A 57,671-nucleotide genomic window follows, 5' to 3' on the forward strand; every position below is an offset into this window, starting at 1 on the left:
CCCACCCCCTCCCCACATCCTGCAACACCCCCCCCCCCACAAAACCCCCCCCCCCCCAAACACACCACAAAAAAAAACACCCCCCCCCCCCCCCCGGGGGGGGGGGCCCCACCCCCCCCCCCCCCCGGGTCTTCGCCTGCTCATTCCGTATTAAGTTTCGTAATAAGTGCGTCTCCATACTTCTTATTACTCATGCCGGAGGCATTCCATCGGGCTCAGGTGCGCTGCTTTACTGTCCGGATAGATGCCGAAAAACATACCAATCCCCATCGATACCCCGGCAGCCGAAAGCATAACCAGGGGAGAAATGACCAGCTTCATATGAATCGCCGCGCAGATGATGGCTGAAAGAATCGTTCCGGCAAGATTTCCGCTTCTTTCGCCGTCTGCCTGGAAATCACCGGCAGGGGAAATATATGTCCACTTGACATTCTTCCTCTCCCGAAGTTCACCAAGAGCTTTTCCCATTGCGGATGCCAGCGGCTTAAAAGCATCCGAGAAATCAGCCCCTTCCATAACGGTAGCTGTATGTTCCTTGTTGACATAAAGACTGCCTGCGCCTCCGACAATCAAAAGTCTTGTATCTGTTCCGCTTAAGATGTCATAAAGATGCTTAAGAGATGTGCTGTGCTGCGGCAGGGTTTCTTCTGTCCATGCCCCAAAGGCATCCACAACAGCATCAAATCCGTTGAGATCCTCTGCTGTCAGCTCAAACAAATCTTTCTGTACATAATGCTGTGCCAGCGTGTTATTCTCCTTACGTCCGAAGCCTGTAACATCAAATCCGCGATTCACTGCCTCTGCAATAATTTTTTTGGCTGCTTTGCCGTTTGCGGCAACAATTGCGATTTTCTTCATTTGAACGCCAGACTCATTGCCTCTGCTGACCCCGGATGACTCCTTAGAGGGTGACTTTCTTGTAGAAGTTTACGGCAACTTCGCCAACCATACCATAGGGCTGCGGAGTGGCGGAAATGTTAAAGTTCAATCCCGGTGCATCATCTTTATCCTTTTCTTCTCCATCCATGGCATTATTGGCATTCTCAGCGAGGGCTTTAGACATCTGTCCGACCATGTCGTAGTAGCCTCTCTGAATCAGTCGGTTGCATAGAGTGGAGGATACCTCTACCGTAATCTTGTTCTCGCCGCACTGTACAAGATTAGTGATGTCTACTTTGAGCGCGTCAATGTCTACGGCGCCAGCTTTCTGACCATTGACATAGACAGCTGCGGTACTCTTATGTACGTTTTCGATAGAGAGAAAGCAACCGATATCATCTGCCCAATCAGCAGGTGTAGTGAAACTTGCTGTGTAGTATCCGACTCCGGAGACATCCGGCCCGATCTCAGGAATATCCATCCAGGGTTTAAGTTCAACCCGGCCGGCATTGAGCAACGTCTTTTTTGTTTCAAAATGAACTTCGGTTGTGATATGACCCACACCGCGGTCTTCTTGAATTACTACCTTATCGCCTTCGTTCCAATCTTCAACCTCAAGATTCCATTTATTGATGACAATCTTCTCGGGGACTACTATGGAGACCTTTTTCCCGATTCCATCGGATAAGACGACATCGTAATCTCCACTCGATTCTGCTTTTGCAATGAGTTTCCCTTTATCTGCGACAATTGTCAATCCCCGGGCTTCGACTGCGTGCAGGGTTTCCTGTCCTTTTTCGATCACATAAATGCAGGCTTCACCCGGCGCAAGCACTGTGGTAATGAATGTTTTGCCTTTTTCTATTTTATAGCATCCGACTTCCTCGACTCTTCCGTTCCAGCAGTCAATTTTATACGGCTTGCCGGCACCATTAATGGCAGCTGTGAAAGTAAAATCTTCTGTCTCTGTGTACTGCATGTTATACGCATAGTAGATAATTTCTTTCTCAGTTTCTTTGAGAAGTGTTAGGACTTTTGTGTTTGGCTCAGTAAAAGAAACCCTGGGTTGAATGCCCAATTCTGCGAGAGCCTGAATCGTCTCGGACTGGACATTAATCTCTTTTGTGGTCGGAACAGACTTAATTTTCCGGACAATGACTGCCAGTTCTTCGTCTTTTCCGTCGTTGAAAGGTGTCATGGCTGCTGCCTTTTTGTGGGTAACTGTAACGCCCGGACGGATTGTCTCGGAACATCCATTTACGAAGACGACCGGAAGTCCTTTCCTTGCCATTTCCAGAATCTTCTTTGCGGTTGTGACCGGCAGGATACTCTGGAAGATCACGATTGCCTGATATCCAGGTCCGTCCGGAAGCAGTACCCCGTATCGGGTATCCACAAAGTCCTCTTCGAGAATCTGCGGGGCAAAGTAGTCCCATGTGTAGCCAGCATCCTGTAGGTTCATGTCTTTCCAGTATATACCTTCATGACCACGCATCAGCTGATGTTCATAAAGATCCTTTTCTCCGGATTCAGCAGCGAAATACAAGTTGTTAAAATTATAATCCAGGCGTAATATGGCAAGATCCATTCTGGGTTTTCCCTCGCGCAACAGCATCTGATAACGGGCCAGCATGCCGGTCCAGTCATTATAATGCTGATATGCAGGCTGACGAGAACCGAATCGCTCGGAAAAGATCGGCCACATGCCCTCATGTCCCGGCCAGTAAGTACTCTGCTTTGAACCAGCGATACTGGAATAGCCGTGCAGAACTGTTTTGGTAACGCCCGCAGCAAATTGCGTATAGATGATCTGCGTGTAGAAATCCAAGGGCATCTTGTAGTTCATGGTTGTTGCACCAGTCTCACTGGAATACATGCGACCGTATACATGAGCAGTACCTGCAAGGTTTCTGTAGGGCTCGATCTGCGATGCAAACTCAAGAGACTCGGTCTCAACATCGTCAACATACTTGCCCGGCTGGGAAATTTCGAAGGGAAGCCCGTAGGAAATCTCGGAACGGAGCCACATATGGTTCTTGTTACACCACTCCTTCATCGGCTTCATCATATTCTCACAGTACATATCTGTGGCCGTTTGATAAAGGTCGTTGAGAAGTTTTTCTGCAAAAACTGAGTCTTTCATATAATAGTAGTATTCATGGACCGGCTGCATCATGCCCGGCCTTTTAATTACAAAGGGAAGATAAGGTACAATATCATAACCTCGGCGTTTTTTGAATTCGTCTACGAAATTATACCCCCATAGCTGACCACCTTGCCCGAAAGTTGCGAGTTCCAGAGAATCCATGTACATCATAGCGCGCCCGTTCTGCTCGAGCGTCTTACGCAGCTCCGGTGTGATTACCTCTCTGTCCCAGTACCGAATGAAGGCATCAATGCCATAGTGATCCATATAGTTAACAGTATAAGAAACACTGCAGGATGGGTTTGCCGTCTGCCCGGTACCATGAATCCAGAAGGTAAAAAGAAGATATTCACCATCCCCTGGTGCAGTAAAATTCAGTTCTCCTCCTATTACCTGATTATTTAAAACAATGGCAGAATCCTTATCCAGATAATGCTTTCCGTCCTTCTCCCCTAAATCACGAATCGCAACAACAGCGACAAACTCCTGCTTTGTAACACCCGGCATGATTAGTTTGGACTTTTTCAGCTTGCCTTTTCTACTCTCTCCGGATTTCAGCCTTTCCAGAGCATAATCCAGTTCCTTGGCAGCTGCTTTATCATCCGGTGTGATGGTTGTCAGATTGCAGTTTGACCAGTTTGTGCCACAGGTAGCGCTGACTCCCATGCCGCGTTTTGTTGTTTCCCTGAACATGAGTTCTGAATCATGAACCCATTCCTCAGATCCCCATCCATAAATTTTGGAATCTGCTCCCGGCTCGTCCATTGCCAGAAATTCAACAGCACCGAATCCGGATTCCTTCAAAAGATCCAGATCATGTTTCAGAGTTTCATCTGTATTGAGGCCCTCAGCAAGCCACCATCTGATATCTGGTTTAAACTCATCTGCCGGTTTCTGCAGTTTCTTTATATCAATCATTTCAAATAACCTCCGTATAAGAAATCCTGTTTTACATAAAACTGAAATATCAGCCTCTGATTTTTACGATTTCTTCATTCTGCGCATCTAATTTTTCTTTTGACAGAGGATACAATACAGCAAAGATCAATGCGCCAAGGGCTCCAAGAATAGCCGGTGCGATGATAACACAGAAAACAATTGCGAAATTTACGCTTCCAGTCTGTGTTGCCGCTTTTGCATCAAATCCTACCACTGCAAGGATGTATCCGGGAATGGCTCCGCCGATACCCATTGCACATTTTGTGATAAAAGATGAGAGGGAAGCAATTGCACCTTGCGCTTTTATGCCGAGATGCAGTTCAACGTAGTCGGTATTGTCCGCCTGAATCGCATAGGTTAGAGGCATACTGAGACCGGAACCTATACCGGTTACTACGGTTGCAATCAGAAGAATCGGAATATTTGTTACATTGAACAGCCTTACAAGCGGTATGAGCGTAATCATCACTAATGATAAGGCATATAAGCGTTTTTTTCCAAACCGGTTAACCAGCGGAACTGCAAGAACAGTAAAAGGAATCAGTGTCAACAGCTGAACAATTGATACAAGACTCAGTAAAGAAAGATCGCCTAATACGTATGTGTAGAAATAAGTATTCGCTGTATTCAGAATGTATGTGCCGACAAAATATGTCAATGCGGTAAGGAAAGTGACCCATACCGGACGAGCCGTCAGAATTCGAAACAAATCTCTGAACTTATAAGATTCTGTGTCGGGTGCTGCCTGAATTCTCTCCTTAATGCCAAGGGTTCCAAGTACAGAAAAACCAATGATGATTACAGTTGCAATCACAACTAATCTGAAGTAACCAGCAGCGATGTTTGTATCACCGATAATGATTGGTGCTACGATGTTCAATCCGAAAATTCCTGCCATGTAAGCAAATCCTTTGATAGAGCTTAAGGCGGTTCTCTCTTTCACATCTGAGGTCATAACAGGAAGCATACTATTCAGGGAAATATCCATAACCGGAAACAGAACACCGATCAGAATGTATGTCACATATGCGATAACCAGCTTTCCTCCGGTTGCCATATAGGGTCCGTAGAACATCAGTAAGAAGTTTATGCCACAGGCAATAGAACCAAAGAGCAGAGTCGGTCTGAAATGTCCCATCTTAGTTGTTTTAGCATGGTCAATACAGAAACCTATCAGCGGATCATTCAGTCCATCCAGGATTCTGGCTATCAAGAACAGAGTCGCACATGCTGCAGGATTTAATCCGACAATGTTTGTGTAGAAAATCAATAGGTAGGATCCTAAAATTGCCTGAACCGGAATATTACCCAGGTTCGTTAATGCATATGAGATTTTTTCTTTAACACTAATTTTTTCATTTAACTCTCCCATTTTTCTCTCCTTTTGCACAAGCCTAACATTTATTTGTAAATAAAAAATAACTTGTTTTTTATAGAGAAAAAAGCTAAATTGGAGACATTGGAAATAACTTTTCGGACATGGAAAATGAATTAGAAAGGCTTAAAGATGAATCAAGCTTTCTCTTTTGACGTAAAACTGACGCTTCCAGATTTTTTTCTGAAAGAGACTAAATTTTTAAGACAATACTATTATGACCATCCGGACGTGGACTGGTCTATTCCAGGAAATACTGTTAACAAGGATATATTCAATTTGAATTATCCTTTTAACGAAGACGAAACCTTACACAAACTACAAATGGATCCTACGAATAGGTATATCCCCGATCATGTACTGGATGCATTTGATACCGATGTCTATGCTATGATTCCCCCCAATTATTTTCCAGCTTTCTGGCATTATCACACTTATTTCGAGCTTATCTATGTGTTAAGGGGAACGGCAAGAAACTATACGGACAACAGCGTTTTTGATCTGAAACAGGGAGACTTGGTCATTCTGGGATTAGGCTCAAGACACGCTCTTTCTTCCTACAACGATGATTGCGTTCTTGTGAATATCCTGGTCAGAAGTTCTACTTTCTGGGAGATTTTTTCTAATCATACCTATGAAAATGATATTCTGCATCATTTTTTCACTAATGTCCTTTCTCATTACGTAAATGATACCTTTATTCTTTTTCACACCGGACGTGATCCACTTATCCAAAGCCTGACAATTAATCTTCTTCAGACGGATCCGTCTTATCGAAAGTACACGGAACTGGAGAAAAAGGCATCTATCTCCCTCCTTTTCTCCAGACTGATGAACAAATATGCTTCTACTTCCGAACTGATCAATAACGATCCCACCGAAAAGAATTATGACATAGCCATGATTCTGAGTTACATGCAACAGCACTACAAGGAGATTTCACTCTCATCCTTAGCCAAATTCTTTGGATACAGTGAACGGCAGACACGGCGATTGCTCATCAAATTTACGGGTAAGGGATATCAAGAGAATTTAGATTACATCCGGATGGCAGAAGCCAAAAATCTACTTAAGACGACAGATAAATCCATCGAGTCCATTGCAGAAGAAGTCGGCTTCTCCTCTGTATACAGCTTCCGAAAGAGCTTCAAGCACTACTACAAACGGACACCCTCAGAGTATCGGACCGAAGAGAAAATAAAAGAGCGGCTAAGCCCCTGATTAATGTCCATTTACTTTAATAACTACATCTGTCTCGTCAAAGCTTTTCTGCACACGTTCTGAAATATCAAAATTGCTCAGTTCAGAAACAGTAGATTGACATTTGGCGGTCAGAAACAATAGATTGACATTTGGTGTGCACTTTCTGAATGGATTGTGTTATAATAGGCCTGTTAAAGCAGAACGCTTTAGAAAAATCAAGAGAAACAGACTGGGGAGCCCGATGCATCGGGCTGAGAGGACGGATTTCAGCTGTCGACCCATTAACCTGATTTGGATAATGCCAACGTAGGGAGCATCGCTGTGATTATGCGTATTTATGCAGACTGTCGTTTGGCAGTCTGTTTTTTTTACGCGAACAGTGAGCCGCAGCCGAATGCGAAGTATTCGTGTGCGGCAAGCGTCGCGATAGCGAGATAAAACTCGCACAGCGTGTTTTATCTCGTTTCGCGTCCGGACCGGTGATCATAGTGACAATCAGCCGGCGCGTCATCAATTTCTTTAAATCTTAAAAAGGAAGGGATATGATCATGAAAAACAAATGGAACACAACCACGGTTTCTGCAAAGAATGCAGCTTCTGCTGCTGCCCCGCTTCCGGAAGGGTCACGGGCAGGAAAGCTGTCTCTGAAGAAAATGGTATTTACAGCGATGCTTGCATGTCTCGGATTTGTGCTGAATACCTTTGTATGGTTTCCGCACATGGCTCCGTTTCAGCACTTCTGCAACGTTATGGGGGCGGTTTTTCTGGGCCCGTGGTACAATTTCATCGCAGCTCTTCTGACGGGCTGCATGCGGGTGGCTCTGGTCGGCTGTGATTTTCAGGCTGTGATCGGCGCGATTTTTGGTGCCCTGCTTTCCGGTATTCTGTATAGAAAAACGCATAAGCTCTGGGCAGCATGGGTCGGAGAAGTCATCGGAACCGGATTCATCAGCGCGGTACTGGCAAGCGTGATTTTCAACCTGGCACTTCACATTAAATACGCGATTTTTTATCTTATCCCCTACTACGGCCCAGCATCTGCGATGGGGGCAACCCTCGCCATTGCGGTTCTCCTGGTGCTGAAGCGATCCAAGGCGCTGCCGAAGATGCAGGCGCAGCTGAACAAATGAAAAATTTTCCGCGGCCGGGAAGTCCACTGAAAAAATGATGAAGCATTTTATGGAAGGAATCATAACAGATGGAGTATGGAGAATCTCTTCGAAAAGTGCAGGAAACGAAGCCTGCGGTGCAGTGTATCACAAATTTTGTCACGGTCAATGACTGCGCGAATATCATTCTTGCGGCAGGAGGAACACCGGCGATGACGATGGATGTTCGCGAGGTCCGCGAGGGAGTGGAGGGAATGAATGCCCTTGTCTGCAATCTCGGAGCGATTGAATCGGTAGACAGCATGATCATTGCCGGACAGCATGCGAATGAGCTGGGAATCCCGGTTGTTCTGGATCCGGTCGCTGCCGGCAGCACAACGCTGCGGCGGTACAGCATCCGGGAGCTTCTGGAGACGGTCCATTTTACCGCAATCCGGGGAAATGCCTCTGAGATCCGTGCGATTGAGACAGGAGGCCTTGAGGCGAAAACCGGGAGGGGCGTGGATGTCAGCGCGGAGGATGAGATTACCGCAGATAATCTCGAGAAGAGTATTGTGATGGCCGAAAAACTGGCTCTGCGGATCCGAAGCGTCATAGCCGTATCCGGAGAGACAGATATCGTGACTGACGGAGAACAGACAGTGATTCTCCATAATGGGTGCGCAACGATGGCACGGATTACCGGAAGCGGATGCATGCTTACTTCGCTGATCGGAGCGTTCTGCGGTGCCGACAGAGAGAATTCCTTCCGCGCTGTCGTGAGTGCAATGACGGTGATGGGCCTTGCGGGAGAGATCGCGGAACAGAAGCGTCTGGAGAAGGGAACCGGAAACGCCACCTTCCGCACAGATCTGATCGATGCCGTCTTCAATATGACTCCGGAGAAGGTGGATCAGGGCATCCGGTGTCAGGAGGAACAGAGAAATGCGGAAAAAGTACGCGATTTTTGATGTGGACGGCACGCTGGCGGATTCGATGCGGTACTGGGATCATCTCGCGGAGGATTATCTCGGCGGTCTGGGCATTCATGCATCCCGGGAGGATCTTGCGCCGATCGAAACCATGACAATGTCCGAAAGCTCGGCGTATTTCATTCACAGATACAGTCTTGCGAAAACGCCCGGAGAAGTGATGGAAGAAATGTTCGCTCTGATACGAAAGCACTACGAGGAGGACATTCCGCTGAAGGAGGGAGCCGCCGCTTATCTCCGAAGCCTCCGGGAACGGGGTGTGCGCATGTGCGTCGCAACGGCAAATGACACCGCGCTTTCCAGGGCGTGTTTCCGGCGGAACGGAATTCTGGAATATTTTGACTTTTTTGTGAGCTGTGAGGAAATCGGCAGGGGAAAGCGGGATCCGGACATCTATGATTTCTGCAGGGAGAAAATGGCCGATGAGACAGGCACCTCTCTCCTGCCGTCCGATGTGGCGGTGTTTGAGGATGCTGCCTATTGTCTGGAAACCGCTTCAGGTGCCGGGTATTATACCGTTGCGATGTTCGAGAGCAGCTATGAAAAGGACTGGGACAGAATCCGGGGGATTGCTGACGAATCCTATGTGAGCTGGAACGACGCGATGCAGCAGGCTGGCAGAATACCGTGTGATAAGGCGGAAGGGCGCGGTGTAATAGTCTGCCAGAAAATACAGCGTGATAAGCTGTAAATACGTGATGCGAGTGGCTTTGACGGATGTATTGTAAGAAGGTGGAGAAATGCTCCCTGGAAAGTCAAAAGTACACAGCGTGAAAAATGCAAAGAGATAAAACACGCTGCGCGAGTTTTATCTCGCTATCGCGACGCTCGCCGCACACGAATACTTCACATTCGGCTGCGGCTCACTGTTCGCGTAAAAAAAGGCTGCCGCAGCGATGTGATCCGTACAGGAAAACAAGCTGCGGCAGCCTTTCTGACTGTGTCAGAATATTTGTGTCAAAATATTATATTCAGATTCTTGCGACTCCGCTCTCACGGGCTGCCTTAGCGACAGCTTCGGCAACGGCAGTCTTTACTCTCGGATCAAATGCCTTCGGAAGAATGTAATCTGCGGAAAGCTCCTTGTCGGAGACAAGGCCGGCGATTGCCTTTGCAGCGGCGATCTTCATCTCGTCATTGATGTCGGATGCGCGTACATCCAGAGCTCCGCGGAAGATGCCCGGGAAGCAGAGAACGTTGTTGATCTGGTTCGGGAAGTCACTTCTTCCGGTCGATACAACTGCTGCGCCTGCAGCCTTTGCGTCATCCGGATAAATTTCCGGTACCGGGTTTGCGCACGCAAAAATGATCGGATCCTTTGCCATGCTGCGAACCATATCCTGAGTCAGTGTGCCGGGTGCGGAAACACCGATAAATACATCAGCTCCCTTGATGACGTCTGCCAGAGTGCCGGACTCATGTGAGCGGTTTGTGATCTTCGCCATCTCTTCCTTGACCGGGTTCAGTCCTTCACGGCCCTCATAGATTGCGCCCTTGCGGTCAGTCATGATAACATTCTTGAGACCCATGGAGATCAGAAGCTTGATGATAGCGATTCCGGCAGCGCCGGCACCGGATGTGACGATCTTGATATCCTCGATGTTCTTGCCGACAACTTTGAGCGCATTCATCAGGCCTGCAAGGGTGATAACCGCGGTTCCATGCTGGTCATCATGGAAAATCGGAATATCGGTGCACTTCTTCAGCTTCTCTTCGATCTCAAAGCATCTCGGAGCAGCGATGTCCTCGAGGTTGATGCCGCCGAAGGATCCGGAAATGAGAGAAACGGTCTTTACGATCTCGTCTACATCATGTGTTTTTACACAGATCGGGATTGCGTCTACATCGCCGAAAGCTTTGAAGAGCGCGCATTTTCCTTCCATAACCGGCATTCCTGCCTCCGGTCCGATGTCGCCCAGGCCGAGTACTGCGGAGCCGTCTGTTACAACTGCGACGGTGTTCCATCTTCTGGTCAGCTCGTAACTTTTATTGATATCCTTCTGGATCTCAAGACAGGGCTGCGCAACACCCGGGGTGTATGCAAGGCTCAGCGCCTCGGCGCTGTCTACTTCAGCTCTCAGCTTGATTTCAATTTTACCCTTCCACTCATAGTGCTTTTTCAGGGATTCCTTTGCGTAATCCATTTGATTATCCTCCATATATGAATATGAATTTATGAATATGAATTGAAATTGTTACCGAATAAGAATTGCTGCTGTACAAAAATATTGGTTATCGTCAAATTAATGGTTATTGTGTGGAAACCGTTACCGTACAGAATTTGTCCAGCCGCAATATGCCTTCCGGAACAGGTTACCACTCCGGAGGCATTGCTGTAAAGGAAATCAGTAATTGCCGGCGAAGAATTTGGAATCTTTGTTGACCTGATATCCCTCAAAGTATTTGCTGAAGTCCATGTGCAGGTAGGAGCAGAGGTTGCTGAGCTCTACCATGGTATTGTCGTTTACCGGAATACCGTTTTCTCTTCTGTCTTTTTCTGCAAAAATTTCTTTTTCTCCATGCGTATAGATCTGTTCCTGACCTTCTGCCTTCGGGCTCTCACGAAGTCTCTGAAGGTAATCGGAGAAGTTCTTCTTGATGGCTTCCGCATCTCCGAAGAAGGCGGGATTGATCGCGATGAAGCCATGGCAGATTCCGGTTTTATCCTTGAAGGTGCAGCACTGATCCGAGTTCACGCCGTTTGAGAGGATGGAACTGAGGATTTCGCAGACCATGCCCCATCCGTAACCCTTGTGGCTTCCGGTCAGAGGATCATTTCCACCAAGCGGCATGATGCCGCCGCCCTTCTTTGCTACGATATTGGACAGAACGGTCGGCGCGTCGCTGCACGGATTACCGTTGGCGTCGAGAGCCCATCTTTCCGGAAGCGGTTTTCCGGCTTTATTGTACATCTCCAGCTTTCCTCTGGTGACAACTGTTGTAGATGCATCGAAAAGGAAGGGGAACGGGTCGGCAGGAACGGCAACCGCAATCGGATTGGAGCCGATCATTGCCTTTCTTCCGAACGTGGGAACCATGATCGCCTCAGAGTTTGTCGCGGCGACACCGATCAGTCCCTGGTCACTTGCCATCTTTGCGTAGTATCCGGCAATTCCGAAATGATTGGATTCGCGGACGGATACGATTCCGACACCGGTGGTCTTTGCCTTCTCGATTGCCTTATTCATTGCAAAATAAGCATTGAGCTGGCCCATTCCATTATGTCCGTCAATAACTGCGGATACGGGTGTCTCAAATACAACTTCGGGCTTTGCGGTCGGATGAATTGTTCCCTTTTCAATTCCCTTGTGGTAGCGGACCATCCTCTGCATGCCGTGGCTTTCAATTCCGTAGAGATCAGCGGTCAGCAGAACATCCTTGATGATTTTTCCCTCTTCATCGGAAAATCCGAAATTGTGAAAAACATCGGCGCAAAAACGATTCAGTGTTTCATAGCTCCATTTAACGTACCCCATTGTACTGCTCCTTCTGGTATATTTACCATGATTGTTGCTTTGATTGGTAATACCAATATAACACCGCACATATTGAAATTCAATGATGATTTCCCGGATGAACAAGACAAAAACAGCGACTGTGACCGTCTGCGTTCTGCCCGGGATCCTGGAAGCTGAAGATCAATGAGAGTAAGGAAAGCCCGAGAAGGACGAACGGAGACATGCCGGAAATGAAGCTCCCAAAGGGCCCCGAAACGAAAAAACAGAAGGAGCTCTTCTCGAAATCGGGAAATTTTGTGGTAATATAAGTAAGCGTAGAGGATATGAATCTAAACAGAAAATATGTAAACCTGCATGTCCTGCAAGGCAGGGCGTCACAGATAATATTCTGCGAAGCACGGAGCAATCCGCAGCTTATACAGTGTGTGACGCGGGGACGTATACAGTTTGTGGCACGACTTATCGCATGGGGGTTTATTGTATAAAGACAGGATGTAAAACGGGGAGAAACAGATGACAGAGCAGGTCGTTTTTCAAAAAGTAAATAAAGAAGATGCGGTGAATGATATACTCGATCAGATCATAAAGGCAATCGAAGATGGCCTGCTTCATGAGGGAGATGCGCTCCCCACGGAGAGGAAGATGGCGGAGCAGATGGCTGTGTCCCGGCCGGTGGTGCGTGAGGCACTTCATTCTCTCCGGCTGCTCGGCATCATTCATTCGGTGCAGGGGGGCGCGAATTATATTACAGACGACTTCAATCAGTGTATGATCACACCGCTTACGCTTCTGTTCCGGATGAACCGGAGCACAGTAACGCAGGTGCAGCAGCTGCGTTCTTCACTTGAAGTGGAATCCGCCTCTCTTGCGGCCGAAAAATGTACCGAGGAGGACACTGCCGAGCTGGAATGGTATCTCAAAAGGCTGGACCAGGAGGAGAATGACCGGGAGCGTGCGTCTCTTGACCGGGAGCTTCATCTGAAGATCGCCTCAATTGCGGATAATCCCATGATCTATCAGGTACTGTGCGCATCCTCCGTATTGATTGAGAACATGATCACGGATATCCGGGCTCTGGTCATGCAGAAGGAAAAATCCACAAAAGGCATTGATCAGGAGCACCGGAATCTGGTTCGGGCGATAATGTCGCACGATACGCGGGATGCTCGACGTCGGATGAACGAGCACATGTGGACGGTGACCGGCTATGTCAGAACGATTGAAGAGAATAAACGTTCCTGCGGGGAAGGCTGATATATTTACGTCCTTTACGAAGCCTCCATCACAGGAAATGCAGTCAATGAAAATCTAAAACGTAAATTCAAAATGTAAAATCAAAACGTAAATCAAGGGCGATGACAGATGTGGGCCTATTTTTATTTTACGGGGAAGTGTGAACCGGTACCGCCCTCTGCTCCACGCTGGTTGAGAAGACGATCTGGGTCTTGGTGCGGCCGAATTTCTGGAGCTCATTGATGAAATGATCCAGTTCTGTCGTACTCTGGAACATGACCTCGATGAGCATCGAGTAATCACCCGTCACACAGTTGCACTCCACCACGTTCGGGATCGACTTGATATAGGGATAAAACTCCGGTTTCTGATTTGGTTCGACCTCCAGATTGATGAACGCTTTGATATGATAATCCAGCATCATAGGGTTGATCTGTGCGTGATATCCCAGGATCACGCCCTGTTCCTCCAGCTTTTCCAGCCTTGCAGAGACGGAGGGCGAGGACAGAAAAACCTTTGCTGCCAGATCTTTGAGAGGAATTCTGCCGTCTTTCTGCAGGATATTCAATATCTTGATGTCGATGGCATCCAGCTTTTTCAAAATTTCACCTCCACGAAATCCATCCAAATACATAATTCAGGAAAAAATTCCATCTATAAAATTCAGAAAAGAAGTTCATCCATGAAATTGAGGAAAATAATCCATCTACAAAGAAATTGAGGAAAATAATCCATCTACAAAATTCAGGAAGAAAATCCATTCACAAAACAGAACAGCAATCCATCCGTGGAATCCAGGGAAATAGAAAAAGAGGCACCGGCTGATCTTTTCAGCTGGTACCTCTCTGTACTGCCCTAATTATAAACCTTCCGGCGTCAGATGCAAGTGAGAAGTTTACAAACGGCTTTATATTATTCGTCATAACGGAAATTAACTTTATTTATTTCGTGAGAACGCCCTGGATTTCTTCTCTTTCAATCTTTTCAACTTAAGATATTTACATCGGGTTTTCAGGGTGCTATTCTCGCGTCATCCGGAAGGACAGTCGGTGAAGACGTCCGAAAAGTTTAATGAGTGCTCAAATTTCATTCAGGACATTTGGAGGGAAACATCATGGAGATTTTTGAGAAGATCGCAGCAGGAACTCGTCTGGAAGCTGATTCCATCGGCACACTGGAGGTGCCGGAGGATGCCTATTACGGAGTGCAGTCTCTTCGGGCAAAGAGGAATTTTCCGATCACCGGCACCGGACTCCATCCCCTGTTTATTCGGAACCTGGCGAGAATCAAGCTCGCGGCGGCCGAGACAAACAAGAAAAGCGGAAAGCTGAAGCCGGAAAAGGCAGATGCCATCGCAAAGGCATGCCGTGAGATCATGAGAGGCAGGCTTACAGAGTCTTTCATCGTGGACGGAATTCAGGGCGGAGCCGGAACCAGTGCAAACATGAACGCGAATGAGGTTGTGGCCAACAGGGCAATCGAGCTGCTTGGAGGCAAAAAAGGCGATTATTCCGTCATTCATCCAAATGATGACGTGAACATGTGCCAGTCAACCAACGATGTGATTCCGACATGCGGCAAGCTGACTGCTCTCGATCTTCTCTCCGTCCTTGACGGTGAGCTGGAAGCGCTTGCAGACAGCCTCTCTGAAAAATCTGAAGAATTTGATCATATTCTCAAAATCGGACGCACACAGCTCCAGGATGCTGTCCCCATGCGTCTCGGTCAGACCTTCCATTCCTATGCATCGATGGTTTCCAGAGACCGCGATCGTCTTCTGCATCTCAAGAAAGAACTCTACACGGTGAATATGGGCGCGACAGCCATAGGTACCGCGATCAATACCTCCGATTTTTATTTTTACAATATTGTCCCGACACTTGCAAAAATCACCGGTTATCCGCTTACGCAGGCAGCGGATCTGTTTGACGCGACCGAAAATCTCGACAGCTTCGTGACGATTTCCTCCGGACTGAAAACCTGTGCGGTTGACCTCTCCAAGATGTGCAATGACCTTCGTCTGCTCTCCAGCGGACCACGGGCGGGAATCGGCGAGATCTCTCTTCCGGCGATGCAGAACGGATCTTCGATCATGCCCGGAAAGGTCAACCCGGTAATTCCCGAGGTTGTGACGCAGGTGGCATTTGAGGTCGCCGGCAATGATACGACCATCACCATGGCAGCAGAAGCCGGGCAGATGGAGCTGAATGCGTTTGAGCCTGTTCTGTTCTACAATCTGTTTGACTCTGTTTCTGAGCTGACGCACGCGGTGAACACGCTGCGTGTGAACTGCATCGATGGAATCACAGCGAATGAGGAAAGATGCGGGGAGCTTCTGAATGCAAGCGTTGGAATTGCCACTGCTTTGAATCCGTATATCGGATACAGGAAAGCCGCGGAAATCGCAAAGAAATCCCTGAAGACCAGCGTGCCGGTGAAGGAGCTGGTGCTTCAGGAAAAGCTGATGACAGCAGGCGATCTCGAGCAGGTGCTTGATGCCTACAGTCTGACGTCAATCCATACGGGAAGAACCGCAAGCAGCGCAGTCTGAAAACGTGATAGACGAAAAGTCCGTAAACAGGAGCGGGGCCTGAACCAATACTGATGAGAAGGGCCGCAAGCAGCACAGGCCTGGCCAGGGAAGGTGGGAGGGACCGCGGCTGCTCAGCTCCTGTCGAAAACGATCGAGAGAACCACAAAGATCAGGAGCAGGAAGGGATAGAATAAATAAGGAATGATCGATACGGTGGAGACTCCGGAGAGGCTGGCTGCAATCAGAAGCTGCGCGCCGTAGGGGATAATGCCCTGAAAGATGCAGGAGCAGGTGTCCAGAAGGGACGCGGTCTTCTGCGGCCGTATCTGATATTCGGTGCTTACGGTTTTTGCGATAGGCGCGGCGACGACGATGGCAACGGTATTGTTTGCTGTCGCGATATCCATCAGGCCGGTAAGAAAGGCAATGCCGAACATGGCACCCCGCTTGCTGTGGGAAAATTTCCGGATCAGCTCCAGGATCGCCTCAAAGCCTCCGTACTCTTCCATCAGCGCGCTGATGGAGGCGACAAGAATGGTGACGATCATGGTTTCGAACATCGACGATGTGCCGGTACCCATGGAGGAAAACGCGGTGGCAAAACTGAGTTCTCCGAGCAGACCGCCCATGATCAGGAACAGGAGAATCCCGACTCCAAGGACAACGAAGACATTGGTTCCGAGAAGGGCCATGACAAGAACCGCAAAATATGGGAGCGCAAGGCCGAACTGGAAAGGATAATTTCCGAGTTCGGCTTTTCCGCCGTTCAGGGCAATGACGCAGAGAATTGCCAGCGTGAGTACGGCGGCCGGGAGGGCGATCCGGATATTCGCGCGGAATTTATCCTTCATCTCAACGCCCTGTGTCTTGGTGGCCGCAATCGTCGTGTCGGAAATGAAGGAGAGATTGTCTCCGAACATGGCACCGCCCACGACGGTACCGACACAGAGAGGCAGGTAAAACCCGGCTGTTTTTGCGACGGAAGCGGCGATCGGCACCAGTACGGTTATCGTGCCGACACTGGTACCCATTGACATGGAAATCAGGCAGGCAATGACGAAAAGACCGGGAATGGCAAATCGGCCCGGTATGATATTCAGAAGCAGGTTGGCGGTACTCTCCACTCCGCCCGCCTGGTTGGCAATTCCGCTGAAAGCGCCTGCCATCAGGAAAATAAAGAGCATGATCGTGATGTTGTCATCGCCGATTCCTCTGGCGCAGATATGGATCTTCTCATCAAAGGAAAGAGAAGGATTCTGGAGAAAGGCGACGATCAGCGCCAGACCAAAAGCCACGACGACAGACATGATATAGAAGCCCATTTCTCCCTTAACAGGGTGGATATATTCAAAATAAATACCAGATCCCAGGTACAGGACGAGAAATACCAGGATGGGGATGAGTGCCTTTGGGTTTGACTGCTTCTTCCTGTGATTTGCAGTGTTGTTTTGTTCAGACATTTTCTTTCTCCCGAAATAAGTTAATGGTGAATACGAATATTACAGATACAGGTTTACCGATACGGGTTTACAAATACGGATATATTAATAATATTTCATAAGGAGGCGATGTTCAAGAAAAACGGCTGTTGTTCCAGCCGTTTTTTCATGAATTTTTCCTGATATTCAGCATTCTTTGGCCAGTACTTTCAGGACTTCGTACATCGACAAATTCCGGTAAAACTGTTATGATGGTTCGTTGTCAAGTTAAAAGTGTTGAATCACTGGGTTAAATCATTGCGCCAGACATGTTAAATCTGCCATAATGCAGAAGGCCACGTGAAAAATCTGCCGAAATGCAGAAGCTTACGTGAGCAAGCTTCTGAAACGCAGAAGCTCACGTGAAAAATCTGCCGATATGCATAAGCTTACGTGAGCAAGCTGCTGAAACGCAGAAGCTGAGCAGAAAGAATTTGTCTATGCACATAACAGATGTCTGGAACGGAGGAAATTATGAGTATAAAGGAAGTCCTCGGAAAGGGGAAGCACTGGTTTCTGAAGGCAGTAAGGCCGGAACCAAAACCGCCGCGGCATCCGAAACTGGTGCAGTTTCTGAACCGCTATGCCCTTATTTTTCATTTTGCCGCATCGTTTTTCGGATATCTGCTTATTGAGGCGCTGTCGAGACATTCCTTCGGGGCGGCGGTAACATTTCTGGATGATCACACCAAGGTTTTCCTGTATAATACACTGCTGATCTTTCTAAGTTCACTGATCGTATTTCTGTTCCGGAGACGAACCTTCTGGAGAATACTGGTTCTGACCTTCTGGATGCTCCTTGGAATCAGCAACAGCATATTGCTGGCGAACCGTGTGACACCGCTGACCGGACCTGATCTGACGGCGCTGAGCGAAGGAGCTTCTGTAGTCACCAAGTATCTGTCCGGCTGGGAGATCGGTGTGATATACGCGCTTATCATTGCTCTTGTGGCTGGTCTTATTGTGCTGCTGTGCCGCTCTCCGCGCTATCAGGGAAAGACGCACAGGATTCCGGTGCTGATCGGGATTGTACTCTCCTGCTTCGGTTTCTGGGGACTGACCCGGGAGATGGTGAATGTGCGCCTGCTTTCCGCTTATTTTGAAAACATTGCCTATGCGTATGAGGATTACGGTTTTCCGTACTGTCTGACGGTTACGGTTCTGGATACCGGAATATCAAAGCCGGATAATTACTCCAAGGCGATGGTGGATCAGATCATTGCGGATGAGCATGATGAGGAGAAAACCACCTCGGATACGGAAAATCTTCCGAATATTATTATTGTGCAGTGCGAGACATTTTTTGACCCGACCCGTATGAAAAATCTCACGTTCTCCGAGGACCCGCTTCCGAACTGGCATAAGCTGGAAAAGGAATACACCTCCGGTCTGTATCAGGTGCCGGTCGTGGGTGCCGGCACGGTGAACACCGAATTTGAGACCCTGACCGGAATGAGCATGCGGTTCTTCGGAGCCGGTGAGTATCCTTATAAGGGCATCCTCAGGGAAGAAACCTGTGAGAGTGCGGCTACCGTGCTGAAAAATCTGGGATTCTCCGCGCATGCGGTCCATGACAATGAGGCGAACTTTTACAGCCGCCGCAAGGTGTACGCGGATTTCGGATTCGATACGTTTACTTCGGGCGAGTACATGGACACGCAGAATGACGTGAATGAGAACGGATGGATGCGCGATGAGAATCTGATCACTCCGATCAACGACGCGCTGGATTCCACATCCGGGAAGGATTTTGTCTTTACTGTTTCTGTTCAGCCTCATGGCTCCTATCCGAGTGAGCATATCATTGATAATCCGGAGATTACAGTGACGGGGACTGACACAGACGCGGAGAACGCCGCGTGGGAGTATTACGTGAATCAGCTACACGAGGAGGATCAGTTCATCGCGGACCTGATTCAGGATGTGGAGAACCGGGGTGAACCTGCAGTGATTCTGTTCTACGGGGATCATCTCCCAACGATGGGCCTTTCCGATGAGGATCTGAATTACGGTTCGATCTACCAGACCAATTACCTTCTGTGGGACAATATCGGCCTGAAGAGGGAAAGTAAAGATATCACAGCATATCAGGCGGCAGCGGATCTGTTTGACAAGCTTGATATTCATGACGGCGTGATGTTTCGGTATCAGCAGACGATGCAGAACAGCGAGAGCTATACCTTCGACATGCAGACGCTTCAGTACGATATACTGTACGGAAAACGATATGTGTACAACAAGACAAATCCGTTTAAAAAGTCCGATCTCCGGCTGGGCGTGAAGCCGATTGTTATAAATGGAATTACAAAGCTGGCGAACGGAACGTATTACATCAGCGGTGAAAATTTCACACAGTCATGTAAGGCGGTTATTGACGGAAAGCTGGACAACGATACGATCTATGTGAACAACCAGACGCTGATGGTAAATGATCAGGATCTGAATGAAGACAGCATGATAAAGGTAGCGGTTCAGTCAAATTCCAGCACACACAAGGTATTGAGCAGCACGTACGCATATAAATATAGTTGGTTCACTGGCTAAGGATTGCGGGAGTGCGAAGCAAGGAGCAATCCGCAGCTTATCCGGTATCATAACAGAACAGCTCTTCGAAAACCCAGACAGAATAAAGATAAGAAAAGAAAAAGGGGGTGCCGCACCAGATTCGTGCGACACCCCCTTTTTAACGAATGAAATCCGGCTGGGAGTTCTGATTTTTATGAATTTTTCAGAGCCATTCAGACGTCTACGCGCACATCGGCCTCCGCTTCTGCTTCCGCCTTGAAGTCCGCGATCTGTCCGGGACTGAGCTCCGGGAGCTGATCTGTCGATTCCACACCGAAGTAGCGGAGAAATTTTTCTGTGGTGCCCAGAAGAATCGGCCGGCCCGGAACATTAAGGCGTCCGAGCTCCTGAATCAGATCATATTCCAGAAGCTTGTTGACCGCGTGCTCGGAGCTGACGCCGCGGATCTGTTCGATCTGCGCCTTTGTGACCGGCTGTTTGTATGCGATGATGGAGAGGGTCTCCAGAATGACATCGGTAAGCTGGGGTTTCTTTGGATGTCTGGCGAGCGTGATCAGCTGGCCGTAATACTGTTTCTTTGTGGAAAGCTGCCAGGAGTTGTCGAGATCGAGAAGCTGAATGCCGGATTCCGGCCGGCTCAGTCTTTCCTGCAGGGAGCGCAGAGCCTTCTCGGTCTGCGAGGAGGTGCGGCCTACGGCAGAGGCGAGACGCGACAGCTCAACGGAATCTCCCATCGCAAAGAGAAGAGCCTCAAGGGCTCCCTCCAGAGTTGTGTCCTCCGTTTCGGTGAAGCGAAGGTTATCGTCCTGCCGGGGGGAATCCGCTGAGTGACCGGGTTCGGAACGGGGAGCTGTATCAGCTGTTGTTTCAGGTGTAGTATCCGGGTCTGTTTCTTTATTTTCGCTTGTTTTTTTTGTTTCTATTTCTTCTGCCATCTGCAATTACCATTTTCTCAGAACAGTTCATTAAAAGGTTTGTTGCCTGCGTCCTCCCGGTAGGCATCTCCGGCGAGGGCGGTTTCGTGTTCATTCTCCAGGGATTCAATTTCAATATCGCCGAAGAGCTCATCCTGGGTGCAGTGAATCTTGCCGAGTTTCATGAGCTCAAGCACTGCCAGGAACGTAACAACAGCGTTCATTTTCGTCGGCTGTTTTTCCAGCAGTCTCCGGAAGGAGACCTTTCTCTTCTTGCGGGTTACGATCTGGACATAATCCAGCTTGTCGGGGAGAGAAACCTCATCTCTTTCAATATGGCCGAATTTACTCCGGATCGGGTCGATTTTGTCCTTCTGCCGTTTCAGGACGAATTCGAAGATTTCGTGAAGCCTTTCCAGTGTGACGCCGTCCAGAAGCTGCGCCGGATCTACCGGCGGCGAATAGCGTGCCACCTCCTTCGGAAGGTGCTGCCTTCGCGTGACGAGCTCTCCCGCATCCTCCGCATATTCGCGCAGATGCCTGGAAATCTCCTTGTATTCCTTGTATTCAAGAAGCTGCTGCACGAGGTTTTCGCGCGGATCAATCTCCTCGCCGGTTTCTTCATCGACCTCTCTGGGAAGGAGCATCCGGCATTTGATGTCGATCAGCGTTGCCGCCATCACCATGAATTCACTGGTGACATTCATGTCTTCGTGGTCCATCTGCCGGACATATTCCAGATACTGATCGGTAATTTCAGAAATGGGAATATCATAGATATCTATTTTGTTTTTGTCAATGAGATGCAGGAGAAGATCCAGAGGACCTTGAAATACCTGGAGATTTACAGATATTGCCACTTCGAAGAGATTTCCTTTCTGAATGGAAGCTGTCAGGACTGAGAATTCTCATTTACATGAATTACTACGGTCACGATCTCCCTCGGATTATGGATCCTGACGGGGATGGTGTGTTCTCCGCAGCCGGAACTTACTATAACACTTTTTCCGTTTTTTTGGAATAAGCCGTAGGCTTTTCCGGTAAGAAGACAGAGATCAGGGCTGATCAGCCCTCCGTGCTTTCCAAAACGTGCGACTCCCCCGTGGTAATGTCCGCAGAGAGTCAGATCAGCGCCCCATTCCAGATAGGCATCCATACCGGATGGGCTGTGTGCGAGAAGAATACTGATCCGGTCTGAAGGAGGAGTCCCGGGATTCTGATCTGTACGGAAAGCCTCTGTAATCGCGGAACAGGGGAGATTTTCGTGATGGATTCTGCCATAGTAGCGGCGATCCATGCTGAAGCCGCAGATGCAGACCGGGAGGCCGTGCACGGTGAATTCGCGCGATTCGTTCTGGAGCAAAATGAGGTGTCCGGATTGCTGCAGAGCGCGCTGGTAGCGGGTATACATGTCGCCGTACACCTCCGGGTAGATCCGTGTGCGATATTCGTGATTGCCCATGGCGAGATAGATATTTCCTGCAGGATCTCCGTTCTCATGAGCAGAGGCCCATTTCCCGGCAAGACAGGTGAGAAAATCAGCCGCGGGAGCGACAGGGTATCCGGGCTTCCCGATAATGCTGTCTCCGCCGCACAGAATGAGATCCGGGCGGTTTCTCTGCAGAATGGTTTCGATGCGGGAGATTTCCTCAGGACTGCAGCAATTGTGCATGTCAGTGAAGAAACAGACGGTAAGCGTGCCTGAGGGAAGTCCGGGTTTTTTGAGATTGAGGTTGTAGCGGGTATCTTTGTATCTTTTCATGAATATAAATAAAACGAAGAAAGCTCTGGCATTTACATGTCAGAGCTTTTCATGTGCAAATTAATTATATTTACGTTTTCTTGCTGCTTCGGATTTCTTTTTGCGACGAACACTCGGCTTCTCGTAGTGCTCTCTCTTACGGATCTCCTGCTGGATTCCAGCCTTAGCGCAGCTTCTCTTGAAACGACGTAACGCGCTATCCAGTGTTTCGTTCTCTTTTACGATAACGTTTGCCATATGCCCAAACCTAACCTCCCTCCAGTTGTAAGATTGTGCTAAATACAACTGTTTGGGTATTTTTGCACTCACTTTATTATAGCAAATTTTTTATTTTCGTCAAGGGAAAATTTAATTTTGACGGGTTGACGGATGGGGTGTTTTTTTATTGCATATTTAACTATGCCCGGATCGGATCATTCAGCTTCATAGGGCATGCCGCTTCATCCCATTCTTCCAGGGAACGGCATCCGTCTACTCGTCCGCCCCCTGTCCTTCCTGTTTCCATCCTTCAGCAATGGAAAAAAGATAATGTTCATATGCTCTTTTTGCGGCAAAAAATCCCTGTCGGTGAATATGAACCTGTTCGCCGCCCTGCATGACAAAGGTCAGCAGCTCGCGGTCTATTCCGCAAATCTTCGAGAGGTTGACCAGAAAGCTCTTATGGCAGCGGAAAAAATACTTCTCCGGGAATTTGTTTATCTCGTCATCCAGTTTTCCGCGGAAGATCAGTTCTTTTCCGTCATCCATGTGCAGACAGATGCTTTTCCCTCTCTGTTCTGCAAAGAGAATGCAGTCAAAAGGCACTCGTATCCTCTCACGTACCGATTCACATTCGAAATGAGGCTCAGATTCCTTCTTGTGAATAACATCCTGGATCAGTTCCCGGATATCCTCCGGTTTTACAGGTTTCTCCAGATAACGGGCGGCACGAAGACGATAGGATTCCAGCGCAAAATCCTGACTGGTTGTGGCAATGGCTGCCACTACGCGTGTATCCTTTCTGCGGATCTGTTCCAGCGCGTCAATTCCGGTCATCCGTTCCATATAGATGTCAAGTATCAGAAGATCGAATTTCCCGGGAAAAAAATGATCCAGCAGATCTTCAGCGCTTTCAAACGCCTCTGCGGTTATTTTTTCTGCGGAATCCGTCACCATATTCAGAAGCCGGATGCGTGATTCCTTATTATCTTCACATATGCCTATCCGAAGCTGCTCCATTTGTCAACCGTTCCTTTCCGGAACTTTTATTTACGCGAACAGTGAGCCGCAGCCGAATGCGAAGTATTCGTGTGCGGCGAGCGTCGCGATAGCGAGATAAAACTCGCGCAGCGTGTTTTATCTCGTTTTCAGATTTCCGGTTTCTTCTTGTGTGAACCGAATTTAATTGATTTACTCGGCCTCGATTTCCTTAATGATACATTCATTTCCCTTGAGGAGCCATGTCTCTCCACTGTGACAGTAGGGGCATTCCCGTCCGTACTCTACGGTCTGGTAGGTTCTTCTGCAGTGATTGCACCAGGTCACTGCAGGGATCGTCTCAAGCTTCAGTTCTGCCGACTTTAATACGGGATGGCGCACCTTGAAGTAGTCCCAGCAGTCGGTGAAATAGTCCGTCATGATGCCGGAGACCTCTCCGACCTGCAGTGTGACAGAACCGATTTTCGTAATGTTCTGTTCCTTTGCGAGATCATCCAGTGTCTTCGCGAGATGAGTTACGATTCCCATTTCATGCATAGCCGTTCTCCGTCACCTGCGCGCTGCCTTTTTTTCGCGGGCTTCCTTTCGGATGATTTTAATTTCCCGCTTCATTGCATAAGGCGCGATCGCCTTCATCTTATCTTCAGAACGGAAGAAGCTGCTGCAGTCCGGAAGGTCCCGCTCCAGATGGATCGCATCGAATTCACAGCGGGTGGTGCACAGGCCGCATCCGATGCAGCGGTTGATATCAACTGTTGTTGCGCCGCATCCGAGACAGCGGTCCGCCTCCTGATGTACCTGCTCTTCGGTCAGCGGAAGTCTTGTATCGTCGAAACGGTCCTCGACCTTACGGGATCCAGGGACGCAGCGTTTGGCGTGATCATAGCCGAGAGGAACTGTGATATCCTCTTTGTCGAGCTCGATGAATTCCCGGAGATCACGGGCAATCGTGAGCGACTGACCTTCATGTACGAAGCGGTGCATAGATTCCGCTCCCTTCTTGCCGTCGGCAATGGCGTCAATGGCGAAACGGGCGCCGTGGTTGATATCGCCTCCGGCGAAAATGTCCGGTTCTCCGGTCTGGAAGGTAACCGGGTCGCAGATAATGGTGCCGCCTCGCCGTGTCTGTGCTTTTGTACCTTTCAGAAGATCGCCCCAGACAGCAGACTGGCCAATTGCCTCCAGTACGTTCTTGCAGGGAACGGTGATTGTTGTTTCTTCGTCATACTGGGGATCAAAGCGTCCGTCGGGGTTCTTGACCCGGGTGCATTTCTTGAACACAACGCCGGTTACCTTTCCATCTTCTGTCAGGATCTCCTTCGGACCCCATCCGTTCTTCACTTCAATGCCCTCGGCCTTTGCGTCTTCAACCTCATCGGCAGCGGCAGGCATTTCATCTGCGCCTTCCAGACAGATCATGGTGATGTGTCCGTCTGTCACACGCTGTGCTGTCCTTGCTACATCGACGGCTACGTTGCCGCCGCCTATCACAACCACATTTCCGGTCAGTTTTACGCTGTGATCGCGATTCACGCGATTCAGGAAGCCTATACCGGACTCTACACCCGCGGCATCCTCTCCGGGCACACCGGCGCTTCTGCCGCCTGAGAGACCGATGGATACGTAAAAGGCGCGATATCCCTGTGCTCTGAGATCGGCTATGCTGACATCCTTTCCGATTTCTACACCGCAGCGGAACTCAATTCCCATTTCGCGGAGCATATCGATCTCCGCATCGACGAGATTCTTTGAGAGACGGAAGGACGGCATCCCGTACGTGAGCATTCCGCCGGGTTTTTCTTCCTTTTCAAAAATTGTGACCGGATATCCTTTGGTCCGGAGGTAATAAGCGCAGGACATGCCAGCAGGGCCGGAACCGATCACTGCCATTTTATAATTATCGTCCCAGAAGCCGCCCTCGTCACGCTCGCATATGGGAAGGATAGATTTGCGGAAAGCGGGATCGATCTCCTGCTGCGCGACAAATTTCTTGATCTCGTCGATCGCGACAGGGCTGTCCACCGTACTTCTCGTGCAGGCATCCTCACAGCGGCGGTTACAGATGGCTCCGCAGACAGCCGGGAACGGATTATCCTGACGAATGAGATTCAGCGCGTCCGCGTATCTGCCTTCTTTTGCCATCTTCACATAGCCCTGAACCGCAATATGCGCCGGACAAGCCGTCTTACAGGGGGAAGTTCCGGTGTCATAGCAATTAATCTTCGCGTCCTCACGGTAATGAATGTTCCAGTTGTCCGCAGTCCAGCGTGTTTCATCCGGCAACAGCGTCAGCGGGTATTTCACCTCACTTCCGTCCTTTTTGCAGAGCTTCTGACCGAGTTTGGCCGCACCGACCGGACATACCTCCACACACTTTCCGCAGGCTACGCAGTTTTCCTTCTTTACATGCGCACGATATGCGGAACGGGACATATTTGGGGTATTGTAGAGCTGAGAAGTGCGGATCGCATTGCAGACACCGGGCGCACAGTTGCAGAGTCCGACGATTTTATCTTCGCCGTCAATATTCGTAGTCTGATGGACAAATCCATGCCGCTCTGCCCTCTCGCAGGCCTCCAGCGCCTCCTCCTTCGTAATATAATGGCCGCGGCCGGTATTCACGCACCACTCGGCGAGATCGCCAAGGCCGATGCAGCACTCCTGCTCGATCGAACCATCGCCCTCTCCGCGGATGCGCTGCTGCCGGCGGCAGGTGCAGACACCGATGGAAAGCTTGCCCTCATATTTATCCAGCCAATGCGAGATATGCTCAAGCGGTACGGATGTGGAAACGGATTCGATCGCTTTTTCTACGGGGATGACATGCATGCCGATGCCCGCGCCGCCCATGGGAACCATGGGAGTAATGCCCTCCAGGGGCATCTGGGTCATCAGGTTAAAAAATGTCGCGATATTCGGGTGCTCTGCCATCAGCTTATCGTTCATGACCATGAACTCGGCGATGCCCGGAACAAAAATCGGTACATCGTACCACAGCTCTTTTGCCGGGTTCTCACGATTTGTCTCAATACAGCCGACCCACATCAGGTGTTCCAGCATTTTATCGATCTGCGTCTCTGTAAACGCAGGGTTCATTTTCACAAGCTGCGCGTGGCTGTAGTTTGTCCTGGGTTTCTTGAAACTGAGCATGAACTTTACTTCATCCTTGTTCATGACCTCATCGAGGCACCAGACCTCCGGGTCGTCCGGACGAATGGTATGGGTGTATTTTGCCACATAACGGTCCGTAATCATACCAGCCAGACGAATCAGCAGCTTCAGCTTTTCTCTGTCCGGATAGACAAAATTCTCCGGAAGCCGGTAATCACGTTCGTTCGTCATTCGGTTCTTCTGTTCGTTCATATAAAATCCTCTCCTTTTCTTCTCTCGTGCGCGGCATTCCCCCGAAAGCCGGCACTGTTCCTGATCCGGCGGCTTTGTAAATCAGACGCTTAGATATAAGTCAGACACGGAATATCTGGCCATGAGGACTTCAGACACAGTCTATCTGGCCATGAGGACTTCAGACACAGGATATCTGGTCATCAGGTTTTCAGACACAGGATATCTCCGGTCATAAGTGCTTCAGACGCCGGACTTCCAGTTATGTACGGCGTTTCGAAGCCATTCCTCCCATGCGGCCATCCCCTCTCCGGTTTTCGCCGAGACGGGAAAGATCTGTATGGCGGGATGAAGAGCTCTTACCCGCTGTATGCAGGCGTCCATGTCAAAATCAAAATACGGCAGCGCGTCAATCTTCGAGATGACGAGCGCATCGCTGGTTCGGAACATCAGCGGATACTTCAGCGGTTTGTCGTCGCCCTCTGGGACGCTGAGTATCATGACATTTTTTCCTGCTCCGGTATCGAATTCGGCCGGGCAGATCAGGTTTCCGACATTTTCCAGAAAAGCCAGATCGATGCCCTCATATCCCAGTTCACCAAGTCCTCTTGCCGTCATTCCTGCGTCCATGTGACACATGCCGTCGGTGTGGACCTGAATTGTCTTCGCTCCCAGACGGTCCATCCGCCTGGCATCCACATCGGAATCGATATCGGCCTCCAGCACGGCGATCTTCAGCTTGTCATCCGATCTTCGGTTTCCGGCATCGCCACTGTCCTCGCCACTGCACTCGTCCTGAAGATCGCGGATCGTTCGCGCCAGCAGTGTCGTCTTGCCGGAACCCGGACTGCTCATCAAATTGATCAGCAGCGTTCCTCTTCTCTTCATCTCTTCACGAAGTGTTTCTGCATCACGGTCATTTGACGCGGTCACGCTCTCGTGCAGTTCGATTACCTTCATCGCGTATTCACCTCCCGCTTCAGCCAGCTGATCCAGGCATCAAAGCCCTCTCCCGTCTTTGCTGAAAGAGGAAGAACCGGCATCTCCGCTGAGCGCCTATCTGCTTTTTTCCGCTGTGCGGAGACATTTTCGCGCAGCCTGTCAAAATCAAAATCGAAGATCGCAGCCGTATCCGACTTGCTGACCACAAGTAAGTCGCTTACCTGAAACATCAGCGGATACTTCAGCGGTTTGTCATCGCCTTCCGGCACGCTGAGAATCATCACCCGCTTATCCGCACCCACATCGAACTCTGCCGGGCAGACAAGATTACCGACATTTTCGAGAAATACAAGATCCAGGCCGTCCACGCCCATCTCATCAAGGCCTTTTTGTGTCATCACGGCATCCATGTGACAGGAGCCTCCGGTATGAACCTGAATGACCTTTGCGCCGGCCTCTGCCACCGTCCTTGCATCTACGTCGCTGTCTACATCCGCTTCCATCACACCGATGCGGTATGTGTCTTTCAGCTCCCGGATCGTGCGCGCAAGAAGTGTTGTCTTGCCGGCTCCTGGTGAAGCCATGAGATTGATCAGAAAGACTCCCTTTTCTCTCATCCTGGATCGCACCGCATCCGCGATGCTGTCATTGTCCTCCATAATGCGGTTCTTAACTTCAATCACTTTGAATTCGTCATTATTCATGTACAATATGCCCCTTAAATGATGGATTTTAAAATTATAACATAAATATCAGCTTTATAGAAACATATTTTGTGCATTATTTACGGATTTACGGGCTTCCCGTGAGGCGTGTTATTCCTGCCAGATCAATGGATGTGAACCGAAAGCACAGGTGAGAGATTCCGTTGTTTGCAGGAAGTTGTTCAAAGGAATAAGAAAAAAACGCAGACAGCACCGCCGCGCGTATTACGCGCGAAGCGGTTCTGTCTGCGTTCCAACGGTGTGCGCCGTTTGTGTGAGTGCGTTTCACCGGTCTGTACTGTTTGTGTGGCTATGATTCACTGGTCTGTGTCATTCGTCTGACTGCAGGCAGCTTTCTGTTCCGCGGTGGGAACCTCTGTGCTGTCAGCGCCGTTTTTCCTGGCGGGAAAGATCTTTGTGAGAAGCATCATGATGACAATCAGCACAATGGTGACAATAAAGATTCCGAGCATCCCGAGGCCCATAACCTTCAGTGATCCAAGAAATGTATTCATTTTCGATCTCCTTTCAGAGTCCTCTTCAGAGAGGTATCTGTTTTTTCAATGTTTCCGCTGAGTTCTTCAGGAATTTCATCAGCCTGTTCAAAGAGAGGGCATTTATAAGTGAAACTCTATAAGAAAAACGTTAAGAAAAACGTTCGCGCGGTCATGCCAGCGGTACAAGGCTCAGGATCAGACCGCCTGCGATAACGGATGCGATCTGGCCGGAGACGTTGACGCCTGTGGCCTGCATGATCAGAACATTGGAAGGGTCCTCTTTGATGCCCATTTGTGTGATGACTCTGGCAGACATCGGAAAGGCGGATATGCCGCAGGCTCCGATCATCGGGTTGACTTTTTTGTTCTTTGGCAGAAACAGGTTCAGGAGTTTTGCGAAAAGTACGCCTCCGACGGTGTCAAAGATAAACGCAATGAGTCCGAGAAGGAGGATCAGCAGAGTCCTGATATTGAGAAAGTCTTCTGAACGCATCTGTGATGCCACTGTGATCCCAAGCATCAGAGTGATGATGTTGGCGAGGGAGTGCTGGGCCGTATCGGAAAGCGAATCCAGAACACCGCACTCACGGACGAGATTTCCGAACATCAGAAAGCCCACCAGGGCGACAGATCGAGGTGCTACAATTCCCGCGATAATGGTGATGCAGACCGGGAACAGAATTTTCACCGGTTTTGACACACTCTGCGGATTGTAGGACATGTGCATGGCGCGTTCCTTTTTGGTCGTCACCGCCCGGATGACCGGCGGCTGAATGATCGGCACAAGCGCCATATAGGAGTAGGCCGCAACGATAATCGCTCCGAGGTATCTGGAGTGAAAATAGTTGGCGACAAAGATGGAGGTCGGTCCGTCTGCCGCTCCTATGATGCCGACGGAAGCGGCATCCTGCAGGCTGAAGCCAAAGAGGGCCGCCAGACTCAGCGTGAAAAAAATGCCGAACTGGGCTGCTGCACCGAACAGCATCATCAGCGGATTGGACAGAAGCGGCGTAAAGTCGATCATGGCTCCAATGCCGATAAAGAGCAGGAGCAGAAAGATCTCATTGGAAATTCCTGCATTGAAGAGGGTATCGAGAGGCCCCTGTGTCAGTACACCATTGATTGTCTGCGTGACTGCTCCCGACATCGGAAGATTCACCAGAACTGCGCCGAATCCCATTGGTACCAGTAAAGAAGGCTCCATTTTTTTTACGATGCCCAGATAGATCAAAATACCTCCAATGATCCACATGACAGCCATCTGCCATGTGATGTTCCCCGCATTGGAGAACAGTTCCATAATTCCCTGCATAATTTTGAGTCCTTTCTACAATTTTTCATGCTGCGTGCATCGATCTGCATTTGTACTGCTGATTTAAGCTGACGAATTAAGCTGCTTTTATCGGAAATAAGGTCTGTCAAGCAGAGTCATCCACAGAAGACTCTGTCAGCAGCCGTCCGATACTCTGAAAGTCTCTTTGTCTTATAAAGCTTATGAATCAGACGGTCAGAATCCGGGAAATTCTCTTTCATGAATGGCCACAGCTCCAGCATATGCCGGATGGACACGTATTCGTCACCCTGAAATGCCTCCATAAAGGATTCCAGGATGGAATCGTGGAAAAGCTTCAGCTCCTCCATGGTCAGAGAATCTCCTCCGCGGATTTCGCGCACCAGCGCCGGATTTCCGACGAGTCCGCGACCGATCATTACTGCATGTACTTCTGGAAATTTCTCTGCAATCTGCTCATAGTCGCGTACTGTCCGGATATCTCCGTTGTAACAGACCGGATTTTCTGATCTGCGAAGGCATTCTTCGAAGTAATCCAGATGTACCCGTCCCTGGTAGCCCTCGTCTCTCACTCGCGGGTGAATGGTCAGCTCTGAAATGGGGTAACGATTGTATATCTCCAGAAGAGAAAATACCTCTTCCGGATCGCTGACCCCTAGTCTGGTTTTGATTGAAATCTGCATTTTCCTGTCCGGGCCCGGGGAACTGCCGGAAGAATTCAGTCCCGGATTTTCGAAGACGGAGGATCTGTCGGAAGAATTCAGTCCCGGATTTTCGAAGCCCGACGATCTGCCGGAAGAATTCTGTTCGGTCTCTTCGAATACACCGTCGAGAAGTCTTGTCAGAAGTTCCGGTTCGTCGAGGAGGCCGGATCCCTTCTTCTTGGCGGTCACGGTCTTTGAAGGACATCCCAAGTTGATATTAATCTCGGAATACCCGAGTTTTCCCGCGTATTGAATTCCTTTGCGGAAAGCCTCCGGATCGTTCCCGAGAAACTGGGGGACCAGAAAAATGTCCGGATTTTCTGCCGGATCCAGTTCCTTTTTGTCCCTACCCTTCATCTTCAGATCTCTGGTCACGGAAAGAAAGGGCGTATAATATTTATCTATCCCGGGGAAAAACCGGTGATGTACCTGTCGGTAAACCCTTCCGGTGATCCCCTCCATCGGTGCGAAGTATAGTTTCATTCTATTTTTCCGTCGTGTTATGTGGTTTGTCTGTCATCGTGAAACTCTTGTGGATGATTGGTGAGAAAACGAACGGGATCCAAAGCCTCTCGGGTTGGACCGGCTGAGACCAGGATCCGCTTGCCAACCAGATCCTTTTCAAATCCTATCACATGATCAAGGACTTCGTAAAGCTTTTGCGGTGAAACCATCTTGTCCTTGCCTGTTGCTCCGCAGGCAGGATACCCGGACTCAAAGGTGGCGATCCAGATGCTTCCGGATCTCCGGAAGAAGCGAACGGTCTGCCGGGAGCCAGTCAACATCTTCCAGATGAGCTGAATCCAGCCATCTGGCTGCCTCGTGTTCTAAAAGCGTAAGGCTGCCACTGCGAACAGTACAATAATAGCATTCCATGACCAGATGAAATCCAGGATAATCGATCTCGATGGTATCGATCAGAGAGCCTGGCGAAATTTCGGTATCAAGTTCCTCGCGAATTTCCCGGCGGAGTGCCTCCTGCGGAGTCTCTCCGGGCTCTATCTTCCCTCCGGGGAACTCCCATTTGTCCTTAAATTCTCCGTAGCCTCTCTGGGTAGCGTATACTTTCCCATGATGAATGATCACGGCGGCAACCACATGTTTTGTATCCATTTTTTATTCTCACTTTCTGTATTGTTTATCTCAGCAGATGGGTATCCTTCCGGCCTTTGACGAATAGTATCATTCTTTCACAATATAATTGTAAAGATCCTGACGGACCGGAACCTCAAGCTGATAGTCAACCTCAAAAGCATCATCTATCCGTGTCCCGATGACTGCTCCGGTTTCATCGACTTTATCAAATTTCATTCGGATAGGTTTCGGATCTCCCTGTGCCTGCATTTCACCGAGGAAATAAAACTCCTTTGCCTCCCGGTCGTCCTTATTTTTCCGAAGGAAAAGAAAAATCCGGTTTTCGCGGTCGGCTTCGGTGCGTTTGTAAAAATGATCCGCATCGCTTGATGTGATCTTTCTTGGGTGTTTGGATAGTGCTATGAGTCTGTCCGCTGCAAGAAAACGGTCTTCATATGCGATGGCATCATCGGTCTTGTCATAGTTGATGAATACGGGAAGAGTTTTCGTTCGTGTGTCATAAAAATATCCGCCCAGGTTCTGTGCGTTCATGTTTTTGTCCCAGTTCAGCAGAAGACAGACCTCTTCATATGTATACTTCCGGTACAATTGAAAATTCGTATCCTTATACCGGTTGTTGTAGTTCTTCTGATATTGCTGCAAACCAAATTCCACGGTTTCTTCTATCATCTTTCGGAACGTGTCATTTTTCAGTACCCGGAGAAATCCGGTGGAAGCCTGGTAGGTTTCCTCTTTTGTTTTTTCCAGAAAGACACAGGCAGACAACTTCTTCTGATCAGAGTCTTTTGCAAAACGATTTGTCAGGTTGCGAACAGCAGAGGCAATGGTTGCATCCTTTTCCCGGATTCCACTCCGTGACAGGGCATCTGCATAAGCCTTTATACGAAAATGGAAGCCGTGGTTATGAAGAATATCACGAAGGATGAGTAATTCTTCCGGACGTTTTCCAAAGGCAAGCTTTTTCGAGATAAATCCGAGGATCTGCTCTTCTGTGGCGTCCAGTCTTACTGTATATTCCTGTTCATACTTTTTGAGAAAGCCGTAATAGGAATTGAATTTCATAAAATACTTTGTTATGTTAACGGAACCGTAGGCAGAGAAATCCGTCAGTGAAGGGATTCTGCCGAGCTGGTATTTTAACTTCCGATAGGCATCGTAAAGAAGTTTTGTGTCGTTCAGTCTGACGCTGTCAATTGCACTGAAGATTCTCTTACGGGAAATTTCATCAAAGTGTATGGTCGAGCAGCCCGGGATCATGCGGGATCCCTCCTGCACATAGCGGCGGATGTTATCCTTGTTGTAAGAACGATCTCCGGATAGTGCGATCGGAATCATGTAATTATTGGTATAGGCACCGATAAAGTCCAGAATCACGACAAATTCTTTTCCGACCGCTTTCCGAAGACCTCTTCCAAGCTGCTGCACAAAGATGATCGGGCTTTCCGTTGGCCGGAGCAGAATGACCTGATTAATTTCAGGAATATCGACGCCTTCATTAAATATATCAACAGTCAGGATATAGTCGAGCTGTCTGTTCCTGGGCATGTCATCGCTGGTCAGGCGCCGGATTGCCTGCTCTCTTTCGTACTGAGAATCCTCACCGGACAGAAAAACTGTCTGTTTTCCCATCTGATTCATTTTGCAGGACAATTCTCGTCCAAGATCCTTACGACTGCAAAAAATTATACCTTTGACACGATTACCACTATAGCCATAATAATCTGCTTCTCGCAGGATATATTTTACACGGGCTTCTCCCGTCAGATATTGAAAATCTCTGAGGGACAGGGTTTCGTTGTTCTGGAGATCGTGTGCGACCTGCCCATTAACCTCAAGTTCTGTGATGCCAAAATAATGAAATGGACATAACAGATTCTCTTCCATCGCATCCTGAAGGCGAATTTCCGTCGCAATGTTGTGGTCAAACAGGCTGTAAATATCAAAGCCATCGGTTCTCTCCGGTGTAGCTGTCATTCCCAAAAGAAGCTGAGGCTTAAAATATTCCACAATTTTCTGATAGGAAGCAGCACCTGCCCGGTGAACTTCATCAATGATGATGGTCTGAAACTGATGCTTTGAAAAATTGGTCAGTGTTTCATCTCTTGACATGGTCTGAACGGTAGCAAAAAGATAATCTGCGTCTGGTTCCTTCTGGTTTCCGGATATAATCCCATAGGAGACTTTGCTGCCCAGAACCTTACGAAAGCTTTTTTGTGCCTGTTTTGCAATTTGCTCCCGATGAACTAAAAATAGCACCTTTTCCTGGTTGAGTTCTCTCATCGCGAAGGCGGCTGCATAAGTCTTTCCTGTGCCTGTTGCAGAAATCAGAAGTGTCCTCTTTTCGCCTCTTTTCATCAAATCCCTCAGGCTGGTTATAAAGGCGGTCTGCATCGCATTAGGTTTCAGTCGGTACAACTCAAAATCCAGCGCGCCGCTCTCCCGAATTGCGTCCCGGGCGATCTGACGCTGTTTTCTTGAAATTTCAAACGCTGTTCGGTATTCATCGATAAACGAATGGTATTCTCTGGTTTTGTCCGAAGCCCAAAGATCTTGGAATTCTGTGAGAATACGCTCGGAATATTCTCCGAATTCCGTGGATATGATTTTCGTATTCCATTCTTTATTTTTGGTGAGAGCCGTCAGCGTCATATTGGAGCTTCCGACGATGATCCGATATACATCTTTATTCTTGAAAATATACCCCTTCGTATGGAAGCCCTCGTCATCATCCGACATGTACATTCGTATTTCCAGATTTGACAGCTCGTGAAGCTTCTGGATGGCACGGGGTTCGCTGAAATTCAGGTAATTGGTGGTGAGAATTTTGCCCGGAATCCCCCGCTCCTCTAACTCCTTAAATGTCTGAAGAAGAGGAGTTATCCCGCCGAGTGTGATGAAAGCGACACTGATGTAAAATTCTTCACATTGAAGCAGTTCATTCTCCAGTGCCGACAGGACCTTCCTGCCTTCGTGGTAATTATTGGATACGAATTCCGGCTTATAGGCGAGATTTGTATTGACAGAACTGTCAATAAACGCAGAATACATTCCCTTCTCAAGCTGTTTAACGTATTCTGTGAGAATTTGCCGATGGTTCGCTTTCATGATGTGTCTCCATTCTTACAGGTTTGATCCTGCGGGTGTAAACAACGATCAGCTGTTTTCACATACCGTGACATTGAAATTATCCGCCGACACGTTTAGGATGCATTGACAATCCTCCTGACCATATCAGCCATTTGTTATCTTGCACATCTGACGCAAAAATCAGACAGGTTGACAAATTCCACCATTCCGGTTATATTGTCTTTAGTGATCAGGTTCCGGACACCTACGAGGACTGGAACCGCGGGAGGACCTGCGGGCCCTCCTTTAATTTTGCATTGGAGAACCGCTATGATAAAACCCTATCTCAATTATTCGGATCAAATCAATCTGCTCTCCCAAAGCAAAGGATTGATCATTGCTGATATCCCATATGCAACGCAAAGGTTAACAGACATCGGCTATTTTTCACTGATCGGCGGATATAAAACGCCTTTTATCAATCCAATGACACGGAAATATGAGGCCAGAACAACATTTGAAGACGTGGTTGCTCTTTACCAGTTTGACAAGTCCCTGCGTTCTCTTACTTTTGACTACCTGAATATTATTGAACAAAAAATAGGTCAGCTTATTTCTGATGCTTTCTGCAGCCATTTCGGTGAGCGGCAGGCCGCTTATCTGGACCCGAACAATTACTCACAAAAGGCCTCGAATATCAAAATGGTTTCGGGGCTTATCAATATTCTTGACAGAATCGCAAACCGCAGCACAGACCATAATTACATCGTTCATCAGCGAAACGTACATCAAAACGTACCGCTTTGGGTTCTTCGAAAAGCATTGACCTTTGGTCAGCTATCTAAGATGTATTCTGTTCTTCAGATTCAGCAGCAGCGTGCAATTGCCGGAGTTTATGTACATTTTTCCGAAAAACAATTGGCGGGTGCTTTAAGTTGCCTTACATATTTCAGAAATGTGTGTGCTCATAACGAAAGACTGTATTCATTCCGCATCTTGCAGCATGATTTTCCCGATACGCGGCTGCACCACAAGCTGAACATACCGAAAAAGGGACAGCATTATACCATGGGCAAAAACGACTACTTTGGTGTAGTGATTATGTTCCGCTATCTTCTCCGGGGTGATGACTTTCGCTCCTATAAACGGAAATTAAAAGCCATCATTGCGAAATATCTCAAAGCAAGTACTCGTTTGTCCGAATCTGACCTCCTTACATACATGGGATTTCCTTCAAACTGGGACGATATCTCCAGGTACCATCTTTAATAACGCTGTTAAATATGATTAAAATGCGTCAAACTACAATGGTTTCATACTTTTTTCTCACTTTCTGTATTGTTCGTCATTATGCGTCAATAATAATTTGATGAACAATTATGATTCATTGACGAGTTTCCCGGTCATACGATCGATCGTCATAGCCAGCACATTCACTCTGCCACCCGCTTTCGCAATCTCTTCCTCTACCGCTTCATGAGATGGATAAAATTTTCTGCCGAGCATACGGCAATGTTCGATTGCCTTATCATGATCGGTAACTGTCTCGAGTCTTCCCAGGCAGACCACACTCTTGATATTGAGAGCCCACTCGCCTTCCTTCACAAAGCCTTCGTCCATTACGGTGAAACAGACCTTATTGTCCTTTGCGAGGAGATCGATTTTCAGACCATCCTTTGCGCCATGGAAGTAGAGCCTGCCATCCGCTTCATCGTAATACTGATTGAGTGGAATTGCGTATGGATAGCCATTCTCTCCGTGGAAGGCCATAATACCGCGTGGAGCCTTCTTTAAGACTTCGATACACTCTTCTTTTGTAATTTCCTGTTTAAAACGCCGCATCTTTTTAAATTCAGCCATGTTTTTCTCCTCTTTTACCGATCAGTCTTTCTTTCGTCTTATCAGATATAAATAAAATAACACAAATTTCAGAAGATGTAATGAAGAAAACGGATGAGTGACAGGAAAGCGGCATTTGTAATGGAGGCAGAACGAATGGAGTTTGCCGGGAAGTCTGGACACTCCCTGGCCTTGGCTGCGGCTGTCTGTCATCGGGGCGCTTCACTATGAGACGCAGGTGGCAGAAGCTGCGTCAGAGGCGGTGGGAATCGGAAGCCTTTCTATTACGCATATCAAAAAAGCCAGCGCACCAGTCCCGTCGGGGAACAGTGCGCTGGCTTCAAAACTCGACAATCCAGCTTTGATAAATGAATCAGCACTGCATTGCGTTTGATTCCAGTCAGAATCCGAATCGTTCAGCATCATACAGATGACAGGCATATATCCGGTTCTGCGCTCTTAAGTGGTTCAGAATTACCGGATCTGTGCTTTCAGTATATTCTCGGCATCTGCAATGGCGTCGTTGATTCTGGTGGCATCCTTACCGCCGGCCTGTGCCATATTCGGGCGGCCGCCGCCGCCTCCACCGAGGATCTTCGCGGCAGAACGGATGATGTTGCCTGCATGTGCGCCTTTTCCAACGGCAGTGTCGTCTGCCATGCACATCAGGTTGACCTTTCCGCCGTTGTCTGCCAGAAGAAGGATGACGCTGCCGTCTCCCAGCTTTGTCTTCAGGCTGTCGCCGAGATTTCTCAGCTCGTCAGGATCTACATCCTTAAGAGCGGAGGCGACAAATTTCACGCCGTTGATGTCCTTTGCGTTTCCGGTGACATCGCCCAGGGCATTCTGTGCTTCCTTTGCCTTCAGCGACTCGTTCTCGCTGCGGGATGCCTTGAGTTCATCCTGAAGTTTCCGGATATGATCCGCGAGAGTGTCAGGGGTTGCCTTGAGGAGGGAAGCGGCATCCTTTAACTGTGCTTCCAGTTTCTCGTAATATTTCCTTACGTTGTCGCCGGTCAGCGCCTCGATCCTGCGGACGCCGGCAGCTACGCCGCTCTCGGACAGAATCTTGAACTGTCCGATCTGCAGGGTATTGGATACGTGTGTACCTCCGCAGAGCTCCGTTGAAAAGTCGCCCATGCGAACGACACGTACCTTATCGCCATATTTCTCACCGAAGAGCGCCATAGCACCACTCTTCTTCGCGTCGTCAAGACTCATGATTTCTGTCTTGACCGGAAGTCCTGCCTGGATCTTCTCGTTGACAAGGTCTTCTACCTTCTTCAGCTCTTCCGGGGTCATGGCCTGGAAATGGCTGAAATCGAATCTGGTACGGTCTGCGTCCTGGTAGGAGCCGGCCTGCTCCACATGGGTGCCGAGCACTTCACGGAGTGCCTTCTGGAGAAGGTGTGTCGCGCTGTGGTTGCGGCAGGTCGCCATGCGTTCTTTCTCATCAACCTTCAGTGTGACTGTGTCGCCCAGCTTGAACATGCCTTTTACGACCTTGCCGATGTGGGCAATCTTATTGCCGGCTACGTGTTCGGTCGCGGTTACCTGGAATACGGCAGCTCCCTTTCCGAGCGCGGCAGCCTCTGTGTCGTCGCTGCCGAGAACAATGGTTCCGATGTCGCCGACCTGTCCGCCCATCGTTCCGTAGAACGGTGTTTCAGCGGTGATAATGGCGCCGGACTGTCCATCCGCGAGGGCTTCCACGACGGAGTCACTGTCCTCTTCCTCGCCTGCGAAGGCTGCCATTGCCACGATCCGGCTGTCTGCCTGTGTTTTGTCATAGCCGATAAACTCGGAGTTGATGGCTGGATCCATTTCCTCATAGATGGTCGCCGCTGCGCCCATGTAGGTCGAGGATTTTCCGGATTTTTTGCGGTCCTCGCGCGCGGTTTCCTTCTGTTTTTTCATTGCGGCATTGAAGCCCGCTTCATCAACGGTATAGCCCTTTTCTTCCAGAATTTCCTTTGTATTATCAATGGGGAATCCGTAGGTATCGTAAAGCTTGAAGGCATTCTCACCGGAGAGTTCTTTTCTGCCGGCTGCCTCCAGTTCATCCTCCATGCTCTGCAGGATGTCCATGCCCTGCTCATAGGTTTTCTCGAATTTATCCTCTTCTGCCTGGATGACGTTCAGAATGAAATCTCTCTTTTCCTCCAGCTCCGGATAGCCGTCCTTCGAGCCCTCGATTACATTCTCTGCGAGCTTTGTCAGGAAGGAACCCTTGATGCCGAGCTTTCTTCCGTGACGGACCGCGCGGCGGATGATTCGGCGCAGAACATATCCGCGGCCGTTGTTGGACGGCATGATGCCATCGGAGATCATGAAGGTCATGGCTCTTGCGTGGTCGGTGCAGATGCGGACGGATACGTCGGTATCATGGGTGTCCGGCTGCTCGTAGGCGATGCCTCCCGCAAGGGTGCATACGAGGTCACGAAGTGATTTTACAGTATCGACATCGAACAGGGAGCCGACGCCCTGAACGGCAACCGCGAGACGCTCAAGTCCCATTCCGGTATCGATGTTCTTCTGTACGAGGTCGGTGTAATTGCCGTGTCCGTCGTTGTTGAACTGAGAGAAAACGACGTTCCATACTTCCATGAAGCGGTCGCCCTCTCCGCCCATGACATCCTCCGGTCCGTTTCCGAATTCGGGACCTCTGTCATAGTAAATCTCTGTACAGGGACCGCAGGGGCCGGAGCCGTGCTCCCAGAAGTTATCCTCCTTGCCGAATTTGTAGATGCGCTCTGCAGGGATGTGCATGTCATTGAGCCAGATATTGTAGGACTCATCGTCTTTTTCATATACGGAGGGATACAGTCTGTCCGCGTCGAGACCGACAACCTCGGTCAGGAATTCCCACGCCCACGGAATCGCCTCTTTCTTGAAGTAGTCTCCGAAGGAAAAGTTTCCAAGCATCTCGAAGTACGTGCCGTGACGGGCGGTTTTCCCGACGTTTTCCAGATCACCGGTACGGATGCATTTCTGACAGGTGGTAACTCTTCTTCTCGGCGGAATCTCCTGCCCGGTGAACCAGGGCTTCATCGGAGCCATGCCGGAGTTGATGATCAGAAGGGAATTGTCATTGTGCGGAACGAGTGAAAAACTGTTCAGCCTCAGACAGCCCTTTGATTCAAAAAATGAAAGGAACATCTCACGGAGTTCGTTGACTCCGTATTTTTTCTTTGGTGCCATAACTGCTTCCTCCTGCTTTCGTGAACTCTGCAGTTGTCCACGAACTGTTTATTGTGAAAAATCCGTACGAAACTGCCCGTCGGCAGCACGTACGGAATTAATCTTACCACTATATGAACTTCATCGCAATCCCAAGCTTCTGCACAAGAAGTGCAGGGGCCAAATGGGAAAGTGCGGACTCTTCGAAAACGCAGACAGGCATGCTGCACGCGAAATAGGTGTACGCTGATTCTGCTGCATCATAGCAGACTGCGGCACGTCAGATGTGAAGCGTCGCGAAAAAGCTGGCCACTGATCCTGCTGTATCATTGCAGACTGTAGCAGGTCATATGCGAATCGTGCGAAAGAGCCTGGAAGTGATTCCCGCATTGTCGTTTATTCGACAACTACTTTCTTGATATTCTTCTTGCCCTTCTTGATCAGGAGACCTTCTGCGGGGATATCCGTCTTCTTCACTTCGTATTTGAAGTCATCGATCTTGCTCTCGCCGACGGTAATGCTGTGATCTTTGGTGATGGCGCGGCGGGCGTCGGAGCGGGAACCGCACTGTTCGGTTTTTACGAGGAGACTGATGATATCAATGGCATCGTTTTCGTTAAAGTCATCCTGAGTGAGGACAACGGAGGGAACGGTGTCGAGACTTCCGGCACCCTTGAAGACCGCCTCGGCTCCTGCCTGCGCCTTCTTCGCCTCGTCCTCTCCGTGTACCAGAGAGGTAAGCTCATATGCCAGGATTGATTTTGCCTCGTTCAGCTTGCTGCCCTCCCATTTATCCATCTCATCGATCTGTTCCAGTGGAAGGAAGGTCATCATGCGGAGAAATTTCAGTACGTCAGAGTCGTCAACATTTCTCCAGTACTGGTAGAAATCATAAGGCTTGTATTTGTCCGGATCGAGCCATACAGCGCCGCCCGCGGTCTTGCCCATCTTTGTTCCGTCATGCTTCAGAAGCAGAGAAATGGTCATGGCATAGGCGTCCTTGTTCAGCTTCTTGCGGATGAGGTTGATGCCGCCGAGCATGTTGGACCACTGATCATCGCCGCCGAACTGCATCTGGCAGCCGTAATCCTGGTACAGTCTGTAGAAGTCGTAGCTCTGCATCAGCATATAGGAAAATTCAAGGAAGGAAAGTCCGGTCTGCATGCGGTTGACATAGCAGCGCGCGCGGAGCATTTCGTTTACATTGAACTGGGATCCGATATCGCGCATGAATTCCAGGAAGTTCAGATCACGGAGCCAGTCCGCATTGTTGACGATCTGTGCCTTTCCGTCGCCGAATTCGATGAAGCGGGACATCTGCTTTTTGAAGCATTCTACATTGTGATCAATCATATCAACGGTCATCATCTTCCGCATGTCGGTGCGGCCGGAGGGGTCGCCGATCATCGCGGTGCCTCCGCCGACAAGGGCGATCGGCTTGTTGCCCGCCGCCTGAAGTCTCTTCATCAGCAGCAGGGCCATAAAGTGACCGACATGCAGGGAATCAGCGGTCGGATCAAAGCCGATATAGAAGGTGGCTTTTCCCTGATTGATGAGGTCGGCGATTTCCTTTTCGTCTGTGAGCTGCGCGAGCAGTCCGCGCGCCTGCAGTTCTTCGTAAAGTGTCATTGTTCTGCTATTCTCCTTTTCTGTTTGATTCCGCTGGCTGGTCCTTCCGTTGGGAAATGAAGTGCACAGCGAATGTGCGCGATGTGTCCGGTTCTCCGGTACGGACAGAGTCTTTCACCTTGATGTGGCTTTCGGGTCTATACAATGCATAAAAAAGCTCCCGTCCCGAACCGTAATTCATTCAGGACGAAAGCTTAAAAATTCTTCCGTGGTACCACCTAATTTCACGGGTATCTCACGATATCCGCCTCCTGGAGTATCTGTGCGCCGTTATCAGCCGTTATCATGAGATGAAACAGCTGAACATGGAATGCATGGACATGAAAAGCAAATACTCCGGCGTTTATAACGTGCGCCACTACGCTGCAGCCTACTGTAAATGTTTCGGTGCAGAGCTCGGGGATGTATTCGTGAAAAAACTCTTCCTGCGCCTCTCACCTGCCGGCAGCTCTCTGAAGGCTTCTGTTCTTTCCTACTTGTTCCCGTCATTGCCTGTTGTTATGAAATTGATCATGCTTTGGAGTATATAGAGTTCGCGGGACAAAGTCAAGCCATTTGGTTATTCGGCGGTGCTTCTTTCTCAATTGCAAAACTAAATTCCATCTCGGGGAAATTTAGTTTTACAATTGAGAGTTATACATACTGCCCGGTAATGCTTTCACCTGTCTGTTTGATTTCATCCGGTGTCCCGAAGGCAACGATCCTGCCGCCTTCCTTTCCGCCGCCGGGCCCCATGTCGATGATGTAATCGGCATTCTTAATGACATCAAGGTCATGCTCAATGACAATGACCGTTGCTCCATGGCCGATCAAAGTCTGAAAAACATGCAGCAGTGTCCTCACATCCTGCGGATGCAGGCCGATCGTCGGTTCATCAAAAATAAACACAGAGTCGCTCTGGCCCTTTCCCATCTCGCTGGCCAGCTTTAAACGCTGCGCTTCGCCGCCGGAAAGCCCCGGTGTTTCCTCTCCGAGGGTCAGATAGCCGAGCCCTAAGTCGTGCAGTACCTGCAGGCGCTGCTGCAGGAGTTTAAGCCCGCCAAGCGCATGCAGCACCTGGTCCACACTCATATTCATGAGTTCCGGCAGACTGTATTCGTTACCGTCCTTTGCCTTCCTGCGAATATCAAAAGCCTCTCTGCTGTACCGGGAGCCCCGGCAGTCCGGGCAGGGAATCTTCACGTCAGGCAGAAACTGGACGTCCAGGGAAATTTCCCCCGTTCCGTCACAGGTCGGACAGCGGAGCTTCCCCGTATTATAAGAAAAGTCTCCCGCCTTAAAGGAGCGTTCTTTTGCGTCCTTTGTCTTCGCGTAAACTTTTCGGAGCCCATCATGGACATTTGCGTACGTCGCCACGGTTGAGCGCACATTAATGCCGATCGGTGTCGCGTCAATCAGCTTGACCTGTGTGATGCCCTCTGCCTCGATGTTTTTTACATGTACCGGCAGCTTCTGCCCGCTGATTTTTGCCCTGAGTGCCGGAATCAGGCTTTCAAGCACCATGGTCGTCTTTCCGGACCCGGAGACGCCCGTTACCACGGTGAGCCGTCCCATCGGGATCCGCACATCCAGTGGATGTACGGTGTGAATCATTTCTGTTTCCAGATGAATGATGCCTTTCTCAAACATGGCGGCCGGCTTTGTAACCGGGCGGATTCTTGCTTCATATTGATCGGAGAGGTACGGCCCGATAACGGATTCGGGATTTTCCGAGACATCCTCGATGCGCCCCTCTGCAATAACCGTTCCTCCGTCCGCGCCGGCTCCTCTGCCCATCTCAATCATCCAGTCAGCGTGTTTTAGAACCTGTGTGTCATGATCGACAAGGACAACCGAATTTCCGTCCGAGCGCAAATCGTCCATTACGCCGGTAAGACCCTTGAGATTATATGGATGCAATCCGATTGACGGCTCATCGAGAACATAGAGCACGCCTGTCGTACGGTTGCGGACTGCCCTCGCGAGCTGCACGCGCTGTCTTTCACCGGTGGAAAGCGTCGATGCCGCTCTGTCAAGAGAAAGATAGCCAAGCCCCAGATCCATCAGCCGCTTTGAGACGTCCAGGAAGGATTCACAGATCTTTTCTGCCATGGGACGCATCTCTTCCGGCAAAGAAGCCGGAACGCCCTTCACCCAGGGAATCAGTTCTGAGAGCGTCATGGCTGTGGCTTCATCCAGCCCTATCCCTCGAAGCCTGGGCGCGCGGGCGGCTTCTGAAAGTCTGGTTCCGCGGCAATCTGGGCAGACATCCTCTTCCAGATATTTTTCGAGCCGCTTCATTCCCTTCTCGTCCTTGACCTTGGCAAGGGAATTCTTCACGGAATTAACCGCACTGTAATAATTAAAATCCATCTCCGCCTGCTCCAGCGTGTTCGGATTGACATAGTGGATGTGGTGTTTTTTCAGCTCGCCGTGATAGACAATCTCCTTCTCCTCCGGTGTCAGATCGCGGAACGGAACATCTGTCCGGACACCCATCGTGCGCACGATATCCTTCATCAGCGACCACATGAGCGTCCCCCAGACAACGACCGCACCTTCGTCAATGGTCTTGGAATCATCCGGCACCAGGGCTGCCTCATTCACAGTCTGGACGACTCCTGTTCCGCCGCAGGTCTTGCAGGCACCGGTGCTGTTGAAGGCAAGCTCTTCTGCTCCGGGACCGTAGAATTTCGCGCCGCAGACTGGGCAGGTGATTTCCTGCATGGCCGCAACGGAAAGAGACGGCGGACAGTAATGTCCGTTTGGACAGCGGTGGCTCGCAAGCCGCGAAAACATAAGCCGCAGACTATTGAGCAGCTCCGAAAGTGTCCCGAATGTACTGCGGATACCGGGAACTCCGGGCCGCTGGCGCAGTGCAAGGGCAGCCGGCACGTAGCGGACATCATCCACATCCGCCCTTTCCGCCTGCGTCATCCTCCGGCGCGTATAGGTAGAGAGAGATTCCAAATACCTGCGGGATCCCTCGGCATATAGCGCACCAAGCGCAAGCGAGGATTTTCCCGATCCGGAGACCCCGGCAATCGCCACGATCTCATTAAGCGGGACGTCTACATTGATATTCTTGAGGTTATGAACCTTGGCGCCGCGTATTTCGATGTACTTTGGCAACATCTTCCTCTGTTTGATTTCACTGGACATAACAATGACCCCTTTGCCTTTCTGGTCCCCTATTTTTATTTACGCGAACAGTGGGCCGCAGCCGAATGCGAAGTATTCGTGTGCGGCGAGCGTCGCGATAGCGAGATAAAACTCGCGCAGCGTGTTTTATCTCGTTCCTGATAGTTGTGTTGTTCTTTGTATTCATTATCATACTGTATTTCAATTTTATATCAAGTAAGCAGATTTTTCTAACATGGTATCTTTTGTGATACCATCTCGAAAGCCGGTGGCAATGTCAGAGATTTTGGCCTTTCCTTAACGGGAAAAAGAGTACAAAAAAGCACTGTCTGATTCAATTGCTAAACTGATCTCCCAATGTCCGTGATTTCCGCTTCCAATCAATATGATCTTCTTCCACAGCTCATCCGCGGAACGAAATGTACCGGAATTTTGTCCGTTACAGAATAACTTCTGTCTGTTTTCATCCGATCCAGATACTCCACTGCTTTTCCCGCGCGCAAAAACACATCCTGCCGGACGGATGATAACTGCGGCATGACATTTCTACATAACTCCATGTCGTCAAATCCCACAACCCAGATATCTTCCGGGACGCGTATCCCCGCGTGAATCAGAAAGTACATAATTTCAACCGCATAATAATCCGATGCAGCAAATACCGAATCATAATCCTGAAATACCGGTAAGATATCCCGATAATGTGCCTGTCTTTCTTTTTTACTCATAGGCACTTCCAGAAAATCAACTGTTCTTCCATAACCGGAGCAAAGACCCTCATATCTGTCAAAATCCGGTTTCAGCCGGTTATCCGCGATAAATAATATCTTCTCTCTGCCGTTTTCCCTGAAGAACGCGCCGACCTGCCTTCCTCCGTCATAATCATCCAGCATCAGATTGCAGATGTTTCTGTCATTCTGAAAGAAGCCGTCATATACAACAAACGGTATCCTGATGCGGTCACGAAGTTTCTGATACTCATCTTCGCAGAAACCCATGATTACCATCCCATCCATATTCCACATCGATGCGAAGGGGACAATATCCATGATGTCGTTTGTCTTCTTCAGCATCAAAAAATATCCATGGCTTTCCAGCGCATCGGATAACGCATTGACTGCGCTGCTGACGAACGGGTCTTCCAGAACATGTCCTTCATATTTCGGATGATTGTTTACGACCACTCCGACAATTCTCGAATTGTTCTGCGAAAGGAGCGTCGCGGCCATATTCGGAATATATCCTCTTTCAACGAGTTTTTCCTGCACACGTCTGACCGTTGCGTCGGATATCTTTTTTGTTTTGCCGTGGATAACATTGGAAACCGTCGCTGTACTGACGCCTAATTCATCTGCAATATCAATAATCCGGATCTTCTTTTCATCCCACATATTCATCTCCGATTATTGTAGTGTATGCATCCATTTTCTGCTTCTGAACATAATAACAGATACGATCAGACGGACCAGTTCTTCCTGCGATAAAATAAAGTAGACCCAGATAACCGGAATCTTAATATACAATCCTGTAAGCAGCGCCAGAGGTACGCCGATCAGCCAGGTTCCCATCATGTCAATCATCATGACGTACTTTGTTTTTCCGCCGCTTCGGATGATTCCGCCTCCCAGTATCATATTCTGTACCTTCACAGGCATCAGGATCGCAAATGCTGCCATAATATCTGCGCCAATTCCGCGAACATCTCCTGATACGTTGAACAGTTGAACATACGGATTTCTGATCAAAATCAATAACAGCGTGAAGACCAGTGATCCGGCCACTCCAAGACCGCATAGCTTTTTGGAATCCTCATAAGCAGCATCATATTCCCTGCTGCCCAGCCTTTTGCCGATCAGAATCCCTGCTGCCTGAGACAGGCCACTTAATGCTCCCATGGTCAGGCCTTGAACAGCGCCCGTCAACGACATTCCTGCCAGTTCATTAGTCCCCATATGCCCATAAACATATGTGTATACGCTTTGTCCCACGGACCAGAAAAACTCATTCAAAACAATCGGCAGAAGCATCAGAAAGTACTGCGAATATCCTGCCTTTCCAAGGCTTAACGAAATACGAATCCGCCCATATAATCTGCAAAAACACAGGATGGAAATCAGTGCTCCTGCTGCCTGGGATATGACACTCGCATATGCGGCACCTGCTATTCCAAGACGCGGCGTGCCAAAATTTCCAAATATAAAGCAGTAGTTTAAAACTGTATTGAGCAAAGCAGAAAAAATGCCGATATAAAGTGGCCAGGTTGATTTGTCCCGGCATCGCAGCGCCGTCCCCAGAATGTTACAGATCCCCAGCGGAATGAATGTCCATGAGATAATCCCGAGATATGTGCTGCCCTCTGCGATTACCTGCTCTTCTTCCGTAAACATTCCCACGAACGGATTCTGGAAAAGGCTGAAAACAGATAGAAAGGTAAGCCCGGTTAATATCATCACCAGAAAATTGATACAGATGCTCTTTTCCTCTGCTTTTCTGTTGTGGTTGCCAATGTACTGCGAGATCATGATTCCTGTGATCGTACTGATTGCTCCAATGACAAACGCATAAATAAAACTGGGCTTTCCGGCAATTTCAACCGCAGCAACACTTTTATCTCCAAGCTGACCGACCATGATCTGATCGACCATGGAAAAGGAAGACTGCAGCATGGATTGTAATGCCACCGGTATGGAGATGCGCAGCACATCTTGTAAAAATCTTTTATCTGACATGGGGTTTCTCCTTTACGCTTTTGTTCCATAGTATTTAAAAAAAGCTCATTCCACAATAGGTTAATCGCGTAACCCGCATATAATAATGTCTTTTTGCGCTCTTATAATTTGCAACTTCCTGTAATCCTTGTAACGGTTTAAGGCCTCACTTCTTAACAATTAAACAATTCTTTCAGAATCAGACACACTCATCAAGCCCTCATAGCTGTCAATCGCGGTCTGGAAACTGTATATCTGAATATGCAAAGTGAATTATTTATCACATTTATTGTTGACAAGTAATTTTGATGTGATATATTTATAACACAAGTGACAAATATATCACACAGGAGGCATTATGAATAAAAAAGTCAGTATTACAGAATTGATGGCAGAAACTGCAGTTCTTACCATTGGTTTGACATTCTACTATTGGTGCTGGGTAAGAACGGATTGGAAAGAATCCTACACGTATATTCAAAATGCTGTCGCAGGAGGGATCATATGTATTATTTTCCTGATATCATACAGAGTCCGGAAATTTCACAAAGAACCCATCGATGAGCTTGCAAGAGCAAATTTAAAAAGATGTGACTCCATCTGTCTGAAAATATTTGCAGTAGCAATGGCTTTGACTGCATTTATTGGCGGCACATTGGGGCATGTAGCTAATACTGCATCTTTCATGGGCTGGGTTATTATGATTTCGCTGATCATCATTTCCATACTGCGAATTATCATTTTCAAGGTAATGGATCAGAAGGGAGTATGAGGTGGCACTTGTTACAAAAATAAAAGAATTCCGTGAAAAAGCAGGATTAACGCAGGCGGATCTCGCGGAGAAAGTTGGTGCCCGGAGGGAGACAATTGTTCATCTGGAAAACGGTAAATATAATCCCTCATTAAAGCTGGCAATGGATATTGCAAGAGTATTTGACGTTACTGTCGAGGAATTATTCACCTTCACAGACGGAGGTAAATAGGTGGTTCCGTTTTCAGGCAAAAAGGGTGGTCGGTAAACGCCGAATCTTTTTTTGAAAAATGTACTCACGAGACATAGAAAAAGTCCGAAAACCCAGTTTATTCCGGGTTCCGGACTTTCAATATTTATTCCAGCTCAATGATGAGCTGTTAGTCTTCAACCTTGCGGACGAGGAGATCGTAGGTTCCGTCTTCGTTATCGATGAGCTTCAGAATCTTGTGGCCTTCTTCTTTAATGCTTCTCGGCACGTTCTGCACCGGCTCTCCGTCATTCATATGAACAGAGAGAACCTGACCGTCGTCAAGCTCCTCGAGGGCAACCTTTGCCTTTACAAAAGTAACCGGGCAGACTACATCCGTGATGTCTACAGTTTCGTCAACCTGAATTCCGTCGATTTCCTTTGCCATTTGTCTTTCCTCCTGCGGATAAAATATGGATCCTGTGTATCTGTTTCGGATTGTCCGGAATTATTTCTGAAGATCGGTTCTGAGCTTCCAGTCGGAGAGCTCAAGAGGCTCGGATGCTTCTTTTTTTGCGGATTCTTCGCTCTTGGCGAAGGTTTCCCGGATCAGCTCGTCGAATCTGTCCTGACCGTATCTGTCGACAGCAAACTGAAGACGGTCTCCCGGCTGTGCGTTATCGTGGAAGAAGCGGATGACGGTATCGCAGATCTGGATCAGCTTGTCGTGGCTCTCAAAGAAGGGTACAAGCTGTCTTCCCTTGTGAAAATGGTTGCCGAACATACCGCCGAAGGACATGATATATCCGGGATGTTCTTCATAGGCGTCTGCAGGGCATGCCTTCGCGCATCTTCCACAGTTTGTGCATTTGTCACGGTCGATGGTGATTTTACCGTCGGCAAGTGTAATCGCGTTTTCGCGGCAGGCCTTGACGCATACGCCGCAGGCGATGCAGTTATCCTCGATCCACTCGACGCGCTCGGCTCCCTTGATGCCGATATCATTTTCTTCTGTTTTCAGGCAGTTATTCTGACATCCGGTCACACCGAACTTGAATTTTCCCGGAAGCTCCTTCGCAAAATATCTCTCATCGATTTCCTGGGCCAGGGCGTAGGTATCTATGCATGAAGAGGGACAGGTTGCGCTGCCCTGGCATGCAGTGGTGGTGCGTACACGCGGACCGCAGACAGACGGCTGTACGCCGTATTTTGCGAGCTCCGCCTTGATCGCCTCAATATCCTCGAGCTTCATCCACGGGATTTCCAGTGACTGACGGGCTGTGAGATGGACGTATCCGTGGCCGTATTTTTTTGCGACGAGTGAAACGCCTGCCATCTGTTCATCTGTCAGATGTCCGCCGGTCACGTGAATACGGAGGGCAAAATAGTTTTTCTGTTTCTGCCTCATCCATCCGCCTTTTTTTAATGTTGCGTAATCTGTAGCCATATTTGACTTGTACCTCCTCGTATCTTCCGAAGTGTCGGAAGCTGTTATTTACACGAACTGTGACCGCCTGACGCATGTGAGATAAAATATGCGGCCGCGGGTTTCCTGTCTTTCCGGTAATCATCCGGAAATGATTTCAAGAGCCTCTGGTGTGGATACGCCGTTTTCCACATGAAAGCTGTGCAGCACCGGATGTTCATTGTCCATCAGTGACAGGATCAGGTAGCTTGCTGTATGGTCGAAGGATGCCAGACGGATATCCTCGGCCGATGAGCGGGACGGCGTTTCCGGGTGGGAGTGCCAGTTGCCGAGTGGCTTCAGGTGATGCTTCCGCATATCGACGACTGCCTTCAGATGTTCTCCCGGGTCCAGAGAAAAATGAACATTTGTGTGATCCTGGTTTTCCAGAAGGTATACCTTGCGGATCTCGCGAATCTCAACCTTTGCGTCGGGGTCGGTGTCATCGATATGATCAATCCCGGCAATGAGTCCGCAGGCCTCTTCAGGCCATACGGAGCGCGCGTGGGAAAGCATCTTCTCGTAATCGCTTTTTCTGATTGTAACCTTCAAACTGCAAACCTCCTGCATGTCAAGCCATAATTTCCCGGGATAGGATTATCCGTGCCGGATATTTACCAGAAAACTCAGACATTCTGCGCGGCGGTCAGTTCTGTCCCGGTTTCCACTCGCACTGTGCCTGCTCGTAATCGATAAGCTTTGTGATGGTCGGGTGGTCGGAGCATACCGCGCATCCATCTCCGCGGGGTGGGAGCTTGATTGTGTGGAATTCGCCTTTCAGACCGTCAAAGGTCAGAAGTCTGCCGACCAGCAGGTCTCCGACACCTGTGATATATTTTACTGCTTCGAGTGCCTGCAGGGAACCTATGATTCCACCCATGGCGCCAATGACTCCGGCCTGTTTGCAGGTCGGAACGGCGTCCTTCGGAGGCATCTCCTTGAATACACAGCGGTAGCAGGGGCCCTGGTGAGGAACGACTGTCATGAGCTGCCCCTTGAAGCGGATGATTCCCGCGTGAGAAAAGGGCTTATCCGCCATGACGCAGGCATCGTTGATCAGAAATTTTGCGGGAAAATTGTCGGTTCCGTCGATGACAAAATCGTAGTCGCGGATGATGTCCATGATGTTTTTGCTGGTGATGAAGTCATGGTAGGTCTGAACCTCGACGTCCGGGTTGATCGCATTCATGGTTTCCTTTGCGGATTCCACCTTCGGCTTTCCGATGTCATTTGTGGTATGAATGACCTGTCTCTGAAGGTTGGAGAGATCAACATTATCGGCGTCGGCGATGCCGATTTTTCCGACACCTGCAGCAGCGAGATACATGGCTGCCGGTGCTCCGAGTCCGCCTGCACCGATGATCAGAACGCTTCCGTTCAGAAGCTTTTTCTGGCCCTTTACACCGATTTCTTTTAAGATGATATGTCTGGAATAACGCTCCAGCTGCTCATTTGTGAATGGCATTCTCCTTATCCTCCTGTCTTACATGCATCCGCCGCCCATGAAATAGAGGAATTCAACGACATCGCCCTCCTTCAGGTGTGTGGTGTCGAAGTCTGATTTCTGGGCAAACTCTTCGTTTACGGAGACACTTACGTATTCCGGTGTCTCCACGTTCTCCTGGCTGATCAGTTCTGAGATGGTAATGCCGTCCTTTACTTCCTTGTTTTCTCCGGATACTGTGATTTTCATTTTTCTGTACTCCTTATCCTCTTTATTTTTTATCCTTTTTGATCGTGTAGATACCTTGAGTGAACGGTAATCGCTTTTGATGGTGTAAATACCTAGAGTAAACGGTAATCTCTTTTGATGGTGTAAATGTCTTGAGTAAACGTTTTCCCTGTTGAGCATAGTGTAAAAGTCCTGAGTAAACGGTAAGCCATTTGATATTGTAAATACCTTGTACAAACTTTGACTCCCTCGTGTGCTTCAGGATGTGTCGGACATCAGGAATTGCGGATCGCTTCGGTGAAATCGTCGATCAGGTCGTCAATGTTCTCGATTCCTACGCTGACGCGAATGGTGTCATCGAAGACTCCGGCGGATTCCTTCTGCTCTTTTGTACTTCTGATGTAGAGCGTGGAATCGGGATGGATGGCCAGTGTGCGGATATCTCCGATATTACTGGCGATCACCGCGTATTTCAGGCTGTTGAGAATTCGGAAAGCCCGTTCTCTGCTTCCTGTCCGGAAGGTGAGAATGCCGCCGCCGAAGCCCTTGAGCTGTGTGCGGCAAAGGTCTCTGTCAGGGCTGCTCTCAAGCAGAGGATAATTGACCTTGATTCCATCGATGCCGTTCAGGGCTTCCGCCAGCCTGCTGGCGTTGCTGCAGATTCTCTCCATACGAAGCCCCAGAGTCTCGAGTCCGGCGATGTTCAAAAAGGCATTCGCCGGAGACAGGCAGCTTCCCATATTTTCCCAGATATCTGTGCGCAGGCGGATGGTATAAGCCAGATTTCCAAATTTCCGGTAGCCGTCAAGTGCCCGGAAACGGTCGAAATCCCATTTGAATTTTGCGGAATCTATGATGACACCGCTGATGGCATTCCCGTATCCGTTGATGTATTTGGAGGATGAGTGAACCACGATGTCTGCTCCAAGAGAGATCGGATTCACCAGGTAGGGAGTCGCAGTCGTCGAATCCGTCATCAGGGGGATTCCGTGTGCATGCGCAAAATCAGCAACCTTCCGGATATCAAGCACCCGAAGTCCCGGGTTCCCGATCACCTCACTGTAGATCAACCTTGTGTGACTGTTGATCAGCGGTTCGATTTCTTCCGGGGTGACGTGATTGACAAAATGTGTGGTGATTCCGAACTTTGTAAGGTCTTCAAAGAGGTCGATGGAGCCTCCGTAAAGGCCGCTTCCCGCGATAATCTCATCTCCCGCGCAGAGCATATTCAGCAGAGCGAGGGTAATCGCGGACATGCCGGATGAGCAGGCAATGCATGCATTGCCACCCTCGAGCTCATTGATTCTCTGCTCAAAGGCAGCAACTGTCGGATTGCCTACTCTGCTGTATGCAAAACCGGCGGCTTTGTGCTGAAATACCTTTGCCTGCTCTTCTGCTGTGTCGAACCGGAAAGCGGTTACCTGAGAGATCGGAGGAAGGATTGCGCTGTCAGGATACTTGCGGACAGCTTTTCCATGAAGAAGCCTGGTGTTAAATTCCATTAGTGATCCTCGCCTTTTTATTATACTACAATTCCTATTTACATAGTATGAAATATGCTGAGTAAATTCTACACTTGTTCCGGAATAATGTCAACGGCTGATTGGCATTTTCCGCCGGTGAGGCCGTTGACTGGTATTTTTCGTCAGGATTTTCGAGGGGATTATGCAGAAAGGGAAAAATAAGATTGGAAGACGTGCAGTGGGGTTTTCGAGAGGAGAGGGTAACCGATCCGCGGGACGGTCGGACCGGGTTAACTGATTTACGCGAACAGTGAGCCGCAGCCGAATGCGAAGTATTCGTGTGCGGCGAGCGTCGCGATAGCGAGATAAAACTCGCGCAGCGTGTTTTATCTCGTTCCGGGATCGACGGAGAGATCATCGCTGTCTGCCGCTCCTGTTGCCAGTCTGTCACAGCGCTCGTTCAGTTCGTTGCCGTCATGGCCTCTGACCCAGACGAAGGTTACATTGTGCGGCTTTTTGGCTTCGAGCAGCCGTTTCCAGAGATCGATGTTCTTGACCGGTTCATTTTTTCCTCTCTTCCATCCCTTGCGGATCCATGAGTCGATCCAGTGCTGATTGAAGGCATTGACAAGATACTGGGAATCAGAATGAAGGGTTACGTCGCAGGGACGCGTGAGGGCCTCAAGTCCTGCGATTGCTGCCATCAGCTCCATCCGGTTGTTGGTTGTTTTTCTGTAGCCGCGGGAGAGCTCCCTCTCGTGAAGCTGTCCCTGACTGTCGACGTACTGCAGAACGCATCCGTATCCGCCAGGACCATCAGGATTTCCGCGAGCGGCACCGTCAGTGTATATTTCTACGTGCATATATCTTCCTCCAGTATTGTGGCAGAGGGCTCTTTGGCAGCCAGGACCAATTGATGTTTCAAGTTGGAATTTACGGGGCACCATCTTGTAATATAATTGGTTTGTTTACTTTCTGATCGTTGTAGTAGTGAATCCGCATTGCGGCGGGGCAGCGGCTGCGCGTATGCGGTATGCGAAAAAACCGCAGATCATACATGATCGGCGCAGCCGGATGCGCGAGCATTTCTTTTTGATGCAGCCGCCGGATTTTACAGATCGCTTTCGATCTCGTCCCGGCGTGTTTTCGCGTAAGCCTCGAAGGTGTCCAGTGTATACTGGATGATATCATCGGTATGAGCCAGGGAGAGGAACATAGCTTCGAACTGAGATGGAGCCACATTGATGTCATGCTCCAGCATGAAGCGGAAGTAACGGGCAAATTCCCCGGTATCTGCTGTTTTGGCGATGGAATAATTGGTAACCTCCGCATCGGTGAAGAAGACAGAACCCAGTGAGCCGATATGGTTTACGGTCGCCGGAAGCTCATAGCGGCGGATGATTTCCTTCATTCCTTCATACAGTTTGTCTGCGTTGGCGGAGAGAACGGCATAATCCCCGCGGTTTTCGTAGAGAATCTTCAGCTGGGCAAGTCCCGCCGCCATTGCTACCGGGTTGCCTGAAAGAGTGCCTGCCTGGTATACCGGACCGAGCGGGGCTACCATTTCCATGATGTCTCTTCTGCCGCCGTATGCGCCTACCGGCATACCGCCTCCGATGATTTTGCCGTAAGTCACGAGGTCGGGGGTGATTCCAAACACTTCTGCTGCTCCGCCGAACGCGAGTCGGAATCCGGTGATTACCTCATCGAAGATCAGGAGTGCATGGTATTTGGTGCAGAGCTCGCGGAGCCCCTGCAGAAAGCCCGGCTGCGGCGGAACCACGCCCATATTTGCGGCGACAGGCTCGACGATGACACAGGCGATCTCATCTTTGTTTGCCTTGAAAAGCTCTTCAACACTCGCAATATCATTGTAGACCGCACTGAGGGTGTCCTGCGTGCAGCCTTCCGGAACACCGGCGCTGCCGGGGATACCCTGTGTCATCAGTCCGGAACCGGCGTCCACGAGAAGACAGTCACTGTGACCGTGGTAGTTGCCGGCGAATTTGATGACCTTGTTTTTGCCGGTGTACCCTCTGGCAAGGCGGATGGCGCTCATGACAGCCTCTGTTCCGGAGTTTACCATGCGGATCATGTCAACGTGAGGAATCCGCTCACAGATATATTCCGCAATTTCCACCTCAAGCTCCGTCGGGGTGCCAAAACTGAGGCCGTTCTCCGCGGTGCGGACGACCGCGTCAAGGACTTCGCTGTTGTTGTGCCCGAGGATCATCGGACCCCAGGAGCAGATGTAGTCGATATATTTGCTGCCATCCACATCAAAAATATACGGGCCGGTGGAACCCTGGATAAATCTGGGGGTCATCCCGACATTCTGCCAGGAGCGTACCGGAGAGTTTACGCCTCCGGGAATCACTTTCTGTGCCCGTTCCATCAGAACTTCGGAGCGGTTCTTCTTTTGTTCTGCCATGATGATTCATCCTTTCTTGTTGATAAATCTGCGGGCGCCTTCTTTCGGTGCCATGCAGAAGGTTATCGATCATTCAGCGGATCAGCCGATGACGCCTTCGTCGATGAGACGGGCGATCCGTTCCGCATAATAGGTGATGTAGATCTGTGCGCCGGCGCGGAAGGCGGATACGGCCATTTCGCCGACGATGCGGTCTTCATCGATCCATCCGTTCTGTGCGGCTGCCTTGACCATGGCATACTCGCCGCTGACACTGTAACAGGCAACCGGAACATTCACGACGTCGTGTACTTTCGTCAGGACATCGAGGAACGACATAGCCGGTTTCACCATGACGATGTCCGCACCCTCTTCCACATCGGTGAGAGCCTCCTTGATGCCCTCGCGTACGTTGTGGAAGTCCATCTGATAGGTCTTGCGGTCTCCGAATTTCGGCGCGGAATCCGCGGCGTCACGGAAGGGACCGTAGAAGGCGGAAGCGTATTTTACCGCATAGGACATGATGGGTACTCTGGAATAGCCGTTTTCATCCAGCTTTCTGCGGATAGCCAGTACCCGTCCATCCATCATGTCAGATGGTGCAACCATGTCCGCACCGGCTTCCGCGTGAGAAAGAGCGGTTTTTGCGAGAAGTTCAAGCGTCGGATCATTGTCCACGTCGTTTCCGTTCAGGACGCCGCAGTGGCCGTGCGAGGTGTACTCGCACATGCAGACGTCCGTGATATAATACATATCCGGTACAGCCTTCTTCGCTGCCCGGAGGGCTCTCTGAACAATTCCGTTGCTGTCATAGGCTCCGGAGCCAATTTCGTCCTTCTGATCGGGAATGCCAAAGATCATGACGGAAGAGACACCATGAGCGAGGAGCTCTTTCAGCTTCACAATAAAGGTGTCGATACTGTAGCGGTACTGGCCGGGCATGGAAGGAATTTCTTCTGTGATACCCTCTCCTTCCATGACAAAAATCGGATATACCAGAGAGGACTTGTCAAGTCTGGTTTCACGCACCATTTTGCGGATGACCGCATTTTCGCGCAGACGGCGCGGTCTCTTTATCATTTCCATTGCAATTGCCTCTTTTCTTGTTTATTCAATCGTATCATAGCACGCTTCTGAAGCGGTTGCCAGTGTGTCAGAGAATTCTGTGGACATGGGCCCTTATGCCGGAGTGTCAGCCATTCTGTCTGTAGTGATCGTGTATCCGGATGATCAGTTCCAGAAGGCTGTCAATGGTCGCTTTATCAGCGCAGAAGGTCTCCATCCCGGCGGCGTCAGCGGCAGCCTGTGTCTGCCTTCCGATGCAGGCGGCTTTTACAAGGCTCATGTCGAGGTCGGGATTCGCGGCCAGGAACGCCTTGACGCCGGATGAGCTGGTGAAGGCGGCACAGTCGATCTCACCATGTTCGAAGAGCTCTGTTTCGTTCACGGCCTCAGACTTAAGGGGTACGGTGTGATAGGTGGGAATGTCGTCGACAGCAAAGTCCCTCAGTTTTTCAAGGATTGCCTTGCTGCCGATTTCCGCCCTCGGCAGCAGAATCCGGTCATCCGGATCTGCCTTGCGGGCGATCCATTCTCCGAGAGCTTCCCCGTCATAGCGCGGAGGAATCAGGTCGGGGATCAGTCCGTATTTTCCGAGCTCCTTAGCCGTGCCCTTTCCGATGGAGGCGATTTTTAAACCGGCGAGATTCCGGATGTCTACTTCTGAGGTGCGCATCTGATCGAAGAAGATTTTAACGCCGCTGGGACTGGTAAAGGCGATCCATTGATAGTCCCGAAGGTTCTGGATGGCGTGGATCAGCTTCAGATTGTTTTCAATCGGAACGGTCGCGATGGACGGAACCTCAAGGACGTCAGCACCC

The 57,671-nt window shown here is 49.4% G+C and carries 49 protein-coding genes and 1 riboswitch (1 of these 50 running past the window's edge); of the genes, 11 read left to right on the top strand and 38 right to left on the bottom strand.

What is annotated here, in order from left to right; translation table 11 throughout:
• Positions 1-186: 186 nt before the first annotated feature.
• The 3 genes from ACTNDI_RS07320 to ACTNDI_RS07330 are packed head-to-tail and all read right to left on the bottom strand — an operon-like array spanning position 187 to position 5,336.
• Positions 187-858: an NAD(P)H-binding protein gene (locus ACTNDI_RS07320; RefSeq protein WP_441100277.1), complete on the bottom strand. Its 672-nt coding sequence runs from the start codon at positions 856-858 to the stop codon at positions 187-189.
• Positions 859-901: 43 nt separating this feature from the next.
• Positions 902-3,943 carry a glycosyl hydrolase gene (locus ACTNDI_RS07325; protein WP_441100278.1) on the bottom strand — a complete coding sequence of 1,014 codons (3,042 nt, stop codon included), beginning with the start codon at positions 3,941-3,943 and terminating at the stop codon, positions 902-904.
• Between the two features lie 49 nt (positions 3,944-3,992).
• Entirely contained in the window at positions 3,993-5,336 is a 1,344-nt protein-coding gene (locus ACTNDI_RS07330) for an MFS transporter (protein WP_441100280.1), read from the bottom strand.
• Positions 5,337-5,471: 135 nt separating this feature from the next.
• Between ACTNDI_RS07330 and ACTNDI_RS07335 the strand changes: the two genes are divergently transcribed.
• The 4 genes from ACTNDI_RS07335 to ACTNDI_RS07350 all read left to right on the top strand — a co-directional run bounded on the left by ACTNDI_RS07335 (position 5,472) and on the right by ACTNDI_RS07350 (position 9,313).
• A complete protein-coding gene (locus ACTNDI_RS07335; RefSeq protein ID WP_441100281.1) occupies positions 5,472-6,560 on the top strand; it encodes an AraC family transcriptional regulator in 1,089 nt (362 codons plus the stop codon).
• A gap of 202 nt (positions 6,561-6,762) precedes the next feature.
• A riboswitch (TPP riboswitch) is annotated at positions 6,763-6,872 on the top strand.
• A gap of 218 nt (positions 6,873-7,090) precedes the next feature.
• A complete protein-coding gene (gene thiW / locus ACTNDI_RS07340) occupies positions 7,091-7,672 on the top strand; it encodes an energy coupling factor transporter S component ThiW (protein ID WP_441100283.1) in 582 nt (193 codons plus the stop codon).
• Between the two features lie 68 nt (positions 7,673-7,740).
• Entirely contained in the window at positions 7,741-8,601 is an 861-nt protein-coding gene (gene thiM, locus ACTNDI_RS07345) for a hydroxyethylthiazole kinase (RefSeq protein WP_441100284.1), read from the top strand.
• The gene (locus tag ACTNDI_RS07350; RefSeq protein WP_441100286.1) at positions 8,576-9,313 is read left to right on the top strand and encodes an HAD family hydrolase; all 738 of its coding nucleotides are present in this window, start codon (positions 8,576-8,578) and stop codon (positions 9,311-9,313) included. The genes thiM and ACTNDI_RS07350 overlap by 26 nt, the downstream gene beginning before the upstream one ends.
• 280 nt (positions 9,314-9,593) lie before the next feature.
• Here the strand turns inward: ACTNDI_RS07350 and ACTNDI_RS07355 are convergent, their stop codons facing one another.
• Both ACTNDI_RS07355 and ACTNDI_RS07360 read right to left on the bottom strand, forming a co-directional pair.
• Positions 9,594-10,766: an NAD(P)-dependent malic enzyme gene (locus ACTNDI_RS07355; protein WP_441100287.1), complete on the bottom strand. Its 1,173-nt coding sequence runs from the start codon at positions 10,764-10,766 to the stop codon at positions 9,594-9,596.
• A gap of 201 nt (positions 10,767-10,967) precedes the next feature.
• Positions 10,968-12,098, bottom strand: coding sequence for an Ldh family oxidoreductase (locus tag ACTNDI_RS07360; RefSeq protein ID WP_441100289.1), 1,131 nt, complete (start codon positions 12,096-12,098; stop codon positions 10,968-10,970).
• Positions 12,099-12,593: 495 nt separating this feature from the next.
• Here ACTNDI_RS07360 and ACTNDI_RS07365 point away from each other — a divergent pair, with 495 nt between their 5' ends.
• Complete coding sequence (locus tag ACTNDI_RS07365; RefSeq protein ID WP_441100290.1) at positions 12,594-13,334, top strand: FadR/GntR family transcriptional regulator; 741 nt, start codon at positions 12,594-12,596, stop codon at positions 13,332-13,334.
• Between the two features lie 127 nt (positions 13,335-13,461).
• Here ACTNDI_RS07365 and ACTNDI_RS07370 read toward each other — a convergent pair whose 3' ends face one another.
• Positions 13,462-13,905, bottom strand: a complete 444-nt coding sequence (locus tag ACTNDI_RS07370) for an Lrp/AsnC family transcriptional regulator (protein ID WP_441100414.1) — start codon at positions 13,903-13,905, stop codon at positions 13,462-13,464.
• A 522-nt stretch (positions 13,906-14,427) separates the two neighbouring features.
• On the opposite strand from ACTNDI_RS07370, the gene ACTNDI_RS07375 reads away from it, so the two are divergent.
• Entirely contained in the window at positions 14,428-15,864 is a 1,437-nt protein-coding gene (locus tag ACTNDI_RS07375) for an aspartate ammonia-lyase (RefSeq protein WP_441100291.1), read from the top strand.
• 113 nt (positions 15,865-15,977) lie between these two features.
• Here ACTNDI_RS07375 and ACTNDI_RS07380 read toward each other — a convergent pair whose 3' ends face one another.
• Complete coding sequence (locus ACTNDI_RS07380; RefSeq protein WP_441100292.1) at positions 15,978-17,306, bottom strand: Na+/H+ antiporter NhaC family protein; 1,329 nt, start codon at positions 17,304-17,306, stop codon at positions 15,978-15,980.
• Positions 17,307-17,798: 492 nt separating this feature from the next.
• Here ACTNDI_RS07380 and ACTNDI_RS07385 point away from each other — a divergent pair, with 492 nt between their 5' ends.
• Complete coding sequence (locus ACTNDI_RS07385) at positions 17,799-19,868, top strand: LTA synthase family protein (protein ID WP_441100293.1); 2,070 nt, start codon at positions 17,799-17,801, stop codon at positions 19,866-19,868.
• Between the two features lie 194 nt (positions 19,869-20,062).
• Here ACTNDI_RS07385 and scpB read toward each other — a convergent pair whose 3' ends face one another.
• The 15 genes from scpB to ACTNDI_RS07460 form a co-directional block, all read right to left on the bottom strand.
• Complete coding sequence (gene scpB, locus ACTNDI_RS07390; RefSeq protein ID WP_441100415.1) at positions 20,063-20,617, bottom strand: SMC-Scp complex subunit ScpB; 555 nt, start codon at positions 20,615-20,617, stop codon at positions 20,063-20,065.
• A 185-nt stretch (positions 20,618-20,802) separates the two neighbouring features.
• Entirely contained in the window at positions 20,803-21,624 is an 822-nt protein-coding gene (locus ACTNDI_RS07395) for a segregation and condensation protein A (protein WP_441100294.1), read from the bottom strand.
• Positions 21,625-21,656: 32 nt separating this feature from the next.
• The gene (locus ACTNDI_RS07400) at positions 21,657-22,526 is read right to left on the bottom strand and encodes a metallophosphoesterase (RefSeq protein WP_441100295.1); all 870 of its coding nucleotides are present in this window, start codon (positions 22,524-22,526) and stop codon (positions 21,657-21,659) included.
• A 60-nt stretch (positions 22,527-22,586) separates the two neighbouring features.
• A complete protein-coding gene (rpsU, locus tag ACTNDI_RS07405) occupies positions 22,587-22,763 on the bottom strand; it encodes a 30S ribosomal protein S21 (protein WP_004602251.1) in 177 nt (58 codons plus the stop codon).
• A gap of 234 nt (positions 22,764-22,997) precedes the next feature.
• Entirely contained in the window at positions 22,998-23,744 is a 747-nt protein-coding gene (locus tag ACTNDI_RS07410; RefSeq protein ID WP_441100296.1) for a LytR/AlgR family response regulator transcription factor, read from the bottom strand.
• Between the two features lie 171 nt (positions 23,745-23,915).
• Positions 23,916-24,260, bottom strand: coding sequence for a hydrogenase maturation nickel metallochaperone HypA (locus tag ACTNDI_RS07415; protein WP_441100297.1), 345 nt, complete (start codon positions 24,258-24,260; stop codon positions 23,916-23,918).
• A 12-nt stretch (positions 24,261-24,272) separates the two neighbouring features.
• A complete protein-coding gene (locus ACTNDI_RS07420) occupies positions 24,273-27,065 on the bottom strand; it encodes an FAD-dependent oxidoreductase (protein ID WP_441100416.1) in 2,793 nt (930 codons plus the stop codon).
• 243 nt (positions 27,066-27,308) lie between these two features.
• Entirely contained in the window at positions 27,309-28,025 is a 717-nt protein-coding gene (gene hypB / locus ACTNDI_RS07425) for a hydrogenase nickel incorporation protein HypB (RefSeq protein ID WP_441100298.1), read from the bottom strand.
• Complete coding sequence (gene hypB / locus ACTNDI_RS07430; protein ID WP_441100299.1) at positions 28,022-28,711, bottom strand: hydrogenase nickel incorporation protein HypB; 690 nt, start codon at positions 28,709-28,711, stop codon at positions 28,022-28,024. The genes hypB (ACTNDI_RS07425) and hypB (ACTNDI_RS07430) overlap by 4 nt, the downstream gene beginning before the upstream one ends.
• Positions 28,712-29,028: 317 nt before the next feature.
• The gene (locus ACTNDI_RS07435) at positions 29,029-29,226 is read right to left on the bottom strand and encodes an OadG family transporter subunit (RefSeq protein WP_441100300.1); all 198 of its coding nucleotides are present in this window, start codon (positions 29,224-29,226) and stop codon (positions 29,029-29,031) included.
• A gap of 151 nt (positions 29,227-29,377) precedes the next feature.
• Entirely contained in the window at positions 29,378-30,511 is a 1,134-nt protein-coding gene (locus tag ACTNDI_RS07440; protein ID WP_441100417.1) for a sodium ion-translocating decarboxylase subunit beta, read from the bottom strand.
• 125 nt (positions 30,512-30,636) lie between these two features.
• Positions 30,637-31,686: a tRNA dihydrouridine synthase gene (locus ACTNDI_RS07445; protein ID WP_441100301.1), complete on the bottom strand. Its 1,050-nt coding sequence runs from the start codon at positions 31,684-31,686 to the stop codon at positions 30,637-30,639.
• A 17-nt stretch (positions 31,687-31,703) separates the two neighbouring features.
• Positions 31,704-31,988: a phosphopantothenoylcysteine decarboxylase domain-containing protein gene (locus ACTNDI_RS07450; protein ID WP_441100302.1), complete on the bottom strand. Its 285-nt coding sequence runs from the start codon at positions 31,986-31,988 to the stop codon at positions 31,704-31,706.
• Complete coding sequence (locus ACTNDI_RS07455) at positions 31,918-32,316, bottom strand: (deoxy)nucleoside triphosphate pyrophosphohydrolase (protein ID WP_441100303.1); 399 nt, start codon at positions 32,314-32,316, stop codon at positions 31,918-31,920. The genes ACTNDI_RS07450 and ACTNDI_RS07455 overlap by 71 nt, the downstream gene beginning before the upstream one ends.
• Before the next feature lie 69 nt (positions 32,317-32,385).
• Complete coding sequence (locus tag ACTNDI_RS07460) at positions 32,386-35,403, bottom strand: DUF3427 domain-containing protein (RefSeq protein WP_441100304.1); 3,018 nt, start codon at positions 35,401-35,403, stop codon at positions 32,386-32,388.
• Positions 35,404-35,694: 291 nt separating this feature from the next.
• Here ACTNDI_RS07460 and ACTNDI_RS07465 point away from each other — a divergent pair, with 291 nt between their 5' ends.
• Positions 35,695-36,633, top strand: coding sequence for an Abi family protein (locus ACTNDI_RS07465; RefSeq protein WP_441100305.1), 939 nt, complete (start codon positions 35,695-35,697; stop codon positions 36,631-36,633).
• A 108-nt stretch (positions 36,634-36,741) separates the two neighbouring features.
• On the opposite strand, the gene ACTNDI_RS07470 is transcribed toward ACTNDI_RS07465, so the two are convergent.
• Positions 36,742-37,224 (bottom strand): pyridoxamine 5'-phosphate oxidase family protein, encoded by a 483-nt coding sequence (locus ACTNDI_RS07470; RefSeq protein ID WP_441100306.1) that lies wholly within the window; start codon positions 37,222-37,224, stop codon positions 36,742-36,744.
• A gap of 142 nt (positions 37,225-37,366) precedes the next feature.
• Between ACTNDI_RS07470 and ACTNDI_RS07475 the strand changes: the two genes are divergently transcribed.
• The gene (locus ACTNDI_RS07475) at positions 37,367-37,597 is read left to right on the top strand and encodes a DUF5058 family protein (protein ID WP_441100307.1); all 231 of its coding nucleotides are present in this window, start codon (positions 37,367-37,369) and stop codon (positions 37,595-37,597) included.
• 80 nt (positions 37,598-37,677) lie between these two features.
• Here ACTNDI_RS07475 and alaS read toward each other — a convergent pair whose 3' ends face one another.
• The 5 genes from alaS to ACTNDI_RS07500 all read right to left on the bottom strand — a co-directional run bounded on the left by alaS (position 37,678) and on the right by ACTNDI_RS07500 (position 47,861).
• Complete coding sequence (alaS, locus tag ACTNDI_RS07480; protein WP_441100308.1) at positions 37,678-40,404, bottom strand: alanine--tRNA ligase; 2,727 nt, start codon at positions 40,402-40,404, stop codon at positions 37,678-37,680.
• A 375-nt stretch (positions 40,405-40,779) separates the two neighbouring features.
• Positions 40,780-42,012, bottom strand: coding sequence for a tyrosine--tRNA ligase (gene tyrS, locus ACTNDI_RS07485; protein WP_441100309.1), 1,233 nt, complete (start codon positions 42,010-42,012; stop codon positions 40,780-40,782).
• Positions 42,013-42,645: 633 nt separating this feature from the next.
• The gene (locus ACTNDI_RS07490; protein ID WP_441100310.1) at positions 42,646-45,153 is read right to left on the bottom strand and encodes an excinuclease ABC subunit UvrA; all 2,508 of its coding nucleotides are present in this window, start codon (positions 45,151-45,153) and stop codon (positions 42,646-42,648) included.
• A 359-nt stretch (positions 45,154-45,512) separates the two neighbouring features.
• Positions 45,513-46,523 (bottom strand): LacI family DNA-binding transcriptional regulator, encoded by a 1,011-nt coding sequence (locus ACTNDI_RS07495; protein WP_441100311.1) that lies wholly within the window; start codon positions 46,521-46,523, stop codon positions 45,513-45,515.
• Between the two features lie 12 nt (positions 46,524-46,535).
• Entirely contained in the window at positions 46,536-47,861 is a 1,326-nt protein-coding gene (locus tag ACTNDI_RS07500; RefSeq protein WP_441100312.1) for an MATE family efflux transporter, read from the bottom strand.
• 337 nt (positions 47,862-48,198) lie between these two features.
• On the opposite strand from ACTNDI_RS07500, the gene ACTNDI_RS07505 reads away from it, so the two are divergent.
• Together ACTNDI_RS07505 and ACTNDI_RS07510 are read left to right on the top strand one after the other, a co-directional pair.
• Positions 48,199-48,612, top strand: coding sequence for a hypothetical protein (locus ACTNDI_RS07505; protein WP_441100313.1), 414 nt, complete (start codon positions 48,199-48,201; stop codon positions 48,610-48,612).
• Position 48,613: 1 nt separating this feature from the next.
• Complete coding sequence (locus tag ACTNDI_RS07510; RefSeq protein ID WP_274939910.1) at positions 48,614-48,823, top strand: helix-turn-helix transcriptional regulator; 210 nt, start codon at positions 48,614-48,616, stop codon at positions 48,821-48,823.
• Between the two features lie 148 nt (positions 48,824-48,971).
• Here ACTNDI_RS07510 and ACTNDI_RS07515 read toward each other — a convergent pair whose 3' ends face one another.
• The 10 genes from ACTNDI_RS07515 to cobA form a co-directional block, all read right to left on the bottom strand.
• A complete protein-coding gene (locus ACTNDI_RS07515; RefSeq protein WP_441100314.1) occupies positions 48,972-49,229 on the bottom strand; it encodes a sulfurtransferase TusA family protein in 258 nt (85 codons plus the stop codon).
• A 60-nt stretch (positions 49,230-49,289) separates the two neighbouring features.
• Positions 49,290-50,228, bottom strand: a complete 939-nt coding sequence (locus ACTNDI_RS07520; RefSeq protein ID WP_441100315.1) for a 4Fe-4S binding protein — start codon at positions 50,226-50,228, stop codon at positions 49,290-49,292.
• A 120-nt stretch (positions 50,229-50,348) separates the two neighbouring features.
• On the bottom strand, positions 50,349-50,762 hold the full coding sequence (locus ACTNDI_RS07525) for a M67 family metallopeptidase (RefSeq protein ID WP_441100419.1): 414 nt from the start codon (positions 50,760-50,762) through the stop codon (positions 50,349-50,351).
• A 130-nt stretch (positions 50,763-50,892) separates the two neighbouring features.
• The gene (thiF, locus tag ACTNDI_RS07530) at positions 50,893-51,711 is read right to left on the bottom strand and encodes a thiazole biosynthesis adenylyltransferase ThiF (RefSeq protein WP_441100316.1); all 819 of its coding nucleotides are present in this window, start codon (positions 51,709-51,711) and stop codon (positions 50,893-50,895) included.
• Positions 51,712-51,729: 18 nt separating this feature from the next.
• On the bottom strand, positions 51,730-51,939 hold the full coding sequence (gene thiS, locus ACTNDI_RS07535; protein WP_441100317.1) for a sulfur carrier protein ThiS: 210 nt from the start codon (positions 51,937-51,939) through the stop codon (positions 51,730-51,732).
• Positions 51,940-52,193: 254 nt separating this feature from the next.
• On the bottom strand, positions 52,194-53,420 hold the full coding sequence (locus ACTNDI_RS07540; protein WP_441100318.1) for an O-acetylhomoserine aminocarboxypropyltransferase/cysteine synthase family protein: 1,227 nt from the start codon (positions 53,418-53,420) through the stop codon (positions 52,194-52,196).
• 347 nt (positions 53,421-53,767) lie between these two features.
• Positions 53,768-54,244: a ribonuclease HI gene (gene rnhA, locus ACTNDI_RS07545; protein WP_441100319.1), complete on the bottom strand. Its 477-nt coding sequence runs from the start codon at positions 54,242-54,244 to the stop codon at positions 53,768-53,770.
• Between the two features lie 248 nt (positions 54,245-54,492).
• Positions 54,493-55,812 (bottom strand): glutamate-1-semialdehyde 2,1-aminomutase, encoded by a 1,320-nt coding sequence (hemL, locus tag ACTNDI_RS07550; protein WP_441100320.1) that lies wholly within the window; start codon positions 55,810-55,812, stop codon positions 54,493-54,495.
• Between the two features lie 81 nt (positions 55,813-55,893).
• Complete coding sequence (gene hemB / locus ACTNDI_RS07555) at positions 55,894-56,877, bottom strand: porphobilinogen synthase (RefSeq protein WP_441100321.1); 984 nt, start codon at positions 56,875-56,877, stop codon at positions 55,894-55,896.
• 106 nt (positions 56,878-56,983) lie between these two features.
• A protein-coding gene (cobA, locus tag ACTNDI_RS07560; RefSeq protein ID WP_441100322.1) for a uroporphyrinogen-III C-methyltransferase crosses the window boundary here: on the bottom strand, positions 56,984-57,671 show its final stretch. 824 nt of this gene lie beyond the right edge of the window; the window shows 688 of its 1,512 coding nt (coding positions 825-1,512); its start codon lies off the right edge, out of view; the stop codon is at positions 56,984-56,986.

The organism is Bilifractor sp. HCP3S3_D3 (assembly GCF_052063915.1).
GTDB lineage: Bacteria > Bacillota > Clostridia > Lachnospirales > Lachnospiraceae > Bilifractor.

What these genes read in the sequence shown, in the direction of transcription:
- tyrS (WP_441100309.1), bottom strand. Translation starts at nt 42,012, where the DNA reads ATGACACTTTACGAAGAACTGCAGGCGCGCGGACTGCTCGCGCAGCTC.
- ACTNDI_RS07355 (WP_441100287.1), bottom strand. Translation starts at nt 10,766, where the DNA reads ATGGATTACGCAAAGGAATCCCTGAAAAAGCACTATGAGTGGAAGGGT.
- ACTNDI_RS07335 (WP_441100281.1), top strand. Translation starts at nt 5,472, where the DNA reads ATGAATCAAGCTTTCTCTTTTGACGTAAAACTGACGCTTCCAGATTTT.
- ACTNDI_RS07325 (WP_441100278.1), bottom strand. Translation starts at nt 3,943, where the DNA reads ATGATTGATATAAAGAAACTGCAGAAACCGGCAGATGAGTTTAAACCA.
- ACTNDI_RS07520 (WP_441100315.1), bottom strand. Translation starts at nt 50,228, where the DNA reads ATGGCTACAGATTACGCAACATTAAAAAAAGGCGGATGGATGAGGCAG.
- ACTNDI_RS07445 (WP_441100301.1), bottom strand. Translation starts at nt 31,686, where the DNA reads ATGAAACTATACTTCGCACCGATGGAGGGGATCACCGGAAGGGTTTAC.
- ACTNDI_RS07415 (WP_441100297.1), bottom strand. Translation starts at nt 24,260, where the DNA reads ATGCATGAAATGGGAATCGTAACTCATCTCGCGAAGACACTGGATGAT.
- ACTNDI_RS07360 (WP_441100289.1), bottom strand. Translation starts at nt 12,098, where the DNA reads ATGGGGTACGTTAAATGGAGCTATGAAACACTGAATCGTTTTTGCGCC.
- hemL (WP_441100320.1), bottom strand. Translation starts at nt 55,812, where the DNA reads ATGGCAGAACAAAAGAAGAACCGCTCCGAAGTTCTGATGGAACGGGCA.
- hypB (WP_441100299.1), bottom strand. Translation starts at nt 28,711, where the DNA reads ATGAATAATGACGAATTCAAAGTGATTGAAGTTAAGAACCGCATTATG.
- ACTNDI_RS07330 (WP_441100280.1), bottom strand. Translation starts at nt 5,336, where the DNA reads ATGGGAGAGTTAAATGAAAAAATTAGTGTTAAAGAAAAAATCTCATAT.
- ACTNDI_RS07505 (WP_441100313.1), top strand. Translation starts at nt 48,199, where the DNA reads ATGAATAAAAAAGTCAGTATTACAGAATTGATGGCAGAAACTGCAGTT.
- ACTNDI_RS07515 (WP_441100314.1), bottom strand. Translation starts at nt 49,229, where the DNA reads ATGGCAAAGGAAATCGACGGAATTCAGGTTGACGAAACTGTAGACATC.
- thiF (WP_441100316.1), bottom strand. Translation starts at nt 51,711, where the DNA reads ATGCCATTCACAAATGAGCAGCTGGAGCGTTATTCCAGACATATCATC.
- ACTNDI_RS07375 (WP_441100291.1), top strand. Translation starts at nt 14,428, where the DNA reads ATGGAGATTTTTGAGAAGATCGCAGCAGGAACTCGTCTGGAAGCTGAT.
- ACTNDI_RS07460 (WP_441100304.1), bottom strand. Translation starts at nt 35,403, where the DNA reads ATGAAAGCGAACCATCGGCAAATTCTCACAGAATACGTTAAACAGCTT.
- ACTNDI_RS07410 (WP_441100296.1), bottom strand. Translation starts at nt 23,744, where the DNA reads ATGGAGCAGCTTCGGATAGGCATATGTGAAGATAATAAGGAATCACGC.
- rpsU (WP_004602251.1), bottom strand. Translation starts at nt 22,763, where the DNA reads ATGGCAAACGTTATCGTAAAAGAGAACGAAACACTGGATAGCGCGTTA.
- ACTNDI_RS07500 (WP_441100312.1), bottom strand. Translation starts at nt 47,861, where the DNA reads ATGTCAGATAAAAGATTTTTACAAGATGTGCTGCGCATCTCCATACCG.
- ACTNDI_RS07435 (WP_441100300.1), bottom strand. Translation starts at nt 29,226, where the DNA reads ATGAATACATTTCTTGGATCACTGAAGGTTATGGGCCTCGGGATGCTC.
- ACTNDI_RS07495 (WP_441100311.1), bottom strand. Translation starts at nt 46,523, where the DNA reads ATGTGGGATGAAAAGAAGATCCGGATTATTGATATTGCAGATGAATTA.
- ACTNDI_RS07380 (WP_441100292.1), bottom strand. Translation starts at nt 17,306, where the DNA reads ATGTCTGAACAAAACAACACTGCAAATCACAGGAAGAAGCAGTCAAAC.
- ACTNDI_RS07450 (WP_441100302.1), bottom strand. Translation starts at nt 31,988, where the DNA reads ATGTTGACTGGCTCCCGGCAGACCGTTCGCTTCTTCCGGAGATCCGGA.
- ACTNDI_RS07385 (WP_441100293.1), top strand. Translation starts at nt 17,799, where the DNA reads ATGAGTATAAAGGAAGTCCTCGGAAAGGGGAAGCACTGGTTTCTGAAG.
- thiS (WP_441100317.1), bottom strand. Translation starts at nt 51,939, where the DNA reads ATGAAAATCACAGTATCCGGAGAAAACAAGGAAGTAAAGGACGGCATT.
- ACTNDI_RS07540 (WP_441100318.1), bottom strand. Translation starts at nt 53,420, where the DNA reads ATGGAATTTAACACCAGGCTTCTTCATGGAAAAGCTGTCCGCAAGTAT.
- ACTNDI_RS07400 (WP_441100295.1), bottom strand. Translation starts at nt 22,526, where the DNA reads ATGAAAAGATACAAAGATACCCGCTACAACCTCAATCTCAAAAAACCC.
- hemB (WP_441100321.1), bottom strand. Translation starts at nt 56,877, where the DNA reads ATGGAAATGATAAAGAGACCGCGCCGTCTGCGCGAAAATGCGGTCATC.
- hypB (WP_441100298.1), bottom strand. Translation starts at nt 28,025, where the DNA reads ATGAAGGTAATCGAACTGCACGAGAGCGTGACCGCGTCAAATGACCGT.
- alaS (WP_441100308.1), bottom strand. Translation starts at nt 40,404, where the DNA reads ATGGCACCAAAGAAAAAATACGGAGTCAACGAACTCCGTGAGATGTTC.
- rnhA (WP_441100319.1), bottom strand. Translation starts at nt 54,244, where the DNA reads ATGCACGTAGAAATATACACTGACGGTGCCGCTCGCGGAAATCCTGAT.
- ACTNDI_RS07350 (WP_441100286.1), top strand. Translation starts at nt 8,576, where the DNA reads ATGCGGAAAAAGTACGCGATTTTTGATGTGGACGGCACGCTGGCGGAT.
- ACTNDI_RS07465 (WP_441100305.1), top strand. Translation starts at nt 35,695, where the DNA reads ATGATAAAACCCTATCTCAATTATTCGGATCAAATCAATCTGCTCTCC.
- thiM (WP_441100284.1), top strand. Translation starts at nt 7,741, where the DNA reads ATGGAGTATGGAGAATCTCTTCGAAAAGTGCAGGAAACGAAGCCTGCG.
- ACTNDI_RS07525 (WP_441100419.1), bottom strand. Translation starts at nt 50,762, where the DNA reads ATGCTTTCCCACGCGCGCTCCGTATGGCCTGAAGAGGCCTGCGGACTC.
- ACTNDI_RS07470 (WP_441100306.1), bottom strand. Translation starts at nt 37,224, where the DNA reads ATGGCTGAATTTAAAAAGATGCGGCGTTTTAAACAGGAAATTACAAAA.
- ACTNDI_RS07490 (WP_441100310.1), bottom strand. Translation starts at nt 45,153, where the DNA reads ATGTCCAGTGAAATCAAACAGAGGAAGATGTTGCCAAAGTACATCGAA.
- ACTNDI_RS07320 (WP_441100277.1), bottom strand. Translation starts at nt 858, where the DNA reads ATGAAGAAAATCGCAATTGTTGCCGCAAACGGCAAAGCAGCCAAAAAA.
- ACTNDI_RS07365 (WP_441100290.1), top strand. Translation starts at nt 12,594, where the DNA reads ATGACAGAGCAGGTCGTTTTTCAAAAAGTAAATAAAGAAGATGCGGTG.
- ACTNDI_RS07455 (WP_441100303.1), bottom strand. Translation starts at nt 32,316, where the DNA reads ATGGATACAAAACATGTGGTTGCCGCCGTGATCATTCATCATGGGAAA.
- thiW (WP_441100283.1), top strand. Translation starts at nt 7,091, where the DNA reads ATGAAAAACAAATGGAACACAACCACGGTTTCTGCAAAGAATGCAGCT.
- ACTNDI_RS07420 (WP_441100416.1), bottom strand. Translation starts at nt 27,065, where the DNA reads ATGACGAACGAACGTGATTACCGGCTTCCGGAGAATTTTGTCTATCCG.